The organism is Donghicola sp. (assembly GCF_025210255.1).
GTDB classification, from domain to species: Bacteria; Pseudomonadota; Alphaproteobacteria; order Rhodobacterales; family Rhodobacteraceae; genus Donghicola; species Donghicola eburneus.
In genome coordinates, this window is the sequence record NZ_JAOARZ010000019.1 from 1 (window position 1) to 54,073 (window position 54,073).

The 54,073-nt window shown below is 59.7% G+C and carries 59 protein-coding genes, 3 tRNA genes, 2 pseudogenes and 1 other annotated feature; of the genes and pseudogenes, 39 read left to right on the forward strand and 25 right to left on the reverse strand.

Features of this window, described 5'->3' with window-relative positions; translation table 11 throughout:
* Positions 1–123, forward strand: a 123-nt coding sequence (locus N4A58_RS05740) for an IS3 family transposase (protein WP_293708474.1), incomplete at its 5' end; no start/stop codon positions are given.
* 628 nt (positions 124–751) lie between these two features.
* Here the strand turns inward: N4A58_RS05740 and N4A58_RS20910 are convergent.
* Positions 752–925 carry a DDE-type integrase/transposase/recombinase gene (locus N4A58_RS20910; RefSeq protein WP_367176732.1) on the reverse strand — a complete coding sequence of 58 codons (174 nt, stop codon included), beginning with the start codon at positions 923–925 and terminating at the stop codon, positions 752–754.
* A 370-nt stretch (positions 926–1,295) separates the two neighbouring features.
* Positions 1,296–1,410, reverse strand: a sequence feature (AL1L pseudoknot).
* 23 nt (positions 1,411–1,433) lie between these two features.
* On the opposite strand from N4A58_RS20910, the pseudogene N4A58_RS05745 reads away from it, so the two are divergent.
* The 3 genes and pseudogenes from N4A58_RS05745 to N4A58_RS05755 all read left to right on the forward strand — a co-directional run.
* A pseudogene (locus N4A58_RS05745) lies at positions 1,434–2,042 on the forward strand (IS21 family transposase); the annotation flags it as partial.
* A pseudogene (locus tag N4A58_RS05750) lies at positions 2,039–2,611 on the forward strand (ATP-binding protein). The pseudogenes N4A58_RS05745 and N4A58_RS05750, both read left to right, overlap by 4 nt.
* Positions 2,612–2,839: 228 nt before the next feature.
* Positions 2,840–3,481 (forward strand): glutathione S-transferase, encoded by a 642-nt coding sequence (locus N4A58_RS05755; protein ID WP_293708328.1) that lies wholly within the window; start codon positions 2,840–2,842, stop codon positions 3,479–3,481.
* Between the two features lie 110 nt (positions 3,482–3,591).
* Here the strand turns inward: N4A58_RS05755 and N4A58_RS05760 are convergent, their stop codons facing one another.
* From N4A58_RS05760 to N4A58_RS05770, 3 genes are all read right to left on the reverse strand, one after another.
* Positions 3,592–5,220, reverse strand: coding sequence for an acyl-CoA synthetase (locus N4A58_RS05760; RefSeq protein WP_293708329.1), 1,629 nt, complete (start codon positions 5,218–5,220; stop codon positions 3,592–3,594).
* A gap of 2 nt (positions 5,221–5,222) precedes the next feature.
* Positions 5,223–6,017 (reverse strand): enoyl-CoA hydratase, encoded by a 795-nt coding sequence (locus tag N4A58_RS05765; RefSeq protein WP_293708330.1) that lies wholly within the window; start codon positions 6,015–6,017, stop codon positions 5,223–5,225.
* Positions 6,018–6,232: 215 nt separating this feature from the next.
* Complete coding sequence (locus tag N4A58_RS05770) at positions 6,233–6,826, reverse strand: TetR/AcrR family transcriptional regulator (protein WP_293708331.1); 594 nt, start codon at positions 6,824–6,826, stop codon at positions 6,233–6,235.
* A gap of 85 nt (positions 6,827–6,911) precedes the next feature.
* On the opposite strand from N4A58_RS05770, the gene N4A58_RS05775 reads away from it, so the two are divergent.
* On the forward strand, positions 6,912–7,541 hold the full coding sequence (locus tag N4A58_RS05775) for an NAD(P)-dependent oxidoreductase (RefSeq protein ID WP_293708332.1): 630 nt from the start codon (positions 6,912–6,914) through the stop codon (positions 7,539–7,541).
* A gap of 30 nt (positions 7,542–7,571) precedes the next feature.
* A complete protein-coding gene (locus N4A58_RS05780; protein WP_293708333.1) occupies positions 7,572–8,066 on the forward strand; it encodes an ATP-binding protein in 495 nt (164 codons plus the stop codon).
* A gap of 9 nt (positions 8,067–8,075) precedes the next feature.
* On the opposite strand, the gene N4A58_RS05785 is transcribed toward N4A58_RS05780, so the two are convergent.
* On the reverse strand, positions 8,076–9,287 hold the full coding sequence (locus tag N4A58_RS05785; protein WP_293708334.1) for a calcium-binding protein: 1,212 nt from the start codon (positions 9,285–9,287) through the stop codon (positions 8,076–8,078).
* 234 nt (positions 9,288–9,521) lie between these two features.
* Between N4A58_RS05785 and N4A58_RS05790 the strand changes: the two genes are divergently transcribed.
* Complete coding sequence (locus N4A58_RS05790) at positions 9,522–11,018, forward strand: flagellin (protein WP_293708335.1); 1,497 nt, start codon at positions 9,522–9,524, stop codon at positions 11,016–11,018.
* A gap of 11 nt (positions 11,019–11,029) precedes the next feature.
* On the opposite strand, the gene N4A58_RS05795 is transcribed toward N4A58_RS05790, so the two are convergent.
* The 4 genes from N4A58_RS05795 to N4A58_RS05810 form a co-directional block, all read right to left on the reverse strand.
* Positions 11,030–11,812 (reverse strand): delta-class carbonic anhydrase, encoded by a 783-nt coding sequence (locus tag N4A58_RS05795; protein ID WP_293708336.1) that lies wholly within the window; start codon positions 11,810–11,812, stop codon positions 11,030–11,032.
* Positions 11,813–11,935: 123 nt separating this feature from the next.
* Positions 11,936–13,120, reverse strand: coding sequence for a PLP-dependent aminotransferase family protein (locus N4A58_RS05800; RefSeq protein ID WP_293708337.1), 1,185 nt, complete (start codon positions 13,118–13,120; stop codon positions 11,936–11,938).
* Positions 13,121–13,217: 97 nt separating this feature from the next.
* Positions 13,218–14,927 carry a methionine--tRNA ligase gene (metG, locus tag N4A58_RS05805; RefSeq protein ID WP_293708338.1) on the reverse strand — a complete coding sequence of 570 codons (1,710 nt, stop codon included), beginning with the start codon at positions 14,925–14,927 and terminating at the stop codon, positions 13,218–13,220.
* 85 nt (positions 14,928–15,012) lie between these two features.
* The gene (locus N4A58_RS05810) at positions 15,013–15,627 is read right to left on the reverse strand and encodes a hypothetical protein (RefSeq protein ID WP_293708339.1); all 615 of its coding nucleotides are present in this window, start codon (positions 15,625–15,627) and stop codon (positions 15,013–15,015) included.
* 120 nt (positions 15,628–15,747) lie between these two features.
* Between N4A58_RS05810 and N4A58_RS05815 the strand changes: the two genes are divergently transcribed.
* The 3 genes from N4A58_RS05815 to N4A58_RS05825 all read left to right on the forward strand — a co-directional run bounded on the left by N4A58_RS05815 (position 15,748) and on the right by N4A58_RS05825 (position 18,292).
* Positions 15,748–16,173 carry a DsrE family protein gene (locus tag N4A58_RS05815; protein ID WP_293708340.1) on the forward strand — a complete coding sequence of 142 codons (426 nt, stop codon included), beginning with the start codon at positions 15,748–15,750 and terminating at the stop codon, positions 16,171–16,173.
* A 103-nt stretch (positions 16,174–16,276) separates the two neighbouring features.
* Complete coding sequence (locus N4A58_RS05820) at positions 16,277–17,317, forward strand: aldo/keto reductase (RefSeq protein ID WP_293708341.1); 1,041 nt, start codon at positions 16,277–16,279, stop codon at positions 17,315–17,317.
* Between the two features lie 87 nt (positions 17,318–17,404).
* Positions 17,405–18,292 carry a DMT family transporter gene (locus N4A58_RS05825; RefSeq protein WP_293708342.1) on the forward strand — a complete coding sequence of 296 codons (888 nt, stop codon included), beginning with the start codon at positions 17,405–17,407 and terminating at the stop codon, positions 18,290–18,292.
* Here N4A58_RS05825 and N4A58_RS05830 read toward each other — a convergent pair.
* Both N4A58_RS05830 and N4A58_RS05835 read right to left on the reverse strand, forming a co-directional pair.
* Positions 18,285–19,004: an NUDIX hydrolase gene (locus N4A58_RS05830; RefSeq protein WP_293708343.1), complete on the reverse strand. Its 720-nt coding sequence runs from the start codon at positions 19,002–19,004 to the stop codon at positions 18,285–18,287. The two genes, N4A58_RS05825 and N4A58_RS05830, sit on opposite strands and share 8 nt — an antisense overlap.
* Positions 18,991–19,389: a DUF983 domain-containing protein gene (locus N4A58_RS05835; RefSeq protein ID WP_072705797.1), complete on the reverse strand. Its 399-nt coding sequence runs from the start codon at positions 19,387–19,389 to the stop codon at positions 18,991–18,993. Before N4A58_RS05835 ends, N4A58_RS05830 begins: the two co-directional genes overlap by 14 nt.
* 252 nt (positions 19,390–19,641) lie before the next feature.
* Here N4A58_RS05835 and N4A58_RS05840 point away from each other — a divergent pair, with 252 nt between their 5' ends.
* From N4A58_RS05840 to N4A58_RS05855, 4 genes are all read left to right on the forward strand, one after another.
* Entirely contained in the window at positions 19,642–20,196 is a 555-nt protein-coding gene (locus N4A58_RS05840) for an EF-hand domain-containing protein (RefSeq protein WP_293708344.1), read from the forward strand.
* A 79-nt stretch (positions 20,197–20,275) separates the two neighbouring features.
* Complete coding sequence (locus N4A58_RS05845; RefSeq protein WP_293708345.1) at positions 20,276–20,860, forward strand: RNA polymerase sigma factor; 585 nt, start codon at positions 20,276–20,278, stop codon at positions 20,858–20,860.
* Entirely contained in the window at positions 20,847–21,236 is a 390-nt protein-coding gene (locus tag N4A58_RS05850; RefSeq protein ID WP_293708346.1) for a hypothetical protein, read from the forward strand. Before N4A58_RS05845 ends, N4A58_RS05850 begins: the two co-directional genes overlap by 14 nt.
* A gap of 1 nt (position 21,237) precedes the next feature.
* Entirely contained in the window at positions 21,238–21,747 is a 510-nt protein-coding gene (locus N4A58_RS05855; RefSeq protein ID WP_072705801.1) for a periplasmic heavy metal sensor, read from the forward strand.
* Here the strand turns inward: N4A58_RS05855 and N4A58_RS05860 are convergent.
* Positions 21,734–23,089, reverse strand: coding sequence for a diguanylate cyclase (locus tag N4A58_RS05860; RefSeq protein ID WP_293708347.1), 1,356 nt, complete (start codon positions 23,087–23,089; stop codon positions 21,734–21,736). The two genes, N4A58_RS05855 and N4A58_RS05860, sit on opposite strands and share 14 nt — an antisense overlap.
* 86 nt (positions 23,090–23,175) lie before the next feature.
* Between N4A58_RS05860 and N4A58_RS05865 the strand changes: the two genes are divergently transcribed.
* The 5 genes from N4A58_RS05865 to N4A58_RS05885 all read left to right on the forward strand — a co-directional run bounded on the left by N4A58_RS05865 (position 23,176) and on the right by N4A58_RS05885 (position 26,556).
* The gene (locus tag N4A58_RS05865) at positions 23,176–23,454 is read left to right on the forward strand and encodes a DUF3572 domain-containing protein (protein WP_072705803.1); all 279 of its coding nucleotides are present in this window, start codon (positions 23,176–23,178) and stop codon (positions 23,452–23,454) included.
* Positions 23,451–24,179, forward strand: coding sequence for an HAD family hydrolase (locus tag N4A58_RS05870; protein WP_293708348.1), 729 nt, complete (start codon positions 23,451–23,453; stop codon positions 24,177–24,179). The genes N4A58_RS05865 and N4A58_RS05870 overlap by 4 nt, the downstream gene beginning before the upstream one ends.
* A gap of 95 nt (positions 24,180–24,274) precedes the next feature.
* Positions 24,275–24,853 (forward strand): heme NO-binding domain-containing protein, encoded by a 579-nt coding sequence (locus N4A58_RS05875; protein ID WP_293708349.1) that lies wholly within the window; start codon positions 24,275–24,277, stop codon positions 24,851–24,853.
* On the forward strand, positions 24,850–25,821 hold the full coding sequence (locus tag N4A58_RS05880; protein WP_072705806.1) for a GGDEF domain-containing protein: 972 nt from the start codon (positions 24,850–24,852) through the stop codon (positions 25,819–25,821). Before N4A58_RS05875 ends, N4A58_RS05880 begins: the two co-directional genes overlap by 4 nt.
* Before the next feature lie 129 nt (positions 25,822–25,950).
* Positions 25,951–26,556 carry a response regulator transcription factor gene (locus N4A58_RS05885; RefSeq protein ID WP_072705807.1) on the forward strand — a complete coding sequence of 202 codons (606 nt, stop codon included), beginning with the start codon at positions 25,951–25,953 and terminating at the stop codon, positions 26,554–26,556.
* A 74-nt stretch (positions 26,557–26,630) separates the two neighbouring features.
* On the opposite strand, the gene N4A58_RS05890 is transcribed toward N4A58_RS05885, so the two are convergent.
* The 7 genes from N4A58_RS05890 to N4A58_RS05920 all read right to left on the reverse strand — a co-directional run bounded on the left by N4A58_RS05890 (position 26,631) and on the right by N4A58_RS05920 (position 31,667).
* Positions 26,631–26,705: transfer RNA gene (locus N4A58_RS05890), tRNA-Glu, on the reverse strand.
* A gap of 132 nt (positions 26,706–26,837) precedes the next feature.
* Positions 26,838–26,912: transfer RNA gene (locus tag N4A58_RS05895), tRNA-Glu, on the reverse strand.
* A 147-nt stretch (positions 26,913–27,059) separates the two neighbouring features.
* Positions 27,060–27,134, reverse strand: a tRNA-Glu gene (locus tag N4A58_RS05900).
* 135 nt (positions 27,135–27,269) lie between these two features.
* Positions 27,270–29,018, reverse strand: a complete 1,749-nt coding sequence (gene recJ / locus N4A58_RS05905) for a single-stranded-DNA-specific exonuclease RecJ (RefSeq protein WP_293708350.1) — start codon at positions 29,016–29,018, stop codon at positions 27,270–27,272.
* A gap of 1 nt (position 29,019) precedes the next feature.
* Entirely contained in the window at positions 29,020–29,982 is a 963-nt protein-coding gene (locus N4A58_RS05910; RefSeq protein WP_293708351.1) for a fructose-bisphosphatase class II family protein, read from the reverse strand.
* Positions 29,983–30,045: 63 nt separating this feature from the next.
* The gene (locus tag N4A58_RS05915; protein ID WP_293708352.1) at positions 30,046–31,332 is read right to left on the reverse strand and encodes a homoserine dehydrogenase; all 1,287 of its coding nucleotides are present in this window, start codon (positions 31,330–31,332) and stop codon (positions 30,046–30,048) included.
* 110 nt (positions 31,333–31,442) lie between these two features.
* Positions 31,443–31,667 carry a hypothetical protein gene (locus N4A58_RS05920; RefSeq protein WP_293708353.1) on the reverse strand — a complete coding sequence of 75 codons (225 nt, stop codon included), beginning with the start codon at positions 31,665–31,667 and terminating at the stop codon, positions 31,443–31,445.
* 115 nt (positions 31,668–31,782) lie between these two features.
* On the opposite strand from N4A58_RS05920, the gene N4A58_RS05925 reads away from it, so the two are divergent.
* A complete protein-coding gene (locus tag N4A58_RS05925; protein WP_293708475.1) occupies positions 31,783–32,370 on the forward strand; it encodes a TetR/AcrR family transcriptional regulator in 588 nt (195 codons plus the stop codon).
* 41 nt (positions 32,371–32,411) lie between these two features.
* Here the strand turns inward: N4A58_RS05925 and N4A58_RS05930 are convergent, their stop codons facing one another.
* Positions 32,412–33,323 (reverse strand): pirin family protein, encoded by a 912-nt coding sequence (locus N4A58_RS05930; protein ID WP_293708354.1) that lies wholly within the window; start codon positions 33,321–33,323, stop codon positions 32,412–32,414.
* Positions 33,324–33,748: 425 nt separating this feature from the next.
* Between N4A58_RS05930 and N4A58_RS05935 the strand changes: the two genes are divergently transcribed.
* Positions 33,749–34,225 (forward strand): hypothetical protein, encoded by a 477-nt coding sequence (locus N4A58_RS05935; protein WP_293708355.1) that lies wholly within the window; start codon positions 33,749–33,751, stop codon positions 34,223–34,225.
* 3 nt (positions 34,226–34,228) lie between these two features.
* Here the strand turns inward: N4A58_RS05935 and N4A58_RS05940 are convergent, their stop codons facing one another.
* From N4A58_RS05940 to N4A58_RS05950, 3 genes are read right to left on the reverse strand one after another with little or no spacing between them, the layout of a single operon-like run.
* A complete protein-coding gene (locus N4A58_RS05940) occupies positions 34,229–34,831 on the reverse strand; it encodes a hypothetical protein (protein WP_293708356.1) in 603 nt (200 codons plus the stop codon).
* 1 nt (position 34,832) lies between these two features.
* Positions 34,833–35,360, reverse strand: a complete 528-nt coding sequence (locus N4A58_RS05945) for a TadE/TadG family type IV pilus assembly protein (RefSeq protein ID WP_245780526.1) — start codon at positions 35,358–35,360, stop codon at positions 34,833–34,835.
* Between the two features lie 8 nt (positions 35,361–35,368).
* Positions 35,369–36,955, reverse strand: a complete 1,587-nt coding sequence (locus N4A58_RS05950) for a pilus assembly protein TadG-related protein (RefSeq protein ID WP_293708357.1) — start codon at positions 36,953–36,955, stop codon at positions 35,369–35,371.
* Positions 36,956–37,340: 385 nt separating this feature from the next.
* On the opposite strand from N4A58_RS05950, the gene N4A58_RS05955 reads away from it, so the two are divergent.
* From N4A58_RS05955 to N4A58_RS05980, 6 genes are all read left to right on the forward strand, one after another.
* Positions 37,341–38,771, forward strand: a complete 1,431-nt coding sequence (locus N4A58_RS05955; protein WP_293708358.1) for a Glu/Leu/Phe/Val dehydrogenase — start codon at positions 37,341–37,343, stop codon at positions 38,769–38,771.
* A 150-nt stretch (positions 38,772–38,921) separates the two neighbouring features.
* Entirely contained in the window at positions 38,922–40,901 is a 1,980-nt protein-coding gene (dnaG, locus tag N4A58_RS05960; RefSeq protein ID WP_293708359.1) for a DNA primase, read from the forward strand.
* Positions 40,902–41,016: 115 nt separating this feature from the next.
* Entirely contained in the window at positions 41,017–43,017 is a 2,001-nt protein-coding gene (gene rpoD / locus N4A58_RS05965; protein WP_293708360.1) for an RNA polymerase sigma factor RpoD, read from the forward strand.
* A gap of 17 nt (positions 43,018–43,034) precedes the next feature.
* Positions 43,035–43,271 (forward strand): hypothetical protein, encoded by a 237-nt coding sequence (locus N4A58_RS05970; protein ID WP_293708361.1) that lies wholly within the window; start codon positions 43,035–43,037, stop codon positions 43,269–43,271.
* A 165-nt stretch (positions 43,272–43,436) separates the two neighbouring features.
* A complete protein-coding gene (locus N4A58_RS05975; RefSeq protein ID WP_293708362.1) occupies positions 43,437–43,616 on the forward strand; it encodes a hypothetical protein in 180 nt (59 codons plus the stop codon).
* Between the two features lie 110 nt (positions 43,617–43,726).
* A complete protein-coding gene (locus N4A58_RS05980) occupies positions 43,727–43,897 on the forward strand; it encodes a hypothetical protein (protein ID WP_293708363.1) in 171 nt (56 codons plus the stop codon).
* Positions 43,898–43,952: 55 nt separating this feature from the next.
* Here N4A58_RS05980 and N4A58_RS05985 read toward each other — a convergent pair whose 3' ends face one another.
* On the reverse strand, positions 43,953–44,711 hold the full coding sequence (locus N4A58_RS05985) for an SDR family NAD(P)-dependent oxidoreductase (protein ID WP_293708364.1): 759 nt from the start codon (positions 44,709–44,711) through the stop codon (positions 43,953–43,955).
* A 253-nt stretch (positions 44,712–44,964) separates the two neighbouring features.
* Between N4A58_RS05985 and N4A58_RS05990 the strand changes: the two genes are divergently transcribed.
* Positions 44,965–45,531, forward strand: coding sequence for a secondary thiamine-phosphate synthase enzyme YjbQ (locus N4A58_RS05990; RefSeq protein ID WP_293708365.1), 567 nt, complete (start codon positions 44,965–44,967; stop codon positions 45,529–45,531).
* A gap of 206 nt (positions 45,532–45,737) precedes the next feature.
* Here the strand turns inward: N4A58_RS05990 and N4A58_RS05995 are convergent, their stop codons facing one another.
* Positions 45,738–46,331, reverse strand: a complete 594-nt coding sequence (locus N4A58_RS05995) for a S24 family peptidase (protein WP_293708366.1) — start codon at positions 46,329–46,331, stop codon at positions 45,738–45,740.
* Positions 46,332–46,553: 222 nt separating this feature from the next.
* Between N4A58_RS05995 and N4A58_RS06000 the strand changes: the two genes are divergently transcribed.
* From N4A58_RS06000 to N4A58_RS06050, 11 genes are read left to right on the forward strand one after another with little or no spacing between them, the layout of a single operon-like run.
* Positions 46,554–46,799 (forward strand): hypothetical protein, encoded by a 246-nt coding sequence (locus N4A58_RS06000; protein WP_293708367.1) that lies wholly within the window; start codon positions 46,554–46,556, stop codon positions 46,797–46,799.
* Positions 46,796–47,506, forward strand: a complete 711-nt coding sequence (locus tag N4A58_RS06005) for a hypothetical protein (protein ID WP_293708368.1) — start codon at positions 46,796–46,798, stop codon at positions 47,504–47,506. Before N4A58_RS06000 ends, N4A58_RS06005 begins: the two co-directional genes overlap by 4 nt.
* A 2-nt stretch (positions 47,507–47,508) precedes the next feature.
* Positions 47,509–47,904, forward strand: a complete 396-nt coding sequence (locus tag N4A58_RS06010) for a hypothetical protein (RefSeq protein ID WP_293708369.1) — start codon at positions 47,509–47,511, stop codon at positions 47,902–47,904.
* Positions 47,901–48,749 (forward strand): ParB N-terminal domain-containing protein, encoded by an 849-nt coding sequence (locus N4A58_RS06015; protein WP_293708370.1) that lies wholly within the window; start codon positions 47,901–47,903, stop codon positions 48,747–48,749. Before N4A58_RS06010 ends, N4A58_RS06015 begins: the two co-directional genes overlap by 4 nt.
* On the forward strand, positions 48,742–50,889 hold the full coding sequence (locus N4A58_RS06020; RefSeq protein WP_293708371.1) for a transposase domain-containing protein: 2,148 nt from the start codon (positions 48,742–48,744) through the stop codon (positions 50,887–50,889). Before N4A58_RS06015 ends, N4A58_RS06020 begins: the two co-directional genes overlap by 8 nt.
* A 57-nt stretch (positions 50,890–50,946) precedes the next feature.
* Entirely contained in the window at positions 50,947–51,711 is a 765-nt protein-coding gene (locus N4A58_RS06025; protein ID WP_293708372.1) for an AAA family ATPase, read from the forward strand.
* A complete protein-coding gene (locus tag N4A58_RS06030) occupies positions 51,704–52,288 on the forward strand; it encodes a hypothetical protein (protein ID WP_293708373.1) in 585 nt (194 codons plus the stop codon). The genes N4A58_RS06025 and N4A58_RS06030 overlap by 8 nt, the downstream gene beginning before the upstream one ends.
* A complete protein-coding gene (locus tag N4A58_RS06035) occupies positions 52,285–52,668 on the forward strand; it encodes a hypothetical protein (protein WP_293708374.1) in 384 nt (127 codons plus the stop codon). The genes N4A58_RS06030 and N4A58_RS06035 overlap by 4 nt, the downstream gene beginning before the upstream one ends.
* A complete protein-coding gene (locus N4A58_RS06040) occupies positions 52,658–53,188 on the forward strand; it encodes a helix-turn-helix domain-containing protein (protein WP_293708375.1) in 531 nt (176 codons plus the stop codon). The genes N4A58_RS06035 and N4A58_RS06040 overlap by 11 nt, the downstream gene beginning before the upstream one ends.
* The gene (locus N4A58_RS06045) at positions 53,178–53,414 is read left to right on the forward strand and encodes a hypothetical protein (RefSeq protein ID WP_293708376.1); all 237 of its coding nucleotides are present in this window, start codon (positions 53,178–53,180) and stop codon (positions 53,412–53,414) included. The genes N4A58_RS06040 and N4A58_RS06045 overlap by 11 nt, the downstream gene beginning before the upstream one ends.
* A gap of 17 nt (positions 53,415–53,431) precedes the next feature.
* Entirely contained in the window at positions 53,432–54,073 is a 642-nt protein-coding gene (locus tag N4A58_RS06050) for a DUF3164 family protein (protein ID WP_293708377.1), read from the forward strand.

The following is a 54,073-nucleotide window of genomic DNA, read 5'->3' on the forward strand; positions in this document are numbered from 1 at the left end:
AGGCAGGACGTGTTCGACTACATCGAAATGTTCTACAACCCGAAACGCAAGCACGCGCATAACGGCATGCTGTCGCCAATCGAATTCGAACGGCAGCAGAAACTGAACAACAAAGGCGTCTAAAAAACACGGGGCTATTCAATACATATCCGAAACACGAAGGAGGAAACCTTACGGGGGCTTCTTCACGCGCTGCGGCAATCTCCGCTTCAACGCTCTGGGTCTGCGACATGTTCTGCGCGATATCGTCCTTCAGAAACTCTGAAGGAACGCCATTTTTGAGGGAGGCGATCAGGCTGGCCTTCTCTTTGTGAAGGCGGTGAAGCTCCCGCTCCAGGGAGGCTTCACTCTTCTCTGATGCGAAGGCCAGACTTTGCCGGAGCGTATTTTGTTCAACAACTAGGCGACCAGATCGAGTGACTTCAGGTTTGCATAGAATGCTTCCTCTGCTTCACCTGCGGAATGTATCCGATGCGTCGTGAGGGCGGCGATTGTTATACCGATCGACCCACTTGAGCGTTTCCCATTCTGCTATCATGGATAGCTTTCATGGCCCGATCTGATTTATCACCTCTGTTTTGAAGAGACAGATCAAACATTCGGCGAGTGTATTGTCGTGGGCAGCACCAACGCTTCCGACAGACAGATCAATGTCTGCATCCGCCGAGCACTCCGTCTACTTAATAGACAGATATGGCTACCCGCGGTCCGGATCGAAAACCAAGCTTTTGTGAGCTGGTGTTTGTCTTTGCTAGGTCGCTTGCTCGAATGCGTCGAGAACGAACTGGATCTTCATTGAAGTCAGTGCCCGCCAGTCGATAATCCGCCGCGCAAAGACGTCGATGAGATAAGCGACGTATACAGTGCCTGACCAAGTGTGCACATAGGCAGAATCTGACACCCAAAGCTGGTTCGGACAGTCCAAGAAGAACTGACGGTTTACCTTGTCGTCCGGGCACGCTTGCGATGGTGAGCCATTGCGGCGCCACTGCTACAAGCACAATCGCGAACGGATTGGTCGTGACAACCTTCCCCCCTCGGACCATACTCATGACCCCGAAAACCGTCATCCAACTTCTCGACAGTACAGCAAGCGACGTCTTCACGATCACGCCGCGAAACATGCCAGATCTTCCGCGCGCCATAGAGCTTGCGGTTCTCCCACCAGATCGCTTCTATCTTGACGCACAAGGAAGCCTCGGACTTTGCCCAAGCCAAGCCAAGCCAAGCCAAGCCAAGCCAAGCCAAGGCCCGGGCAGGGAACGTAAAACAGCACTCAGCTCATAGGAAGTGGACGGAGCAATCTGCAGCATTTTGGACATCGGCTCGACCCCGTAAAATCCAAGATAGTCTTCAATGAAAATAATCACTTGCGAAACGGGCGGTCGAGCTCCCGCTGCCCAGCGTGCGTATGTCTGCATTCGCCGAGAGGTGGCTTCCGTTTAGTGCCTGCTTCTGTGTCTAAGACGGGCCTCGCGCGGTTCGACAACGACCGGTATTCGTTAGATGCTCGCGCCTTCGGCTACCCGGTCGAGATCTGCGCCTATGCCGAGCGCATCAAGTCCTGGCAGGACGGCAAGGTCATTTGTCAGTATGATCGCGCTTTTGGCGGCAATAGGGATATCTTTGATCCTCTGCACTACATCCCTGTTCTTGTTCGCAAACCTGGCGCCCTGCGCAACGGCGCACCGCTCAAGGAATGGGACCTTCCGCCCGCCATCAAGCGGGTCCAAAGCAAGCTTGGCGAGGTGCCGACCGCCGAGCGCCAAATGGTCCAGATGCTGAGCATGGTCCCCACAGACGGACCGGGTGCCGTGGAAGCCGCTTGCCCTGAGGCCTTGAAGGACGGCGCTCCAGCAGCTGCTTTCGTATTGAACATCTTGGCCCGACACCGCGAACCTAGAACGTCACTCACAATCGCCACATCGGATGCTTTGCGCCTGACCTGAGAGCTGGCGGCCGACTGCAAACGCTATAATAGCCTCAAGAGACCCAAAGATGGAACGCTCACAGGTGCTGTGCGCGTACGCGCTATTGGATGAAAACCGCTTACGATGCGATCATCGTCACAGCGGTCGCCCGCCTTGCGCTGGCCAAAGAGGTCGACGAGTTCACCTTCGAAGATACGTCCGTGAACGAGACGCTGGTGCGCGATCTCGTATCGGGTGACTTTCTCGATCAGCAGCGCAACGATCGTGTTGATCGGTGGAACCGGCAAGTCGCATCTCGCGGTAAGTGTCGCACGATCCTGCATCAGACCGGGCAAGAGGGGTCGGTTTTTCAACATGGTCGACCTCGTGAACAAGCTTGATGCCGAAGCCCGCACCGCCGGTCTGCTATGCTGCCTCGACTTCCTGATCCTCGGCGACTGGGCTATCTGCCGTTCGCGCAAACTGGCGGACAGCTCCTGTTCCATCTCATCAGCTTTCTCTACGAACGGACTTCGATCATCGTTGCAACCAACCTCGACTTTGGTGAGTGACCCTCCGTCTTCGGTGATGCCAAGATGACCACCGTGCTTATGGACCGTCTAACCCACCACTGGGACATCGTAGAAACCGGTAACGAGAGCTGGCGCGTCAAGACCTGCGACCAGCCGAAACGTGCCTAGCCCGACGCGGCTACGCTACAAGAAGGCTACGCCCAAGCCAGCTGCCCTCGAGCATCAACGGGTCACTTTTAGTGGCGACAAGGGGAGGGAATTCGATGCCGATCGACAACGCGTGAAGTAGTGCCAGCGGGCCGCCCTTTGCTTTTGGGTACTTCTCTCGGGCCCTTCAGTTTGTGGCAAATTCGGTGGTAGGGTGCCTCTGTCCATAGGCTACCAAAGAGCGAACTCGTGCAGTCTGATCTTCCCATTTTATGGAGCTTTCGTCGGTGCCCTTATGCCATGCGGGCAAGGTTGGGTGTGCGCAATGCGGGCATTCGAGTCGAACTCCGTGAGATTAAGTTGAGGGCGAAGCCAGAGGCTTTCTTGCAAACATCACCAACGGCGACCGTGCCGGCATTGCGTACGGCGGGCGGTGTCTTGGACGAAAGTCTGGACATCATGATCTGGGCTTTGCGCCAGAACGATCCCGATGCTCTGCTCGAAATGACTGCCGAAGGCTGGGACCTGATTTCCCAGAATGATGGCCCCTTCAAGCGCGCCTTGGATCGCACAAAATATGTGACCCGTTACCCAGACTGCAATCCAGAAGAAGAACGCGCTAAGGCTGTTGCTCACCTGATGGGGCTGGAGGCCCGATTAGAAAAGACGCTTTGGCTGTTGGGCGAGCGGCAGACGCTGGCGGATCTGGCGATCCTGCCATTTATCCGCCAATTCGCGCATATTGACCGCGCTTGGTTCGATGCTCAGCCTTGGCCGCATCTGATTGCTTGGCTTGATCGGTTTCTCGCCAGCGATGGCTTTGCAAAGGTGATGGAGAAATATGATCTTTGGCAAGAAGGCGACTTGCCGATTTTCTTTGGCGTGGTGTAGGTAAAACGACGAACGCTCGCGGATCGGCGGATAGGTCAATCTAATCTGGGCGTTTCACCCGCCCAAGGGGCAGTTAAGGGCGCCGCAGATCGCAAGGCGCCCTGTTAGCGTTAGGCCAATGCCTTCGCTTCTTCGCGTAGAACGAACTTCTGGATCTTGCCCGTAGAGGTGCGCGGGATCTCTTGGAAGACGAATTTGCCGGGGACTTTGTAGTGGGCCAGATGTTCGCGGCACCACGATTTCAAAGCATCGGCATCAGCCTGTTGCCCTTGCGCCAGTTCGACGAAAGCACAGGGCGTCTCGCCCCATTTTTCGTGGGGCATGGCAACGACCGCGACCACAGAGACGGCGTCGTGACGATAAAGCACCTCTTCGACTTCTATGGACGAGATATTCTCGCCGCCAGAGATGATAATGTCCTTGGACCGATCCTTAAGCTGCACGTAGCCGTCAGGATGCACTACGCCGAGGTCGCCGGAGTGGAACCAGCCGCCGGCAAAGGCTTTGGCCGTGCCCTCGGGATTGCGGAAGTAGCCCTTCATCACGACATTGCCGCGGAACATGACTTCGCCCATGGTTTCGCCGTCATGCGGCACGGGTGTCATAGTCTCGGGATCCATGACCTCGAGCCCTTCGAGGGGCAGGTAACGGACGCCTTGGCGGGATTTCAGAGCCGCTTGCTCGGCAGGCGGCAGATCAGACCAGTCGTTGTGCCAATCGTTGACAACCGAAGGCCCGTAGGTTTCGGTCAGGCCGTACAAGTGGGTCACGTCAAAGCCGGCGGCGCGCATGTCGGCCAGCACCTTTTCCGGCGGTGGCGCCGCGGCGGTAAAGAACTGCACGGTGTGATCCAGAGCGCGCTTCTCGCTCTCTCGTGCTGTGATCAGCAAGGACATGACGATCGGGGCACCGCAGAGGTGCGTAACCCCTTCGTCCGCGAGCGCGGCCCAGATCGGCTCGGCACGCACTTGGCGCAGGCAAACATGGGTCCCGATGATTGCGGACAAGGTCCAAGGGAAACACCAGCCATTGCAATGGAACATCGGCAGGGTCCACAGGTAGACCGCATGCTTGCTCATGGATGTGGTCAGGGCATTGCCTTGGGCCAGCAGATAGGCGCCGCGGTGGTGATAGACGACGCCCTTGGGGTCGCCCGTGGTGCCAGAGGTGTAGTTGATGGTGATTGCGTCCCATTCATCCTCGGGCATGAGCCATGCAAACGCGGGGTCGCCTTTGGCCAAAAACGCCTCGTAATCCATAGCTTCGGTGTCTATGCGCGGCCCATCGTACTCGGGATCGTCACATTGGATGACAATCGGCGTGGCTTTGGCCTGTGCCAAAGCCTCTTGCAACAGGGGCATGAATTCGCTGTCCACGATAACGACTTTGGTCATCGCGTGGTCGAGTTGGAACGCGATGATCGCCGCATCCAAGCGGGTATTGATCGAGTGCAGAACGCCGCCGCACATGGGAACGCCATAGTGACATTCCAGCATGGCTGGAGTGTTGGGGAGCAGCGCCGATACCGTATCGCCCCGCCCGATTCCGTGCTGGCTGAGCGCAGACGCCAACTGGCGGGATCGGCTGTAGAACTCCGCGTAGGTGCGGCGGATGTGCCCGTGGACGATGGCGGTGTGCTTCGGGAACACGGTCGCCGCGCGCTCTAGAAACTGGATCGGGGTCAGCGGCTGGTGGTTCGCGGGATTGCGGTCCAGATCAGTGTTGAAGGGATTAATCATAGTCACACATCCTCCCATTGGGGTGCGCGTTTTTGAATGAATGCGTTGATGCCCTCTTCGGCATCGCGGGCTAGCATATTTTCCACCATGACCTGTGCGGCATAAGCGTAGGCATCTGTCAGCTCCATCTCGCTTTGGGCATAGAAGGCGCGTTTGCCGGTGGCGAGGGTCATGCTGGATTTTGACGCGATCTTGCGGGCCATTGTCATGACGGTCTCGCGCAGTTCCTCTGCGGCGACGGCGTAGTTGATCAGGCCGATATCTGCGGCGCGTGTGGCCGATGTCATGTCGCCGGTCAGCAGCATTTCCATGGCGTGTTTGTTCGCAACATTGCGGGACAGGGCCACCATTGGGGTCGAGCAGAATAGCCCGATATGCACACCGGGGGTGCTGAACTGCGCGTTCTTGTCGGCGACAGCAAGATCACAGCTCGCCACCAGTTGGCAGCCCGCAGCCGTGGCGATGCCAGCGACTTCGGCAATGACCGGCTTTGGGCAATTCACAATGCCCTGCATTACGCCCGAGCATTGGCGCATCACCCGAGAGAAGTAGGCGCGGCCCCCGTCGGATGCATCGCGACCTGCCGTCATTTCCTTGAGATCGTGTCCGGCGCAAAATGCGGGGCCATTCGCAGCCAGAACAATGACGCGGACCTTCGGATCGCGGCCCGCCGTTTCGAATGCCTCGCCAAGGGCGGTCAGCATCGCTTCGGACAGGGCGTTGCGTTTGGATGGGGTATTCAGGGTTAATCTCAGGACGCCGTCAGCATCCAAGTCTTGCAGCAAGATCGCACTCACGTGGGGCTCCTTGCTTTAAATCTGGGTCGTGAGCGCGTCAAAAGACTGCGCATGCGCGATAAAAATCGGTCGAAATACGTGGTGACGCATCTGTCTCAACTCCTCCTCCGAGACAATGTCAGAGGATCGAAACGCACAACCAGAGGCGTGTCAATGAGTGTTCCTGAGGTCTATCCGGTTCACAGATGCGCAGAGCAAAGTGACGTAGCGTCCGTCTAAGTCCTTGATTGCGCTAACAGAGCATGGTGCGCCAATGCAGTCACCTCGCGCAGGTAGGCGTCCTGAGACCAGCCGCAATCGCGAACCAAGCGTTCCCAATTCTCGACCGAGAGCAGCACCCAAAGAAGATCGGTTGCAGCCTCTTCGGTCAGGTCCCCCCGCAGGTCCCCATCTATGGCTAAGGCGCGTATGGCCGCCGCGCATCCGTGCCGGACGGCCTGCATCCGATCATCCCACGCTGCTGCAGCCTCTGGGTCGCCTTGCATTGCGCGCAGGGCGACCGAGATCCCGTGGATCTGTGGAATGTACCCGCCCCACGCCGCGATAAAGGTCTCCAGCCTCTCGGTCCCGCGTGTTGCTGCACGGCTTGGGGCGAGCCGTGTATCCACGTCGTTCACCGAGTCGATGTGGCGTGTGACGGCGATCAGCAGTTCTGCGCGATTCGGAAAATGCAGATACAGCGCTTGGCGGCTGATCCCAGCCCCCTTGGCGATGTCGGACATGCGAACGGCTTTGTCGCCGGATTCCAAGAGTTTCCAAGCGGTTTCAAGGATGCGGGTGCGGGTGTCGGCAAGATTTCTTGACATCATGTCAAGTTATCGGCTAGCGATGGATTGTCAACTTTACACGGTGTCAAGTTGACGTTGAAATTCGAACACACAAGGAGACGACCCTATGAACGTCATCGTTTTTGGCGCGACTGGCAGTGTTGGAAAGCTCGCTGTCTCGGAACTCTTGAACGCAGGACACAGTGTCTCGGCATTCGCCCGAACACCCGACAAATTGGAACTGACAGACCCGAACCTGAGGCGCATCGCTGGCGACGCACTACGCCCCGATGAGGTGTCCAAGGCAGTTGCGGGCCATGACGCGGCGGTCATCACCTTGGGTGCGGGCCTGTCACGCAGCAGCCTGATCCGGTCCGAAGGCACGTTGAACGTGATTAACGCGATGCAAACGCACGGCATCCGGCGTCTGATCTGCCAGTCTACACTGGGCGCGCACGAGAGTTGGTCGAACCTGAACTTCTATTGGAAGCGCATCATGTTTGGCGCATTTCTGCGCCCCGTGTTCAAGGATCATGAGTTGCAAGAAAGTCTGGTGCGGGCCAGCGGTCTGGATTGGACCATTGTGCGGCCGGGCGCCTTTACAGATGCGCCGGCGACTGGGGCATACAAGGAGAATTTTCCGCCGAGTGATCGCAAACTGACCTTGAAAATCGCACGGGCCGACATAGCGGCGTTCCTCGCGCGGCAGGTTGCTGATATGACCTATCTCAAACGCTCCGTCGCGATCTCGAACTAATCCCAGCGCGTTCTTGAGCAGGAGAGGACGATGCCAGACCAGCCCGTACTTCATATGATCGCTGGCAAGATTGCCTCTGGGAAATCGACCTTGGCGGCAGAGCTTTCAGCCGGAAAGGGCACGGTTCGGATCTCAGAAGATGCGTGGTTGAACGCGCTCTTTGCCGACCAGATGACCACCCCAAAGGACTATGTCCGCTGCACAGCGCGTCTACGTGCGGCGGTGGGGCCGCATGTCGGTGATTTACTGCGGGCAGGGGTGTCTGTCGTGCTCGACTTTGCGGCAAATACGCCAGAGGTACGATTGTGGATGCGCGGGATCGTCGATGACACCGGAGCAGCTCATCGGCTGCATGTCCTGCAGGCCGATGATGCGCTGTGTCTGGATCGGCTGCGCGCCCGCAATGCATCTGGCGCGCATCCATTTTCTGTAACCGAAGAGCAGTTCCACCTGTTCACGCAACACTATGTGCCGCCCCAGCCGGACGAAGGCTTTGATCTGGTCTTTCATCCGCAGACCGGGTGAGTGACCGGCTCAAGCAAATTCGATATAATCCCAAATCTGCGAGGATAGGACGGGAGTATCGAAGGCCAGTGTGATCGCGTCGCCAGTATCCTCGAAGCCAATCCCAAAGTTCCAGCTCTCCGTGTCCTGAACGATGTGAATGTTTTGCGCGGCCATCGCGGCTTCGATGTCCTCGGCCGTCGCGGTGGATATATCGATATCGACCCCGAACCCTTGAAGCCGGAGCTTGTCACCGCCGGTTTTGTCCATGTCGACGAAGTCGGTGCCACCGGCCACCCCCTTCTTGAAGATGAACAGATCGGCGCCGCTTCCGCCCCACATATAATCATCGCCGCGCCCATCGATCAGCGTGTCATCGCCAAAGCTGCCGAGCAAACTGTCGTCGCCGCCTCCGCCGATGAGCCGGTCATTGCCCGCACCGCCATGCAGGGTGTCGGACCCGCCAGCCCCAAGCAGCACGTCCTTTCCGTCGCCGCCGACCATGCTGTCATTGCCGCCGCCACCCTTGAGCTTATCGTTGCCATCGCCGCCGCGCAGGGTGTCATGCCCGCCACCGCCGACCAGATTGTCTTTGCCCGCGCCGCCTTCGAGCAGGTCCTTGCCTGCCTGACCAAAGAGTTTGTCGTTGCCGCTGCCGCCGAAGATCTCGTCATCTCCGCGTCCGCCCTTGAGAACATCGCGTCCGCCTAGGCCTTCGATCGTGTCATCCTGATTGGTCCCCAGGTATCGGTCGCGTCCGCTGGTCCCTGACCACCCATCCTCGACCGAGAATTCGCCGTTGACCAGTGGGTTCAGAGCGACCAGATCAGGCTCAGTCCAAGTTTCGACGAACTCTTTGACCGTGGGACCCGCACCATTGAAGTCGATGAGGATCCGATAGGCTCCGGGCACGATCATGGCGATCTCTTCGATCTCGATGTCCGCCGTGCTTTCGAGCCAAGCGGTGTTTTCGCCGATTTCTGCATAGGTCAGCGGTTCTGGCCAGTCGCCAAAGAAATCAGCCGTCACAGAGCCTGTGGCCGCGCTGTAATAGGTTAACCGGAAAGCCCCGTCGGGCAGGATGTTCGCCGGCGTCATCTCTGCGTTGCCAGTTAGCATATTGTCGACTGACCAATTCAGATCGAACAGCGCGCCGCCGCCTGCAAAAAACTGCAAGTCGACATCAGCAAAGGTATATTCAATCAGACCGTTCAGATCGGTCAGTGTGACCTCGACTGTCATGGGGGTATATTCCTGTCCAAGAAGGTTAGCTCAGCAATCCTTAAGCGCGTTTCTTCGATGCCGGTATGCTGGTTTTCCTGCAGGCAGAATTAACCTTTCCCAGCCCAACGGCTGGCTTTGACCTCTGAAAGACAGGCGCGGCGAGTGAAAATAATTCTAAACATTTTCTTAAATGAGCCCGTTCCACTCGATAGCGACCAGTTTACACGCGGCGCATGCAGGGGAGTTTAGGCCATGATCAAAGCAGGTTCGACGGGGGCAGTGAATGCCGCTCTGAACGCGATTTCTGCAGCAGATCAGGAGCGACAGAGATCGATGCAAGCTCTGACGACCGGATCGCGGATCAACAAGGCGGGCGATGACGTCGCAGGCGTATCCGGCGCGGCCAAACTGCGAGGCGAGATCGTGGCGGTGAAGCAGGGCATCCGCAATATCGGGGACTTCGGCGGCTTTCTGGAAACGGCTGAATCGATCCATACCGGTGCCATCGATATTTTGCAAAACATGAGGGTTCTTGCTTTGCAGTCCGCGAATGGGGTCAATTCCTCGGATGAACGCTTTTCGTTGAACGACAGCGCACAGAATTTGTTGACCCAATATCGCGAGGAAACGTCCGGCGGCAATCTGGCGGCGCGGTTCTTGGTCGACGGGTCCTTTTCTGACAAACAGCTGACCCTGGGCGCTGGCGATGACCGAAATCTGAACATCAGCATCCGTTCGATCCAGATGCCTGACATTGGCGAATTTCGCGTCGGCACCGAAGCGTCGATTTTCTTTACGACTGGCGCCGGCGAGGCAGCGGGGCCGATCCAAGGCGGGGCGTCGTTCCGCGTAGATAGTGCGGGGCGCAGCGCGACGGTGAGTCTGGACGCGGGCATGTCAGCGCGGGATTTGGGGGACAAACTGCGCGTGGGTGCTGGCGAAGCCTTGCAGGCGTCCGGTGTCGGCTTGGTGGCGTCGACGCAGGTCGAAGTCAGTTCATTGGCCGCTGGGACTGTTGGGTTTTCGCTCAATGGCGTGCAAATTGCGGGTGTCATTGATGGAGGCGGGGATCTGTCCAACATCGGTGCCCTGATCAATTCCAAGTCGAACCAAACCGGCGTCACGGCAAGTTTGAACTCCGACAAGACCACGATGACGTTGACCGATGCTATGGGTGACAACATTCGCCTGTCTGACTTTGAAAGCGCCAATGGCGCGCGCCTGCAGCTGACTGCGCTCGAAGGGGACGGCGTTGCGGCAGGAGCGACCAGCGGCATTCATCTCGGCGTGCTGGAAAGCGGCGGCAATCTAGGGGCCACGATCACGGGCCAGCTCAATCTGGTCGGGAACGAGAACATCAGTATTTCCCAAGACGCCAACACGGCTGCGGGGCAGGGCTTTGCAGAAGCGGGGCTGAAGAACAGCAGCTTCAGCAGCCTAGGAGATATCGACCTGACCTCGACCGAAGGCGCGCTCAAAGCGGTGTCGATCATCGACAACTCAATTGCCCGCGTCGAAACCGGACGAGGCAAGCTGGGTGCGACGCAGAACACTCTAGAGGCACTGACTCGCAGTTTTGGGCGTCTACGCACCAATCTAGAGGCCAGCCATTCCCACATCATGGACGTCAACATGGTGCAGGAGGTCAGCCAGTTTGCCCAAAGCCGGATCATTATGAACGCGGCTCAGGCGATGCTCAGCCAAGGGATGAAGGTCCAATCAGGTTTCCTTGGCCTCCTGCGCAGCTAGGCGCGTTTGGGTCAGTTGATGGGCGAGAGCAGGGCAGGCTCGGTCACGATCTGACGCACGCCGTGAGAGTGATCTTCGTTAAATTTGTTCTCTTCGGCCCATGCGTGCAGCGACGTGATGTCGACTCGTGCACATGTTGGGCGAACCGACCACGTGACCTGCAGCGGCGAGCATTCTTGCTGAGAATACTTTGGACCCGTGGTCGAGCCTGCAAACACCACTGGTTGCCCAGTGTCCGTGGGCAGAGTGTCAGGCTGGTGTAGGCCGTCTACGACTTTGCCGTGGTAGTCATAGGTCCGGAAATCTGCCGCATAGGGATCATTCACTACCAGAAAGACCTGAGCTTCGACCCGCAGTTGGGGATTGGCGCAGGCAGGGCTCATACAGGACCCTAGTCCTTCGCCGGGGGAAACGTCGCAGGAGGAATAGACCCAGTGCACCTCGATCGTGTCGCCGGGTTTGACACCGCCAAAGGGGCCGTGCCCATCAAAGGGGTCCTCACGTTCCTGCGCCGTCAGCTCTGCGGTGTCATTGCACTTCCATCCGCCATGGGTGCCCTTACCGGCGGCAATCGCAAAGCCGGGGCCCTTGTGCTCGGCGTTGGTGTGGGTGTGAATGTTGCACAGGTTCAGATCAGACGCGGGTGGAGCCAGATTGAACAGACGGGGATTGCTGCCCGCGGTCTGGGTAATGTCGCGCGGCGTTTGCGGGCCGTAGCCGGTGCAGATATCAGCGGCCATGCCGATTGCAGGCCACAGTGTTACAGTCGCAGCACAAATCAGGCGTCGGTTCATTCGGTCTCTCCCCGTCCAAAGCGGTGCGCTGAGTTTCGTCAGCGCTTTGCGGAAACCTAGGGGAGAGGTCGTGAGCATTTCGTTACCAAACCCGCAGAACTGCGGGAATGGTTAATGGCGCCCTTAGTTGAACGACCGAATGGTGTCTGCCAGACGCTTGGCACCTTCGCTCAGCGTCTCGGGGGTGTTGAGCGTAAAGTTAATGCGGATACCTGATTGGTCCTTGCCCTCTGGGTCAAACACGCTGCTGGGCGAGATGCAGACGCCGTAGTCCAGACAGCGGCGCATCAGTTGCTCGGTCTGGATTGCGGAGTCTTTGACCTTGGCCCAGACAAACATGCCGCCGCAGGGCTTTTCCCATGTCAGGTGGTCGCTCAGATGCTCTTCCATCGCGGCACACAAGGCATCGCGGCGTGCGCGATATAGTGCCAGAACGCGCGGCAGAGCGTTATCGGCGACACCTTCCTCATAGGCCTTGGCAGCGGTCATCTGGCAGACGCCGCTGCTGAACATGTCAGACCCTTGTTTCGCGGTCGCCAAGGCTTCGATCATCTCGGGCGCGGCGATGATCCAACCGATGCGCAGGCCGGGGGCCAGTTCTTTGGAAACTGTGCCGACATAGATGACAGGGCCACTGTAGGGCGTGCCGTCGCCGCTGAGTTCCAGCAGAGTCGGGAGCGGTTCGCTGTCATAATAGAGCTTGCCGTAGGGGTCGTCCTCGATCAGCCACGCGCCAGTTTCGTGAGCGGCGGCCAGCAGGTCTTTGCGCTGCTCCAGATCCACCAAACGGCCGCTGGGGTTCGAGAAATTAGGAACCGTATAAGCGAACTGCGCGCCGGTCATATCCGCGACAGGATCGAAGTTATCAGCCTCGAGGAGCATGGGCTGATACTCGGGCGTGCGCGGGCGCCACGCGTCCAAGGCGCCGAGGTAAGTCGGGCTCTGTGCCGCAATCTTTTGGCCAGGATTTAGCAAGACTTGGCCGATCAGGCTCAGGGCTTGGGTGCCGCCGGTGGTGACCAGTACGTTGTCGCGGGTCAGGGGCACATTGTCGGAGCTGTAACGTTTCGCCAGCACGTCGCGCAAATAGGGCAGACCGGGGACGGGGCTGTAGGTCATCGTCTCGGTCGGGTATTCGCGCACCACGCGGCCCGAAATCTCGGCGATTTCCTTTACGGGCCAGACGTCGGGCGAGGGCAGTCCGCCACCAAGGTTGATCAGGTCAGGAATCTGGCCTGCGGACAGAAATACGGAAATCACATCGTTTGTGTCGTTCAGCCATCCGGCAAAGGGGGCGCGATCGGTCATCAGAGGTGTCTTTCGGTTTAGTGTGTGTCGGGGCTGTCCCCGAAAGCAAATGCCACCCGTTTCGGGGTGGCATCGCGTTGTTTCCAGTGGGGCGCCCTTAGTCGCGGGTGCCTGCGAAACGCTGCTGCCACTCTTCGCGCTGATCATCGCTGATCTTGCCGAAGAGGTTGTCCGGCACCGCAAAGGCATGACCGGCGGGCAGGCGTTTCACCGCATCGGCGGCGCTGCCAGGCCACTCGGCGTCGACCTTCATCGCCTCGAGCAGCTTGTCAGCGGCATCGGGGATAAAGGGCGCGGACAGCACGGCATAGAGCGGGATCAGGTTCAGGGCGAAACGCACCTGACCGGCGGCCTTCTCGGGGTCTTCCTTGAAGGTCGACCACGGCGCGGCCTCTTGCAGGTATTCGTTGCCCATGACCCAGATGGCGCGCAGGGCACCAGCGGCCTTGCGGACCTCTTTGTCTTCCATGAACTGCTCGTAGGCGCGGATGTTCGCCTCGAGCTGGTCGATAAAGGCCTGATCGACGGGCAACTCGTCGCCACCTGCGGGGACCTCTTCTCCGAACTTGGAGCGGCAGAATTTGGTGACGCGGCTGACAAAGTTCCCCAGCACGTCGGCGAGGTCCTTGTTCACGGAGGTTTGGAAGTTCTCCCACGTGAATTCGGCATCGCTGCTTTCGGGGGCGTGGCTCAGCAGCCACCAGCGCCAGTAGTCGGCGGGCAGAATTTCCAGTGCCTGATCCATGAACACACCGCGCCCGCGCGAAGTGCTGAACTGGCCGCCATCGTAGTTCAGGTAGTTGAACGATTTGATGTAATCCACCAGCTTCCACGGCTCGCCGGAGCCCAGAATGGTCGCGGGGAAGGACAGGGTGTGGAAGGGCACGTTATCCTTGCCCATGAACTGGGTATAGGTCACATCATCCGCGCCCTTGTCGGTGCGCCACCAGCGTTCCCAGTCGGTGCCTTTGCCCGCCTCGACCCATTCCTGACCGCAGGCGATGTATTCGATCGGCGCGTCGAACCAGACGTAGAAGACTTTGCCTTCCATGCCCTCCCAATCCTGATCGCCTTTCTTGACCGGAATGCCCCAGTCCAGATCGCGGGTGATGCCGCGGTCCTGCAGGCCGTCACCGTCGTTCAGCCATTTCTTGGCGATCGAGGTGGTCAGAACCGGCCAGCCCTCGCGGGTGTCGATCCACTGCTCCAGCTGGTCCTTCATCTGGCTCTGGCACAGATACAGGTGCTTGGTTTCGCGCATTTCCAGCTCGGTCGAGCCCGAGATGGTCGAGTGCGGGTTGATCAGGTCCACGGGGTCCAGCTGCTTGGTGCAGTTGTCGCACTGGTCGCCGCGGGCGCTGTCGAAACCGCAGTTGGGGCAGGTGCCCTCAATATACCGGTCAGGCAGGAAGCGGCCATCGGCGTGGCTGTACATCTGCGTCTCGCTGACTTCGCGGATCAGGCCCGCGTCGGCCAGACGGCCTGCGAAATGCTGGGTCAGCTTGTGGTTCGCGTCCGAGGACGAGCGGCCAAAGTGGTCGAACGACAGGCGGAAGCCCTCGGCGATCTTGGCCTGAACCTCGTGCATCTCGGCGCAGTATTCAGCGACGGGCTTACCGGCCTTGGCGGCGGCCAGCTCGGCGGGGGTGCCGTGTTCGTCGGTGGCGCACAGGAACAGAACCTCGTTGCCCCGACCGCGCTGGTAGCGGGCGAACACGTCCGCCGGCAGCTGGCTGCCCACAAGGTTGCCAAGGTGTTTGATGCCGTTGATGTACGGAATGGCCGAAGTAATCAGGTGCCGTGCCATGAGGTGCCCCCAGAATTCTGTTGTCGGGCCTCCCTTAGCGCAAGAGGCTGCGGTGTTCCAGCAGAACTGGCGCTTGTTTGTTGGGCTAGTCCGGCCCTGTGGTGGGGGTCAGGGTGAACGCGCCGGTCAGGTCCCGTGTCATGGTCCAGCTGGCGGGGGCGGCCATGCGGGCACGCACGCGGTCCAGCCGCCACGCCGGATGGGCCGAGGGCAGAGGCGTCACCATCCAGCGCGTTTCCACCCCCGGTGCACCGCCCCGCTCGGGGGTCAGTAGGATGCCGATGGGGGCCTCGGCCCCTTTTTGCGCGCCGCGCTCGGCGGCCAAGTGCAGGCGGCGGATTGGGGTGAGTTCGGGGATTTCGCTGACCTCGCTGATCACGGCTGACACCGCGCCACTGTCTAGCGCCTCTTCCATCGCCCACAGGATGTCGCGGGTCTGGCCAGCCTTGACCGTCAGGATGCGGGTCGGATCGCACCATGCTCCTAGGCCGGGGGCGAAGAGCGTTTCGGTGCTCCATGCAGGTTTGATCCACATCACCGGCCCGCTGGTCCGTCCCGCCCATTCCAAAGCGAACACCCAGCGCGCCGCACCGCAGATTTCATGCACGCGCGCCCGCGCCACCCGCAGCCCGCCTGCGAGGGTCAATTCCGGTCCGTCTCGGTGGGGACGCCGGTCCAAGAGATGGGCCTGATTCACCATGTCCCCATTTTATGTTCCTATTTTGTTCCGTAAAGGTATTCTATCGTTTGGGCAGTTTGTGATGTGCTGGAACGCGGCTAGGCTGCTGACAGAAGAGACATGATAAAGGGAGGAGATATCATGACCCGACTACTGTGCGCCTTGGCGATCACCTGCATGGCTTTGTGGGGCCAACTGGCCGAGGCTGGAGAAAAGATGAAAGTTGTTTACCACGTCGCCGATGTAGAAAAGGTCGGCTTTGCCCTTGGCAACATGGCCAACCACATCAAGGGCGCAGGCGGCCCCGAGAATGTCGATATCGTGCTGGTTGTGCACGGCCCCGCGCTCAAGGCATTTCACGATGGCGTCGATGCTAATCCCAAAGTGCTAGAGCGTCTGACCGCTCTGCAGGGCAATGGCGTTACGTTCGAGGCCTGTGGGAACACCATGAATGCGCAATCGGTGTCCTTGGATGACCTGATGCCCAACTTCACCCGCCGCGACGAAGGCGGGGTGGTCCGCATCGCGGATTTGCAGTCCCAAGGCTACATCTACATCCGTCCATAACATTGCATTCCCATGATACGGGAAATGCAGGCGCCCCCCTTGAGTTTCCCAAGCGGGGGCGCATGTTTGCATCCAAGTTATTGCAAAGACAAAGGACTATCTGATGAAGACCAGACCGCTCGGCCGCACGAGCCTTGATGTGAGCGTATTCTGCTTGGGTTCCATGACCTGGGGCACGCAAAACACCGAAGAAGAGGGGCACCAGCAGATCGAGCGCGCCATTGAGGCGGGCATCAACTTCATCGACACCGCCGAGATGTATCCCGTGAACCCCGTCCGCGCCGAAACCGTTGGCGTGACCGAGGAAATCATCGGCAACTGGTTCGAAAAGACAGGCCGCCGCGACGAACTGATCCTCGCAACCAAGCACAGCGGTGCAGGCTCGCATTCGCGGGATGGTGCGCCGATCACCGCCAAATCCATCCCCGAAGCCGTCGAGGGATCGCTCAAGCGCCTAAAGACTGACGTCATCGACCTGTATCAATTTCACTGGCCGAACCGCGGCAGCTACCACTTCCGCCAGATGTGGAACTACGACCCCTCGGGTCAAAACGCCGCCTACACCCAGCAGAACATGGAAGACTGCCTTGGCGCGCTGCAAAAGATGGTGGATCAGGGCAAGATCAAGCATTTCGGTCTGTCGAACGAATCCGCGTGGGGCACCACCAAATGGGTGCAGCATGCCGAAGCGGGCAAAGGCCCGCGGGTGGCTTCGATCCAGAACGAATATTCGCTGCTGGCGCGTTACTATGACACCGATCTGGCCGAAGCCTGCGTGAACGAGGATGTGGGCCTGTTGTCCTACACCACTTTGGCGGCGGGTCTGCTCACCGGCAAATACCAAAAGGGTCAGATCCCCGAGGGCTCGCGCATGGCGATCAACGGTGATCTGGGCGGCCGCAAGACCGAGCGCGTCTTTGATGCCGTGGATGCCTATCAGACGCTGGCGGACAAATACGGTCTGAGCCTGACGCAGATGTCGCTGGCATGGGCACGTGACCGTCCGGGCATGTGCTCGGTCATCATCGGGGCGACCACGATGGACCAGCTCGAAGAGGTTCTGGGCGCCCACGATCTGGAGCTGCCTGCAGAGCTGCTGACCGAGATTGACGAGGTGCACAAACAGCACCCGCTGCCGTTCTAAACGATTTCGGGGCCTTCGGGCCCCGTTTTCATTGGGGCGGCGCGTGAATTTTCTGGCGGGGCGGGCCGCAGGGTGCAATATCGCCCAATGGATGCATGGATACTGATCACCTTTGCCGCCGCGACGTTTCAGACCCTGCGGTTTGTGCTGCAAAAACGCCTGAGCGCCAAAGAGTTGAGCGCGGCGGGGGCGACGTTTTCCCGCTTCATCTATTCCTTCCCCTTCGCCTTTGCGATCACACTGGCCTACCAGCAGCTGCGCGGGTTCGAGTGGCCCGAACTGTCCCCAATGTTCTGGGTGCACGGCGCGGTTGGCGGCGTGGCGCAAATCCTTGCCACGCTTTGTGTGGTGATGCTGCTGGGGCGGCGCAATTTTGCGGTCGGGATCACCTTTAAAAAGACCGAAGTCATTCTGGCGGTCATCGTCGGATTGATTGTTTTGGGGGACGTGATCACTTTGCCCGCGCTTGGGGCGGTGCTGATCGGAATGGCCGGCGTGCTGCTTCTGTCAAAACAGGCCAAGGGCGCGGCATGGGACAATGCAGCGGTCGCGCTCGGACTCGGATCGGGTCTGCTTTTTGCGATCTCGGGCGTGACCTATCGCGGGGCGACCCTCGCGGTTCTGAGCGATGATCCCTTTTTGCGGTCCTCGGTTGCACTGGCGATGGTGACACTGTTCCAGACCGTCGTGATGGCGGCATGGTTGCAGATCAGAGACCCCGGACAGATCACCAAAGTGGTCAAGGCATGGAACCGCGCGGGTCTGATCGGGATCATGAGCCTGTTTGGTTCTCTTAGTTGGTTCACCGCGTTTACCTTGCAGCCCGCAGGTCTGGTCAAAGCGGTCGGTCAGGTCGAACTGATCCTGAGCATCATGGCGGGGCATCTCATCTTTGGCGAACGTCTCTCGCGGCGCGAGCTTGTGGGCATCGCGACCATCGGGCTGAGCGTCGTCGTGCTGGTATTGGTCAGCTAAGAGGGCTGCCCCCGCCAAGACGAGCAAAGTGGATATCCTCGTCCCGATCTTTGTAAAACGGCACGCTGTCGGGCACCGGGCCGCCTCGCAAACGGGCGGCGATTTCGGCCAGAACGACCTCTGTGATAAATGGCAGATCGAACTGGCGCACCTCGGGCAGCGGGATCCATTGCAGGTGGCTGAGTTCATCGCAAGCGGCCGTGAAATCGTCGGGATCGGTGACCAGCGCCTCTGCGTCGATCAAGAAGAAACGCGCATCGAACCGGCGTGGGCGGCCGGGCGGGGTGATTGCGCGGAACACAAACTCCATCGAACCCGCCGCAGGCAGATAGCCACGCTCTGCGAACCCCTGCCAGTCGTCGGGAACGTCGTCGGGCCATGTGCCCGCGGTTCCCAAAATCTGGCCAGTCTCTTCCCACAACTCGCGGATCGCGGCAATTGGTAGGGCGCGGGCCACGGCCTCTGGGGTCTGTTCGGCGAGCCGCGCGCTGCAGGGATCGGGCAGGGGCGCTGCCAGCGGGATGGTGCTGTCCCCTGCGTCTACGGCCCCACCGGGAAAGACAAACTTCGAAGGCATAAACGCCGCTTTGGCCCCGCGCTGGCCCATCAATATGCGTGGAGCGGTGGACGCGTCACGCACCACGATCACGGTGGCGGCGTCACGGATGGCGATTTTGTCGATGCCTGTCGAAATAGTGCTACCCTTTTGCACGCCCGAAGCCGTGCATCCTTTTTGACCACTGAAGCGCAACCATCGCGCCCTTTAATCTAGGCAGAAGGTAAAGCGAGAGTGCAACGCAGCCAATGGTGAAAATGGTGAACAGCACCAACGGATCGGGGCGCCAGATTTCAAACGCAAGCAGCAGGATTGGCGCCATCAGGTGGCCCACAATCAGGATGGTCAAATAAGCCGGACCGTCATCGGCGCGCTGGTGGTGCAGCTCTTCGTGACACACAGGGCAGGTGTCGCGGACCTTGAGATAGCCCTTGAGCAGCGGACCGCTGCCACAGTTGGGGCATTTGCGGCGCCAGCCTTTCCATAATGACGGGTAGAGCGGGCGATCCTCGCCGACGCCCGCTTGGGTGTTTTCAGACATTCCATCCTCGTTCGCGCTGAATGTGCGGGAAACTTATACGTTAGCGTGCAAAGTAAAAGGGTGCGGAGTGTCCTTGCGGCTCCATGTCGCGAAGGGACGCGCAATCTGTTCTATCTCATGCACAAAAATCTCGATGCACCTGCGACGGAATTCCAGAGCCCCCGCGTTTTACTTCATGAACACGGCGAGAGTTGAGGCCTCTCGCTGAGGTTCGAGGCCACACTGTAAATGGAAACTGGAAGGACGAACAGGATGACCAAGACTTCGACAAAAATCGTACTGGGACTTGCTGGACTGGCCGCGAGCGCCATGCTGATAGTCACCACCGCCCAAGCGCGCCCCGGCGGCATGATGGGGCACGGCGACCATCCTGCTTTTGCCGAGCTGGATGCCAATGCCGACGGTGAAGTCTCTGCCGAAGAATTCGAAGCGTTCCGCGCTGCAAAATTCGCCGAAGCGGACACCGATGGCGACGGCGCACTGAGCCCTGACGAGATGATCGCGCGGATGGAAGTGCAGCGCGCCGAACAGATGCGCAGCCGTATGTTGCAGCGCTTTGACACTGACGGCGACGGCAAAATCTCGCCCCAGGAAATGGCTGCTAAACGTCCCGGTGACATGATCCAGAAGATGGATAAGGACGGCAACGGCACCATCTCGGAAGAAGAGTTTGCTGCTATGGAACGCCCGATGATGCGCAAGGGTGACGGCCCCCGCGGCATGAAGAACACCTGTGAGAACGATGGTGGTCGTCACGGCGGCGGTGAGCGCGGCGAAGGCGGCAAGCACATGCCTCGCTGCCAGTAATCGGCATTGAACAAGGGGTGGCGCGTCTAGGCGCGCCACCGGTTGCCGGTCTTGGCGGTAACGGAGTAATCAGGGCTTTATGACGATGCCTTATGACGCAGTGAGCGAGCTTTCGGACGAAGCGCTCTTGGTGCTGTACGCCAAGGGGGATCCGTTGGCTGCCCAAGTGTTGTCGCGCCGGTTCCTGCCGCGCGTGCTGGCCCATGCCACACGCGTGCTCAAGGATCAGGCCGAGGCAGAGGATGTTGCCCAAGAGGCAATGCTCCGTCTGTGGAAGATAGCGCCGGACTGGCGCGCGGGCGAAGCCCAAGTGACCACGTGGATGTACCGCGTCACGGCCAACCTATGCACAGACCGCATTCGCAAACGTCGCAGTGTTCCGCTGGACTCAGCGCCAGAGCCCGAGGATGACACCCCGAGCGCAGGCGAGGCGATGCAGGATGCTGCTCGGGCGCAGGCGCTGAATGCCGCGCTCATGGAGTTGCCGGACCGTCAGCGCCAAGCCGTGGCCTTGCGCCACCTCGAGGGGTTGTCGAACCCTGAAATTGCAGAAATTCTGGACTGCGGTGTCGAGGCTGTCGAAAGCCTGATTGCCCGCGGGAAACGCGCCCTGACCAAGATATTGCAGGGCAAACGAGAGGAACTGGGATATGTCGATGAATAAAGACGACGACAGCTTGGACCTGGAACTCTGGTTCAGTGCGTCCCGCAAACACACGCAAGACCCCTCCGATGATTTGCTGGCCCGTGTTTTGGCGGATGCCGCGATGCTTCAGCCCGAGGCGCCTGGAATTGTGACCACCGCGCCCGATCCTGCGCCGCGTGTCTCGCTCTGGGCGCAGTTTACGAATGCGATTGGCGGCTGGTCCGGTCTTGCGGGTCTGGGGACTGCGACAGTGGCGGGCTTGTGGATCGGGCTTAGTGCGCCGAACACCCTGATGACCCTGAGCAGCGCGATGACCTCTGGGGAATACGAGCCGACCTATCTGTCGGAGATAGAAGATTACGCCTTGTTGGTGATTGAAGAAGGGGCCGAATAAGATGGCTGATACGGACAAGCCCGCAAAATCCGCAGCGTCGACCCCGCGCTGGATCAAGGCCCTGTTGGCGGGATCGCTGGCGCTGAACTTTGCGGTGATCGCGGGGGCCATCGGGATGGCGGTCACCTTTGACGGCCCCCCGCCGCCCAAGGATGGCGGCATGTTCGGGATCAGCGGCTATGTCCGCGCCCTGCAAGAGGACAAGCGCAAGGAGTTCGGCCGCACAGTGCGTGATGCGCTGCCCCAGCGTCCGTCACGCGAAAGTTTTATGGCCCAAGCGCAGGCGACTTTGGACCTGATCCGTGCCGAGCCCTTTGATGCGGCAGCTTTGGACGCGCAACTCAGCGCGATGGCCGAACGGTTCGAAGTGGGCCGCAAGACCGGAGATCGCGTGTTTGTTCAGATCGTTGAACAGATGACCCCCGCCGAGCGCGCGGACTACGCGGACCGTCTGGAAAAGCGCATCGAAAAGGGCTTTGAGCGCAACAAAGGCAAGTTCAAGCCGCACTAAGCGGCGCGACACACACGCGATTGCGGCCATCATTCTTGGCCGCATAAAGCGCGCCATCGGCAGCCTGTAGCGCGGTGTCGATTCCGCCGAGCCCACCTGAAAACAGTTGCACCCCCACCGAAACAGTCAGCGCCACTTCAGGTGCATCAGCTCCAAGCGCGACAGGGCAGGCCGAAATGGCGTGGCGTATTTCTTCGGCCACAGCAATCGCGTGAGAGGGGTCTTCGACCGTCAGTCCGATCAGGAACTCTTCGCCGCCGATCCGCGCCAGAACAGGCGCATCGGGCAGGGCCGCATGTAATCGGCGCGAAATCTCGATCAGGGCTTCGTCTCCGGCGCGGTGGCCGTAGGTGTCATTGATCCGTTTGAAGTGATCCACGTCCACCAGCATCAAGGCCAGCATCTGATCGCTCCGGCGGGCCCGCTCGCTTTCCCGTGCCAGCGCAGGCATTGCGCCGCGCCGATTTTGTAGGCCCGTCATCGGGTCCAGCAGCGCCTCGGCGAAACCCTGACGCAGTGCGTCTTGTTCTGCTTTGATCCGCAGTTGCCGCCGCATCAGTGCGCTGATCCGCAACCCGATCTCGCGCGGGGCCATGGGTCCGACAAACAAATCGTCTGCCCCCATATTCATGAGCTCGATCCCGTGGCGTTCAAGCGCGGTGTCGAACAACCCGAGGATCGCTGCGCCGCCAGAGCTACGATGGGCCCGCAACTCCATCAGTAAATGCGCGGCCGGAAAGGGCTGGGCGTCACTGACCGCAAAGATCACAACTTCGGGCTTGGTGCCACTGTCGCAAGCCTTTGCGGCGTTGCTCCAGTCTGAGGCACGCATGGGGCCGGTCCATCCTTTGGCGATTTCTTTCAGTGCGGTCTTTGCGGTCTCTTGGGTCGCGCCGACGACTAGAACGGGGGCAAGCGCAAAGCAGGCAGGACCGTCGATCGCATAGCCCGCAGGCAGTGCTGCGGTACCAGCGGCATCAAACCCCGCGCGGCGGGTCAGACTACGCAGGCGCGCCACAAGTTCCGCGGGATTGGCGGCGCGCCACAGGGCGTCGTCTGCACCGGCTGCCAGCGCATCGGCGGCTCTGTCCGACTCTGCGGTGTCGACCAGCACCATAACGGGCACGCGTGCGCCCAACAGGTTCCGGACATGCTGGATCGCGTCCACTGGCAACCCGCCCAAACACCGCGCCGCGATGATCACCGCATCAAACATCTCTTGCGGTTGGATTTCGGCGATAGAACCCAGCAAACTGACCTGATAGGACAGTTGGGACAAACGCACTTCGAGCATGATCCTGTTGATCGCCACATCATCAATGACAAGGATATGACCCGCCATGAGTTGCCTGCCTCCGGTTTGCTGCTGTTAGGTTATTTATCGGTAATGTGGGTTAAAACTTCCTTTCCAACTTCGGAGAAATTTGAATGAACAGTGCTGCTGCAGAGGTTTTGGCAATCAAGGCTCTGGGCTGGCTTGCAGCCCAAGAAGATCTGCTGGGGGTCTTTATGGGCTCTAGCGGTATCCAGCCCGACGAGCTGCGCACCAAAGCTGGCGATCCGGAATTTCTGGGGGCTGTGCTTGATTTCATTACCATGGACGACGCATGGGTCGTTCAGTTCTGTAATGATAATGGCTTGGCCTACGAGGAGCCCCTGCGCGCCCGTCAGGCCTTGCCCGGAGGACAGCAGGTACATTGGACATGAGCGCACCCGTCAAAGGCATTCTCTTCGACAAGGACGGCACCCTTTTCGATTTCAACGCGACATGGGCGGCATGGGCCTATGACTTTCTGACCGATCTCGCAGGGGGTGACGCGTCCAAAGCGGCGTTTCTGGCAGGTACGCTTGGGTTCGATTATGCCCATCGCAGTTTTCACCCCGAAAGCCCCGTGATCGCGGGCACGCCAGAGGAAATCGCTCAATATATCATGCCATTCGTACAGGACGTGCCTGATGCCGAGCTTTTGGATCGCATGAACCAGTCAGCTGCCAACGCCCCACAAATAGAGGCTGTACCGCTTGCGCCGCTCTTGGATCAGATGCGCGCTGCCGGTCTGCTGTTGGGCGTTGCGACGAATGATGCAGAGCTGCCCGCCCGAAGTCACTTGGGCCGCGCAGGCGTGCTCGACAAGTTTGATTTCATCGCCGGTTTCGACAGCGGTTTTGGGGGCAAACCCGCACCGGGCCAGATGCTGGCTTTTGCGGACCAAGGTGAGCTGGACCCCGCGCATGTGGTCATGGTCGGCGACAGTCTGCACGATCTGCACGCGGGCCGCGCGGCAGGGATGCGGTGCGTCGGCGTTCTGACGGGCCTCGCCACAGGTCCCGATTTGTCGGAGCATGCTGATGTTGTCCTGCCCGATATCAGTTTCCTTCCCGATTGGTTAAAGCAACAGGGACTCTGGCCGGTTCCGGAAACACTTCGCTAACCCTTTCACCGACGCCATCAAATACTGCGAATTTTACATGTTAGGGCGCTATTAAGCCTTCGTCCGCTACGCCTCTTTCAAACAAGGAGGCTCTGATGCACGGCTTGATTAATTGCGCGATCGAACGCTTTGTGCGGGATACCTACGGTGATCAGACGTGGCGGATGGCCTGCGCTGCGGCGGCAGTGCCAGAGCAAAAGTTCGAGCCGCTTCTCACCTACGAGGACCCGCTGACTCAATCGCTGATCGCCTCTTGCGCCGAAGTCCTGCGCCGCACTCCGGACGTGGTTCTCGAGGATTTGGGCTCCTCGCTTATCTCGGGGGCGGGAGATGCGGCGGTCGCGACACGCCGATTGCTGCGTTTCTCCGGTCGTAGCTTTGTCGATTTTCTCTATGCTCTGGACGATCTGCCCGACCGGATTGCGCTGGCCGTACCTGACCTGAAACTACCGGAGCTGCATGTGGAAGAGCAGCGCCCCGACCTGTTTTACGTGAGCGCAGGCGAGGGCTGGCCCGGCTACCTCCATGTCGTCCACGGAGTCTTGCGCGCGATGGCCGACGAATACGGTGTTCTCGTGCTCATCGACCTTGTCGACGGAAAGCCGGGGCTAGAAGTGCAGGTCATCGACATGGCGTTCACGGCGGGGCGCGCGTTTACCCTGCGCGCCGGATGACGATCTCGTCCCCCCAAACATCTCTGCTGGACCATCTGTGCCCGCTGCATGCCGTTCTGGACGCAGAAGGGCAGATCACATCCTCCGGTCCGACCCTGACCAAGATTGTGGGGGGCGATCCCCAAGGCCCGATTTTGGACCTGTTCGATCTGCGTAGACCCACGGGGCTGACCGATCCCCAGACCTTGGTGAAGACTCGCACGGATCGTCTGCTTTTGTCGCCCAAGACCCAGCCGGATCTCAAGATGAAGGGGGTCCTGCATCCTATGCAGGGCGGTGCCGTCTTGAACTTATCTTTCGGCCTATCGGTCCGAGAGGCGGTGCAAGCCTATGATCTGACCCAGCACGACTTCCCCGAGACCGATTTGACGGTCGAGATGTTATATATGATCGAGGCGAACACCTTGGCGATGACAGCTGCCATTGATGTGACCCGACGTCTGCAATCGGCGCGGCAGCGCGCGGAGTCGGCGTCGCACACCGATCAGTTGACCGGCCTCTTGAACCGGCGCGGGTTGGAGGTGGCGGTCGACGCGCTCAAAGAGGGGACGGTGCCCTGCGCCCTCGTGCTCATGGATCTGGATCACTTCAAATCGGTGAATGATACATTGGGCCATGCCGCAGGGGACCGCGTGCTAGAGCATGTTGCGAATCTCTTGCGGCGTTACACGCGCCAAAACGACGTGGTCGCGCGCTGCGGCGGAGATGAATTCACTCTTCTGATCCCTGAAATCACCGCACAAGATCTCAGTCAGAGACTGGACGCGCTCATTTCTGCTGTGAGCGCTCCCATAGAATTCGAGGGCCAAATGTGCCGCATCGGTGCCTCTGCGGGCTGGTCTGTTGTTGACGCGGCGGAACTCAAAGACTTTGAAAACTTAGTAAAAATTACCGATGAGGCCCTCTATGCGGCCAAGCAAAGCGGGCGGAGTTGTCATCGTCCCGCGCAGGTCGCGCAAAAATTGTAAATTACATCAGGGGCTTGCAAAATATTCCTATTCGTCATTTTCATGAGGCGCTGCTTTTGGATTATTTCTATCCGTAAGTATGCCAAATGAAAAAGGGCGGCTCACTCGGCCGCACCGAAAGGGATGTAAATGAGAGTTCTGTTGGCTGACGACCACGAATTGGTCGCGCAAACAATCGCGGCATATCTACGCTCAGAGATACATGCCGATGTAACAGTGGTTCCCAATCTTCCAGAGGCCTTGCAGCAGGTCTCTATTCAACGCGCGTTCGATTTGGTGATGCTCGACCTCAATATGCCGGGTATGAATCACCTCGAGGGGCTAGAGAAGATGTTGTCTGCGTCGGATGGGGCGCGGGTGGCGATTGTCTCTGGTCACAACGGGCGCATCATCGCAGAAGAAGCGATTGCGCGGGGGGCCTCTGGCTTCTTGCCCAAAACGATCGCGCCGGTTTCCATGATTTCCGCAATCCGTCTGATGGTGGCGGGCGAGGTGTTCTTGCCCTTTGCGTCACTCATCGCAGTGGACGAAGACACCGCAGCGGCGCCCCTCACACGCCGCGAGCTGCAAGTGCTTCAAGGAATCTGTGAAGGTAAATCCAACAAAGAGATTGCCCGCACCCACGAACTGCAAGAGGTCACCGTCAAGCTGCACGTCAAAACCCTGAGCCGCAAGTTGGGGGCCAGAAACCGCACCCACGCGGCTATGATCGCCCGAGACCGACAGCTCTGCTGAACGGAAGATGGCAAAAAAAACACCAAAGACGGCGTACGCGCCGTTTTTTTGTGTCTGCACTGTCAGGAAGAAGGTGGCAGTCCGTAGGGGAATCGAACCCCTCTTTCCAGGTTGAAAACCTGGCGTCCTAACCGATAGACGAACGGACCAGCCTTGGTGACGGGTGTTTACTGTTGGGGCGGTGTCTGTGCAAGAGAAAATCCGCAGATTTTGACAGTTTTTTGAACGCGCGAAGGCACATCAAAACCAAAGCAAATCTATCGAATTTCAATTGGGAAAAGTGGCAGTCCGTAGGGGAATCGAACCCCTCTTTCCAGGTTGAAAACCTGGCGTCCTAACCGATAGACGAACGGACCATCCTGCCGGTAAAGCGCTATTTAACGCCCCGAGCGGCGGACGCAAGTGCCAATTTGCGCTGTCGCTACAATTTGTTTTCGACAGCTTTCAGGGCCGTCAGTAAACAAAAAAGCCGCTCCGAAGAGCGGCCTTTGACCCGACAACAGTGGCAGTCCGTAGGGGAATCGAACCCCTCTTTCCAGGTTGAAAACCTGGCGTCCTAACCGATAGACGAACGGACCATCCTGTCGGTGAAGGGGTGTTTACTGTTCTGCGCTGTTCGGTGCAAGCACAAAATGCAGGACACAGCATCATTTTTCAAAACCCCGAAAAATGATGTGATAACAGAGCGGTATTTGAAAGCTCTGCGCCGGATCTCAGCCTTCGGAGGCGGGCGCCGCATCTTCGAGCCGCAACTGAACGCTGGTGCGCCCCTGCCAGTGATTCAGTTCCAGACGACCGGCGAGATGAAACGGCGCGCCATTATGATTTTCGAGCCGCGACCCGAGGTCCGTGTCATACGCGCCAAAGCAAATGCCCTGCAGGCGTCCCCCCATGCCGTCGGACACGGTGAGCCGCAGATGGCTTTCGCCGACGCGCTTGGCAAAGGTGATCTTGCAAGAGGGCAGGGCAAAGCGCGGCCCCGGCGCACCCGCGCCATAGGGCCCCGCCGATTCCAGTTGCTCGATCAGTTCCGGTGTCGCAGCGCCGGGCATGATCGGGGAATCGATGCGCAGCGCGCGCGGACCGCCAGCTCCAGCGCCTTGGCGTTCTAGCAGTTCTGTCAGCCGCGCCATCGCGGGCTCCAACTGCTCTTGCGAGACGGTCAGACCAGCCGCCATCTTGTGGCCGCCGCCCTTAAGCAGCAGCCCCTCTTGGGTCAGCTTGTGGATTGACGCCCCCAGATCAACGCCGTTCACCGAGCGGCCCGACCCTTTGCCTTCGCCATCCGCGAAGCCGATCACGACCGAGGGGCGGTTGGTCGCCTCTTTCAAGCGCGAGGCGACGATCCCCACGACGCCCGGATGCCAGTCGTCGCCCGCAGCCCACACCAGCGGCAGATCGAGCCCGCGCCCTTCGGCCTGTTCCATCGCGGCGGCGCGCACGGCGGCCTCGATCTCTCGGCGTTCTGTGTTGTAGCCATCCAGCCGGTCGGCCAAAGCGCGTGCTTCGTGTGGATCGGCGCAGGCCAACAGGCGCGCACCCAAATCGGCTTGGCCCACGCGGCCACCGGCGTTCACGCGCGGCCCCAAAACAAAGCCAAGCGAATAAGAGGTCGGCGCAGTGTCCATCCGCGACACGTCGCACAAGGCAACCAGACCGGGCCGTTCGCGCCGCGCCATGATCGCCAGACCTTGACGCACCAGCGCGCGGTTTACCCCGATCAAAGGCGCCACGTCCGCAACAGTCGCCAACGCCACCAGATCGAGCAGCCCCATCAGATCGGGCCCCTTGGCCCCATCCTCGCGCAACTGTCGTCCCGCCTCCACCAGCATCAGGAACACGACGCCCGCCGCGCACAAATGCGCCAGATCGCCGGATTCGTCTTGCCGGTTCGGGTTCACCACCGCCACGCAATCAGGCAGGGTCTCTAGCCCCATGTGGTGGTCCAGCACGATGACGTCCGCGCCTTGGGCCGCAGCGATCGGCTCAAAGGACAGGGTCCCGCAGTCCACGCAAATGATCAGATCATGGTCCCGCGCCAGCGCCTGCATGGCGGGCACGTTTGGGCCGTAGCCTTCGTCAATGCGGTCGGGGATATAGAGCGTCGCCTCACGGCCCATCGCCCGCAGCCACACGAGCAGCAGCGCGGCCGAGCTACCGCCATCCACGTCGTAATCGCCGAAAACCGCAATCTTTTCGCGCCGTTTCACCGCCGCCAAGAACCGGCGCGTCGCGACCTCCATGTCTCGCATAGAGCGCGGGTCGGGCAGCAGATCACGCAGCTGAGGACGCAGGTACTTTTCCGCACCGTCCGCAGAGACCCCAAGTCGCGCCATCACGCGGCACAGCGGTTCGGGCAGGCCGGTCTGTTGTGCCATGGCGAGCCCCAGACGCTCCATCTCGGGGCCGGGCCCCTCCCATGTGCGTCCGGTCAGCGAATACTCTACGTCCAGAAAAGCCAAATCAGCTGCGTGTCCTCGGAATACGGTAGCTCATGCGCCGGATCGATCCGGTTTTGCTGCGCATCAGCAGGGTTTCGGTCTGCACATAGCGCGGGGCGCGGATCATCCCGCGGAGCAGGCTGGAATTTGTCACGCCAGTTGCGGCGAAAATCACGTGGTCGGTCACCAGCTCGTCCCGCGTGTACACACGGTCCAACTCGCGAATTCCGAAGGAACGGGCGAGGTGGCGTTCATCGTCATTTCGATAGATCAGCTGCCCGTAGAAATGCCCGTCCAAGCATTTAAGAGCGGCCGCCGCCAGCACGCCTTCAGGCGCGCCGCCAGATCCCATATACATGTCGATGCCGGTATCCTCAGGCTCTGCGCAGTTGATCACGGCAGAGATGTCTCCATCGGTGATCAGGCGCACCGCCGCGCCGGTGCCCCGCAGCTCGTCGATCATTGGCATGTGGCGCGGTCGCTCTAGCATGCAGACGGTCACGTCCTTGGGCGCGCAGCCTTTGGCCTTGGCCAAGGCTTCGATGCGCTGGGTCGGGGTCATATCCAGGGTGACCGTGTCGGGCGCATAGGTACCGCTAAAGGCCAGCTTTTCCATATAGATATTGGGAACCTGCGTGATCGAGCCCTTGGGGGCCATCGCGATCACACTCATGGCGTTCGGCAGGTCCTTGGCCGTCAGGGTCGTCCCTTCTAGCGGGTCCACGGCCACATCCAGTTCGGGTCCATCGCCATTGCCGACCGAAGCGCCCACGCCCATGCGGTCTGTGTCGGTTTCACCAATCACAACGGTCCCGCGCAGGTCCAGACGGCTAAGCTCGGTTTCCATTGCCGCACCGGCCGCTTTATCCGCCGCGCGCTCATCGCCGCGCCCGATCAGATCTTCGGTGGCAAGAGCTGCTTTTTCGGCAACGCGCCCCAGTCCAAGGGCGAGCATACGGTCCTGAAAATCATCCGGCGCAGACATGAAAACTTCCTTTTTGGTAATACGCCCTGCCTCTAGCCTATCGAAACAGGGCGCAAAAGTCAGTTAAACCTGCTCAATGCGCAGAGCGACGGGCTCTGCGTCCAAGACATTGGTCGCAGGCAGCGCCGCCAGTGCGCTGTCCAGCGAATCGCGAGTGCACTTGTGGGTCACGATCAGCACAGACGCGGTCGACTCGTTGTGTGCGGTCTGGCGCATCCGGTCGATCGAGATGCCAGCTTCGCCCAGAATGGTCGCAACTTTGGCCAGCGCACCGGGTTTGTCGGCCAGTTCCATGCGCAGATAGTAGGGGGCAGGGACCGCACTGCGGGCCGACTCCGCCTGAACCAACTGGTCCGCCGGAACGCCAAATGTCGCGATCTTCAGACCGCGTGCAATATCGCAGATATCGCCCATCACAGCGCTTGCGGTCGGACCTTCGCCCGCGCCAGCACCGCGCAGCACGATCTGGCCCACGCTGTCCCCTTCGAGGATGCACATGTTGGTCGGTCCTTCGAGCGCGCCAAGGGGCGAATTCGCGGGCACCAGACAAGGCGACATACGGCTTTCCAGACCACGGCCGGACATCTGTGCGACACCCAGCAGCTTGATCCGGTAACCCATGTCACGCGCATGGCGGATGTCGGAAATCGAGATGCGCTCGATGCCCTCAATCTCGATTCCGTTGAAGTCCACCTGCGTGCCGAACGCGATCGACGCCAGAATGGCCAGCTTGTGACCTGCGTCGATCCCGCCCACGTCCAAGGTGGGGTCTGCTTCCAGATAGCCAAGCGCGTTGGCCTCGTCAAAGACGGTCTCGTAGGTCAGGCCCGCGCTTTCCATGCGGGTCAGGATGTAGTTGCAGGTGCCGTTCATCACGCCCATGACGCGGGTGATCTGGTTGCCTGCCAAGCTCTCGGTCAGGGTCTTGATGACAGGGATGCCGCCAGCGACCGCCGCTTCGAACCGCAGATTCACGCCTGCGCTCTCGGCCTCTTCGGCGAGTGCCTGACCGTGCACGGCCAGCATCGCCTTGTTGGCGGTGACCACGTGTTTGCCCGCTTTCAGGGCGGCTTCGGTCGCGGCTTTGGCGGGGCCATCGCTGCCGCCCATCAGTTCCACGAACACGTCCACATCATCGCGGGTCGCCAGCGCAACGGGGTCATCTTCCCAGGCAAAACCGCTCAGGCTGATGCCGCGATCCTTGTCACGGGTGCGCGCGGACACGGCGCTGATTTCGATCTTGCGACCGGTGCGGGCGGACAGCAAGTCGGCTTGCTGTTTGACGATCTTGACGACACCGATGCCGACGGTGCCCAGACCGGCAATGCCAAGGCGCAGGGGTTGGGTCATCGGGGCCTCCAGTTTTTCTGTCTTTGGTTAGTTCTGATCGCGCGCCATCTAGCCGCTTTTGTGGACCGCTTCAATGCGGCGCAGGGGCTATTGGCGCAATAGACGCAGGTTTATTGAGCCTGAGCCGCCAGCCGGTCCGCCCGCGCCTGCAGGGCCGCCATGGATTCGTCATCCGCATCGGTCGGGGCAGGGGCCGAGATCCCGGGCGTCAGGGGGATCAAATCGGGATAGGGCGCGGTTTCCACGTAGGCGCTCTCGACCTCGGTCAGGTCGGGCATCGGCTCGCATGCCGCCAACAGGCAGGCAAGGCTGGCAAAGCAGATGATCGGGCGCATGCGGGCTCTCCGTCGGCAATCGATTGGTCCCGACCTGCATAGGCAGACCCGACCTTCGCATCAAGCACGAACGGAGGGCTTTGCCATGAACGCCCGTTCAGTTATTGGTGGGGATATGGCACGTACGACAGGTTCCCATTCCGACATCACTGGTCCCCGCATCCGCGAGGTCGCCCTGCGTCTTTTCGCGGCCGAAGGCTATGCCGCCGTTTCCATGCGGAAAATCGCGGCCGAGGTCGGGGTGCAGGCAGGCGCGCTCTACAACTACACGCCGGACAAACAGAGCCTGCTGTTCGACCTGATGCATGGCCATATGGAAGATTTGCTGGCGGCGCGGGCGCAGGCGGGCACCGAAGGCACGCCGACGGATCGGCTCGAAGCCTTTACGCGGTTCCACATCAGCTACCACGAAGAGCGCCCGCACGAGATTTTCATCGCCTATATGGAGCTGCGGAACCTGACGCCCGAAAACTTCGCGGTGATCGAAGGGTTGCGCGGCCAGTACGAAGATGAACTCTCTGCCATCCTACGCGCAGGGGTCGAGGCAGGCGAGTTCACTCTGATTGACCCAAGGGTCGCGACCCGCGCCATCATCTCGATGCTCAACGGTGTGACCACATGGTACCGCCGCGAAGGGCGCCTGTCCCTGACCGAGGTCGAATCCATCTACTGGGACATGGTCCGCAAGGCCGTCGGGGCCTGAAACGCAAAGCCCCCGCGCAGCGCGCAGGGGCCAAAGCTGTTTTAGTGGGCGGGCTTGATGAAGGTCCCGTTCCGCAACTCCCGCATCGCCTGCTGCAATTCGGCCTGCGTGTTCATCACGATCGGTCCATGCCATGCCACCGGCTCTTGGATCGGCGCGCCGGAAATCAGCAGGAAGCGGATGCCCTCAGGGCCCGCCTGAACCGTCACTTCGTCGCCCGTCCCGAACCGGATCAAAGTGCGGTTGCCGGACATATCGCGAATGTTGACCTCTTCGCCCATGACCTCTTTCTCCAGCAGCACACCGGTGGGCGCACTGGCATCAGCAAAGGCACCGGCCCCTTCGAACACATAGGCAAACGCACGGCGGTAGGTGTCGATCTTGAACGTCTTTTTCACGCCCGCAGGGACAAAGATGTCCAGATATTGCGGATCAGCCGCGATGCCATCCACGGGGCCCTTCTTGCCCCAGAACTCACCGACGATCACTTTGACCCGCGTGCCGTCGTCGTCGATCACCACGGGGATCTCTTTGCTCTGAACGTCTTGATAGCGGGGCGCTGTCATCTTCAGACTGCCCGGCAGGTTCGCCCACAGCTGAAAGCCGTGCATCTGGCCGTTAATATTCCCCTTGGGCATTTCCTGATGCAGAATGCCCGACCCGGCGGTCATCCACTGCACGTCACCCGCGCTCAGCGTGCCTTCGTTCCCGAGGCTGTCGCCGTGATCAACAGTGCCGTTCAACACATAAGTGATCGTTTCGATCCCGCGGTGTGGGTGCCACGGAAAGCCGCGATAGTAGTTCTCGGGGCGATCGTTGCGGAAATCGTCGAACAGCAGAAACGGGTCCAGCTCCGACGGATCATGGAACCCGAAGGCGCGGTGCAGGTGCACCCCCGCGCCCTCCATCGTGGGCTGGGCAAGGCGGGTTTCTAGGGTCGGTCGCAAGGACATCGGCGTCTCTCCATATCAGAAGTTCTGCCAAATATAGAGTGGCGGACGCCGCTTTCCAAACCTGCGCTATGTGGGGGTAAACAGATGTTCCGTGCAGAACTGCACAGGCGGGCATCCGGAAATGTTCAAGCAATATCAATGGTTAATGCGAAAATGCAAGGCCCCATATGCAACCGTGGGTGTAGGAATATATGAAATTATAAGTTACACATTAACCTACACGGCGAGAGGGTCTGCAAGTTCCCTGCAGATTGTCAAACCGGGGTGCAAGTAGCCGCTCTCCTTGCACTCATACTTTCAGCGGGGGTTTATCCCCCGCATTTTTTTTGCCCGCATTCCAGCTTGTGACACGGGGTCTGCGTTGACCTCTGGGCCTGCCCGTGCGACCTGATTGCACTGAAATGATCCAGCGCAGGACAATGGTTATGACCGATAGCATCTCGATCCGTATCTCCCCGTCGCCTATGCGCATCTGGCTGGGCGTGGCCGCCATGATGGGACTGGGCGCGATCTTGATCTATCTGGCGCTGGCGCATCCGCCTGTGACCTTGGTGTTGCGGGGCTTTCTCCTGGTGTTCGGTGGCTTCGCCATCTTTGGCGGTTGGAAAATGATGCAGTCGGGGCAGCTGTCGCTGATCCTAGAGGGTGACAGCCTGACAGACAGTGCCGGCCGTTTGGTCGCCACCATCGATAATATCGAAAAGGTCGAGCGCGGGGCTTTCGCGTTCAAACCATCGCACGGTTTCCTGCTTCACCTGAACGAACCCATGCCGCGCGCATGGTTCCCAGGGGTGTGGTGGCGCATGGGGCGCCGCGTCGCCGTTGGCGGTGTCCTGCCCGGAGGCGAGACCAAGGCCGTGGCCGATATGATCGCCGTCCGCAAATCCGGCATGGAACTCTGATCCCTAGCAAGCCTGCCAGCAAACCTGAGGGGTAAAGCGCGGACGTGTGATCACGTTCGCCGCCATCTGGAACTTGTCCATGTCGATCCGGACAGACAGGGGCGGGGCCCAGCCATCACTGCTTTTGCGCAGGGCTTCCGGCACGCTGACATCCGTCCGCGCCTCGATCATGATGATACGCTCGCCGTTTTGCAGTTGGGGCAGGTCGTCTTCCATGCCCTCTAGATCCGCATCAGTCAGCCGGTTGGTGATCAGTGTGCCGCGCACATTGGACCAATCGACCAGATAGGCCTCTTGCGACGCGCTCCAGCGCATGATGGTAAACCGGATGCCATAACCGGCCCGACGTCCGACGATTTCCTGATACACGGCCTCCATCCCGTTCAGATAGGCGTCGTCCAAGGGCACCGTTTCACGGGAGATGGCGTCCCCGATGGAATACGCAGCCTTTTGCGACAGGTTGTTCGTGCGGAACCCGTCGAACAGCACCAAGGACAGCAAAAATAGCATCAGGATCGGCGGCATGTACAAGATCGCCTCGAGCGTGATGCTGCCATCGCTTTGCCCGAAAAACCGGCGCATTCGGGATCGTAGGGCCTTCAACATCTTAGGGCTCCTGAACAAAGGTGCTGATCGCCACGAGGGCAGTGCCGCCATCGGATTCGCGCTTCATCGCATTGCCGACGTGAAGGGCCGGGAACAGCGGCTCGATGCGCGCGCAGGCCCGCACCAGCATCAGGTCATTGGGCTGACCGGGGTTGAAGTTCACTGCAGGCTTGATCGGCTCTGACTTGTCCACGCAGTCCGCATTTGCAGGCAGACCGGCAAAGGCACGCGGGTTTGCCCTCTGCAATTCCAGCTTCAGATCGCTAAAGCAATCGCCCCCCAGATTGCCCGCCCCGTCGCAAATGATCTCCTTCAGTTCGTCATAGGTGGGCTGCGCGTTCTGCGTGCTGATCCGGATTTCGCGGATCGCCATATCCAGCCCGCGCTCCAGCGCTGTGGCGCGTAGCATCCAGACACTGGTTTCAATGCTCCAGAACAGGGCAAACAAGAAGATCGGAAAGACCATGACAAACTCGACCGAGGATGTCCCGTCCTCTCGCCGCCACACGCGGCGCAGGGCAGTTTTCATGCGACCCATCATTGCACGAGCCTCAGCTGGTTGATCTGGCGGCCGATCGCGGAGAACACTTCCTCGATCTCGACCCCGTTCACGTCAAAGAAGTGGGACTCGGTCGAGGCGCAGCTGCGCAGGGCGTTCTTGCCCCCATCAGGCGCTTCGAACGCCACAGAGAAGATGACGATGTTTTTGTCCTTGGCCGCATTGCAGATCGCGTTCAGTCGCGCGTTCGCCCCAGCTGCGTTCACCTTTTCTTCATAGGCGTAATAGTACTTGTAGAACAGATCGATGGGCGCACGGTAATCGTAGTAGGGGCGCTCAATGAACTTGTAGGCCATGGCCGTCGTCCCCCAGCGGGCGAACGTTTCTTGGTAGGTCATTCGGCGCGCATTGCTTCCGCCGTCAATCGAACTCCAGTAGCGATACTTCTGCTCGTAGTTTTTGAGCCGCTCCCAGAAAAACACTGTGCCTTGGTTATAGGCCGACAGATTGTAGCTGAAGCGGTCGTCGTACGGGTCCGAATTGCCGCGCTCGTCGACCCAGATGTTGGAATCCCCACTGCGCAGGTAATCCTTCAGGTCATACTGGCTGGTGTTTTCCCCGTCGGTCATCAGAACGATCACCTTCAGAGTATCTTCGTCGTCAAAGGCCGCAGGACGCGTCGCCGCCCGGCCATCAATCCATCCGCGGCCCGCCCACTGCGCTGCGATTGGCCGAAACGCTGGGTCCAGAAACCCAGCGCCCCATTTCATGCCCACGTCGATCGCGGTGTTCCCGCCAGCTTGCAGGCTGTTGATATAGGACTTCAGGTTGGCGGTGTCGTTCGCGATGGGCCACAAGGCGGCGGTATTTCCAGTCGGGCACCAAGGCTGCGTGATCTGGGCTGAATTCTGGTCATTCGAAAACGGGTCGAAATGCGCCACGCGCTGATAGGTCTTGTCCAAAGAGATCGCGGTTGTGTTGAAATCCGAACTCTCAAAGGACATGCAGTGCGAATAGGTGTGCTCTGTCGTCATGGGGAACGACGGCGCCAGATAGGGCCCCACGTTGACCACAGCCGAATAGGGCACAATAGACACGGTGGTCATGCCGGTCTCGCCTTCTTGGATCACGGCATCTACGAATTCTGACGCTGCTGTCCGCATCCGGCCAAGGCGCCCGTTGTTCGCCATGGAGCCCGAGATATCGAGCACGAGCGAGATTTCCACGTTGCTCACTGACTCTTCGGCGGCACCGTTGGCGCGGGCGGGCAGGCTGCTTCCGCGCGCCTCGAAGTTGTCCAGAGTTTTGGCCTCTTTGTCGTAAACGTAGGGCGTGTCCTGATTGTTCCGGTAACCGGAATCGCCTGCTCTCAGGAACACTGTCGGCACAGAGATCGAGGCTGTCGCCTCGACGTTCCGCATGTTCAGACCTTCTTTGATCTTGATCGAGTCGATCGAATCTTCAATGCCCGCCGCCCTGAAGTAGCTACGCACCACCGCCTCTGGATCGCCCTCTTGGTCCAAGTCGGCCGCCGCCAGAACCGCGCGGTCCAGCGTATTCTGCAGGCGCGTCCGCTCGAATTCGTGCATCATCACGTCGATCGCGATGTAGCCGAACCACAACATAAACGGGAATTGCCAGAGGAATTGAAGCGATATGACGCCATCCTCGTTTCGGCTGAAACGGTGGCAGAATCCTTTTGCACGTTGTGCAAGTCTCGCAGATTTTCGCCTGGATTGGTCCATGTTACTCTCGACACAAGTCACTCATATTCGAAAGACTGTATTCCAATACCTTATGGCAGGATTGGGGCGCATGCCGGGCAAACTTGGGGAAATAATTAATTCCAGGTTAATAAAATATTGAGGATTTTCAGGCACTCAGCCCCCTTCGTCAGAAGGGATAGGCCATGTTCCGATAGTTCAGATGCGCGCAGAACATGAATGTGGGACGCTGATTTTATCCACAGGTTTCAAGAGCCTGTCATGAAATCAAACGAGAGGACCGCCCATGCGCCCGCCCAAGGAACCGACTTTCCGCGAAAGCGTCGACATGATGTTCAACCGCGCCGTGGCGCTTATGGACCTGTCTCCGGGCCTCGAGGAAAAGATCAGGGTTTGTAACTCTACTTACACGGTGCGGTTCGGGGTCAGGCTGCGCGGGCAGATATTCACATTTACAGGTTATCGCTCGAACCACTCCGAGCATATGGAGCCTGTGAAGGGCGGCATTCGCTATGCCCTGTCCGTCGATCAGGACGAGGTCGAGGCCCTGTCGGCGCTCATGACCTTTAAGTGCGCGCTGGTCGAGGCGCCGTTCGGCGGCTCCAAAGGCGGGCTCTGCATCGATCCCACCCAGTGGGAGGTTCACGAGCTAGAGCAGATCACCCGTCGCTTTGCCTATGAGCTGATCAAGCGCGACCTGATCAACCCCAGCCAGAACGTGCCCGCGCCCGACATGGGCACTGGCGAGCGCGAGATGGCTTGGATCGCGGACCAATATGCGCGGATGAACACCACCGACATCAACGCCAAGGCCTGCGTCACCGGCAAACCCCTGAACGCGGGCGGGATCGCAGGACGGGTCGAGGCCACGGGGCGGGGTGTGCAATACGCCTTGCGCGAATTCTTCCGCCACCCAGAGGATATCAAGGCCGCAGGTCTCAGGGGCACGCTCGAGGGCAAGAAGGTCATCGTGCAGGGTCTGGGCAATGTGGGCTACCACGCGGCCAAGTTCTTGGGCGAAGAGGATGGCTGCAAAATCATCGGGATCATCGAGAGGGACGGCGCGCTCTTTGATGAGAACGGGATCGACGTCGAAGCTGTCCGCCAGTGGATCATCAAACATGGCGGGGTCAGCGGCTATCCCGACGCCGCCCACCACGCCGAGGGCGCGGCGGTTCTAGAAGAGACATGCGACATCCTGATCCCCGCCGCGATGGAAGGCGTGATCAACATGGGCAACGCCGACCGGATCAAAGCGCCCCTGATCATCGAGGCCGCAAACGGCCCCGTCACGGCGGGCGCGGACGACATCCTGCGCAAGAAGGGCACTGTGATCATCCCCGACATGTACGCCAACGCGGGCGGTGTGACGGTGTCGTATTTCGAGTGGGTCAAGAACCTGAGCAAGATCCGCTTTGGCCGGATGCAGCGCCGTCAGGAAGAGGCGCGGCACGAATTGATCGTCAAGGAACTGGAGCGTCTGGACCATTACTTGGGGGACAGCTGGTCGATGACGCCGGACTTCAAGGAAAAGTATCTGCGCGGGGCAGGAGAGCTGGAGCTGGTGCGCTCTGGTCTCGATGACACCATGCGGATTGCCTATCAGGCCATGCGCGAGGTCTGGCACAGCCGCGATGATGTCGACGACCTGCGGACGGCCGCCTATCTGGTGGCGATCAGCAAGGTTGCGATGAGCTATCAGGCCAAGGGGCTGTAGCACCACATTCTGCGGCGGCGGGCACGAGCGGCCCGCGTGGAGCCGTGAGTATTTTTGCAAAGCAGAAAGAGGCAGGTCCGCGCGAAAGGGTGGGCCTGTCTCTGCGTTCGGGGGCTGGACATCCCGTGAGCGTGGGGGGATATTCGGCCAATGAGTTTGCCCCCCAATTTCATCGAAGAGCTGCGCACCCGTGTGAGCCTGTCCCAAGTGGTCGGGCGCAAGGTCGTGTGGTCGAAAAAGTCCAACCGCGCCAAGGGGGATTGGTGGGCGTCGTGCCCCTTCCATCAGGAAAAATCTGCGTCTTTTCATGTGGATGACCGCAAGGGATTTTATTACTGCTTTGGGTGTCATGCCAAAGGGGACGCGCTGACTTTTGTTCAGGAGACCGAGAATGTCGGTTTCATGGAAGCGGTCGAGATTCTGGCCCGTGAAGCTGGCATGCCCATGCCCGCCCGTGATCCGCAGGCCGCCAAGAAGGCGGACCGCCGCAGCCAGTTGGCTGAGGTCATGGAAGAGGTCGTTAAATTCTATCGGATGCAGCTGAAGACAGGGGCCGCGCAGGACGCGCGGGCCTATCTGGATCGGCGCGGTTTGGGGATGAAGGGTCAGGACCGGTTCGAGATCGGCTATGCCCCGAACGAGAGCCAAGCCACGTGGAACCATCTGAAGGGCAAGGGCATCCCCGACGAGATGATCATTGCCACCGGTGTATGTGCCGAGTCCGATCGGGGCGGGGCCCCCTACGACCGGTTTCGCGGGCGCATCATGTTCCCGATCCGCGACGCACGGGGGCGGTGTATCTCCTTTGGCGGGCGGGCGATGGACCCGAATGCGCGGGCGAAATACCTGAACGGTCCCGAGACAGAGCTCTTTGACAAGGGCAACAGCCTTTATAACCACGGGCCCGCGCGCGAAGCGGTGGGGCGGGGGCAAACCCTGATTGTGGCCGAGGGCTATATGGACGTGATCGCGCTGGCTTTGGCGGGGTTCGAGGGGGCGGTCGCGCCACTCGGGACCGCGATCACGCCAGAGCAGTTGCAACTCATGTGGCGGATCAGCCCGGAGCCGGTGATTGCTTTGGATGGGGACAAGGCGGGCGTGCGCGCCGCCTACCGACTGGTGGATGTGGCTCTGCCGCTACTCGAAGCGGACAAAGCCCTGCGTTTTTGCCTGATGCCCGAAGGGCAGGACCCAGACGATCTGATCAAAGCCAAAGGTCCTGAGGGCATGGCCGAGATCTTGGGTAGCGCGATGCCGCTGATCGACATCCTCTGGCGCCGCGCCACCGAAGATCAGGTGTTCGACAGCCCAGAGCGTAAGGCCGGCTTGGACAAACGCCTGCGCGAAGAGATCAAACAGATACGCAGCCCTGATCTGCGCAGCCATTACGGCCACGCGATCAAGGAGTTGCGGGCAGGTCTCTTTGGCACTGTGGTCAGCGCCGAAGAGCCGCGCCGCGAGTGGACCCCGCGCCAGAATTGGCAGCCGCGTCAGGGGGGCGGGCGCCGTCCTTGGGGGGCGCCGCCGTCGAAACCCTTGGGTACGACGCTAACCTCTGCCTTGGTGCAGGACGAGAATTTCGAGATTTCCCTGCGCGAGGCCGTGGTGCTGGCCACCATCGTGTCGACCCCCATGGTGCTGGAAGAGGCGATGGACCTGCTCGAGGCGATGGAGTGCCAGTCACAGGACCACAACACCCTGCGCGGCGCGCTGCTGATGATGAACGGACGGTCCAATGCCTTCCGCGCAGAGCTCGAGGCATTGGTGGGCGGTGAAATCCTTGAAAACCTGCTGAGACAGAACCATATTTCAATTTGCCCGTCGGTCCGGCGGGCAGGCGATCTGGAAACGGCCAAGTTGACCCTCATGGAAGAGACGGCAAAGCTCAAAGCAGCACATGGCCGTCTGGCGGAAATAGCCGAGGCAACCGAAGAGCTGACAGGCGCCGCGGACGAAGCGATCACCTACCGGCTGGGGCAGGCTGCCTTGGCCTTTGACCGTGCGACCCGCGCACAGCAGGAAGACACAACAGAATACGAGAAGGCCGACAACGGCATGCGCGTGGACCGAAAAGAGCGCGAGGCCCTTCATGGGCTGCTCGCGAATCTCGGAAAAACGCCGAAACATTGAACGTTAAGGGGAATCGGGCGAAAAACCCTGATCAAGAGGTGCGCGAATCAGAACGAATCAGTTATTGAGTCGTACTGACCGGCGCGAATCACGCCCGCCAAGGAGCAAAGACCACATGGCAGCCAAAGATACCGAAGACCGTAAGTCCGACGATCAGGATCAGGACCAGGAAATCTCGCTCGATCTGAGCCAGGCCCGGGTCAAGAAGATGATCGGCGAGGCGCGGGAACGGGGCTACATCACATACGATCAGCTCAATCAGGTTCTGCCGCCCGATCAAGTGTCTTCGGAGCAGATCGAGGACGTCATGTCGATGTTGTCCGAGATGGGCATCAACATCATTGAAGATGACGAAGCCGAAGAAGAAGAGCAGGGCTCGACCGAACTTGTCACCAAAGAGCAGGGCGGCGCTGTCGCCGTAGCCGGTGCCGAGAAAGAGAAGCTGGATCGCACGGACGACCCTGTCCGTATGTACCTGCGCGAGATGGGCAGCGTCGAGCTGCTGTCGCGCGAAGGCGAAATCGCGATCGCGAAACGGATCGAGGCTGGCCGCAACACGATGATCGCAGGCCTCTGCGAGAGCCCGCTGACCTTCCAGGCGATTACGATCTGGCGCGACGAACTTCTGTCCGAAGACATTCTGCTGCGCGATGTGATCGACCTCGAGACGACCTTTGGCCGCTCGGGTGGTGAAGAAGGCGAAGAAGGCGACGAGCCCGTGATCGGCGCGGCCGCTGCGGCGCCTGCGAACACCAACTCGGAAACCCGCTCGAACGAGCAGGAATACGACGCCGACGGCAACCCGATCAACAACGACGATGACGACGACGAAGACGAACAGGCCAACATGTCGCTGGCCGCGATGGAAGCTGCCCTCAAGCCCCGCGTTCTGGAAACGCTGGACCAGATCGCGGCTGACTTCGAGCTTCTGTCGGAAATGCAGGACCTGCGGATCAGCGCAACCCTGAACGAGGACGAGAGCTTCTCTGAAGGGGAAGAGGCGCGTTACCAGCAGCTGCGTTCGGAAATCGTTGTTCTGGTGAACCAGCTTCACCTGCACAACAACCGTATCGAAGCCCTGATCGACCAGCTCTACGGCATCAACCGCCGCATCATGTCCATCGACTCGGCCATGGTAAAGCTGGCGGACCAAGCCCGCATCAACCGCCGTGAGTTCATCGAAGAGTACCGTGGCCACGAGCTGGACCCGAACTGGCTGGATCGCATGCGCGAGAAGTCCGGTCGCGGCTGGCAGGCGCTGATCGACCGCTCCTCGGACAAGATCGAGGATCTGCGCAACGACATGGCGCAGGTCGGCACCTATGTGGGCCTCGATATCAGCGAATTCCGCCGCATCGTGCAGCAGGTCCAGAAGGGTGAGAAAGAAGCCCGTCAGGCCAAGAAAGAGATGGTCGAAGCCAACCTGCGCCTCGTGATCTCGATCGCGAAGAAGTACACGAACCGTGGTCTGCAGTTCCTCGACCTCATTCAGGAAGGCAACATCGGCCTGATGAAGGCCGTGGACAAGTTCGAATACCGCCGCGGCTACAAGTTCTCGACCTACGCGACATGGTGGATCCGTCAGGCGATCACCCGTTCGATCGCGGACCAGGCACGGACCATCCGTATCCCTGTCCACATGATCGAGACCATCAACAAGCTGGTCCGCACCGGCCGTCAGATGCTGCACGAAATTGGACGCGAACCCACGCCCGAGGAACTGGCAGAAAAGCTCCAGATGCCTCTGGAGAAGGTCCGCAAGGTCATGAAGATCGCCAAAGAGCCGATCTCTCTGGAAACGCCCATCGGCGACGAAGAGGACAGCCAACTGGGCGATTTCATCGAGGACAAGAACGCGCTTCTGCCCCTCGACAGTGCGATTCAGGACAACCTGCGCGAAACCACGACCCGCGTACTGGCCTCGCTCACCCCGCGCGAAGAGCGCGTTCTGCGTATGCGTTTCGGTATCGGCATGAACACCGACCACACTCTGGAAGAGGTCGGTCAGCAGTTCAGCGTGACCCGCGAACGTATCCGCCAGATCGAAGCGAAGGCGCTCCGCAAACTCAAGCACCCCTCGCGGTCGCGTAAGCTGCGTAGCTTCCTCGACCAGTGAGGACACTGGTCATATTTTTGATCGTGTTTGGCGCGGGGATCGGGATACCGATCCGCGCGCTTTTCAATTGTGGTGGGTGGAACGAAGGGACGATGCAGGTGGCCTACTGCGTCGTCGATACGCCCGACCTGCGCTTTGTGGCAGAGGTGGTGTATGCCGTGATCCTGCTGTCCTCCTTCACGCTTGGCCTGCCGATCTTTGTGTATCTCACGATCTTGTTGGCGCTGGCACTGCTCTTGCGGTGGCTCTCGTAAACGGGGTTCCCCTCCCGCCGCTGTTTTGTCCGGACGCGCTAAAACGGGCTTCAGCGGGGTCGTAACTCTACGAAGGGAGAGTTTGCGCATGCTTTTTACGGGGAGGGACCTCCTCAAAGGGCAAGCGCTGCGCTCCGATCCTAATATCCAAGGGAGGATACTCTGATGGAAATCTCGCCAAGCAACACGATCGGCTCTGACCAGATTGCGGCTGTGAACAAACCCGAGAAAGTCGAAGAGGTCCGCGAGCAAAAGACCCCGACAGAGCGCCTGACCGACACTGTGTCCCTGTCGCCCGAAGCCAAAGCCCGCATGGAAGCGAACGCGACCACGGCGGCCTCTTAACAGTTTTTGCACAGACGTCGTTGGTCAGGTCAGGACCGCGCGATGAACCGCATCCATTCGGTGCGGCCCTTGCGTGGTCTGTCCAAGCAACCTGTGAAGAGGGAGCACCGATGAACGTTTCATCTGCCAGCAGCGCCATGGCGGCGCAGGTCGCCCCGGCGGCCAGTTCAGGGGCTCAAGCCGCCCCCGAAGCCAAGGCGCCAGCCCCCGCGACAGACACCGTGTCCCTGTCGCCCCAAGCCAAGGCGCACCTTGCCGCGCAAAAGTCCTGCGGCTGCTGATCAACCAAACGGAAAAGGGCGCCCATGGGGCGCCCTTTGCACGTCTTGCCGCCGCTTACGCTTGCGGCGGTTGCCCGTTGCTGGCGGACAAGCCGCCATCCACGGGCAGGTTCACGCCGTTGACGAACCGCGCATCATCAGAGGCCAGAAAGGCGATGACGTCCGCGATGTCCTCGGGCTCTGCGGGACGGCCCAAGGGGATACGTTCCATGAATTTCTGCATCTTGGTATCGTTGTCCATGATGTTGGACGTCATCTCGGAGCGGGTCAGCGAGGGGTTCACCGCATTCACACGCACGCCGCTGTTGCGGGCGTCCAAGGCCAGCGCGCGGGTCAGGTTGGTGACGCCGCCTTTGGCCGCGTTATAGGCAAACATGTTCCAATCGCCGCCAATCCCCGACACAGAACTGGTCATGACCACATTGCCCTTGGACTCTTTCAGCGCGGACCACGCAGCCTTGGTGACCAGATAGGCGCTGGTCAGGTCGGTCTCGATGACCTTGTGCCAGTCATCGGGGGTGACATCGTCGATGCTGCCCGTGACCGCGGTGCCCGCGTTGTTCACCAACACGTCGATCTGGCCATAAGCGTCGAGCGCGCCTTGGGCGATCTTGTCCGCGCCCTCTTGCTGACTGACATCGGCTACGACGACTGTGCTGTTCGGGATGTCCTTGGCCACGTCCTTCAGCTTGTCCTCGCTGCGGGACACAAGCACGACATTCGCGCCTTCGCGGCCAAAGCGGCGGGCAGTTGCCGCGCCGATCCCCGAAGAGGCGCCGGTCACGATGACGGTTTTTCCGGTAAAGCGGGTCATGGTAATCTCCTATAAAGTATTCAAATTCGAGGCCGCAGCCGCGTCGCTGGCTCAACGGGAGCCGCGCGGGATCGTTCCAAATCCGGCGCGCGGTCCAAGGTCACGTTGGCGCGAGCCACGTCATGACGTGAGCCATACGTAAACCATACGCGAGCTGGCATCCGCTTTGGCCGCTGGATCAAGGGGTTGGGCCGTGACGGGCGGCGCGCGGCAGGGTACGCTACGCAGACCCTAGAAAAGAGCAGAACACGCCATGCACACCACCTTTACCATTTCGACCCGCGGTCAGGGCATCTACGAATTCACCCGCGATGTCGCTGATTGGGTGCGCGGCGACGGGGTGCTGACCCTGTTCATCCGGCACACCTCGGCCAGCTTGCTGATCCAGGAAAATGCCGACCCCGAAGTGAAAGTGGATCTGGTCAATTACTTCTCGCGCCTCGTGCCGCCCTCGACCGATCCGGCGATGTCCTATCTGACCCACACTTACGAGGGCCCAGATGACATGCCCGCGCATATCAAAGCCTCTATCCTACCGATTTCATTGACGATTCCTGTGATTGGTGGGCGGCTGGCGCTGGGAACATGGCAGGGCATCTACCTGTTTGAACACCGAGTGTTAGGAGACACACATATCTGCAGTGAAGCGGGAAGAGGTGAGAGGACACGGGAAGAAGTGGGATCACCAATGAAAACAGGCGCTTGCAAGGATGGTGGTGACGATTGGCGGCTTATCGTGGTGACTTGCAGTGAAGCTGTTTTAGAGGGCATCAGCGTCCATGGAGGCCGTCAGAGGCGTCCTCAGGGGCAAAATAGCTAAGTGCTGTTCAACATTGGTTAAATAGCCGTTTGCACCGCCATTTAAGGCGGTTTTTTTGTGCCTTTCGGCCATCGGAACATGCAAATAGAGCCGCAAGTTATGGCGAGCTCTTGCATGTTTGGAAAATCGTAGAGATTTCAATTCGTTGCTGTCTGGCGGCAATTTCGCGGCCGCCGCCGAACATGCAAGAGATTTTTGGGTTCAGATCAGTCTTTGACCGTGTGGCCCCACCAGACGACTTTGCCGATTACGTTCGACGAAGCCCAGGCATTTCGGGCGAGCAGCTCGGGCGCGAAGTCTGGATTGTCCGAGATCAACGCAATGATGTCCCCGACCATTGAAAGGCGTTTTACGCGGGCGCCCTCGTCGGTGCTGAAGGCATAGATCGGGGCCTTGCGGGCTTTGTAGTCCGAAGCGCTGATCGGGATCTCGCGCTTGGATGTATCGATCAGGACCATGTCGCCTGGATGGATCGTTGGCATCATGCTTTGCCCCAGTTGCCCGGCATCGATGCGGGCCAGCACGGCGTTCGAAGGGGCGACCGAGATCTTGCGCAGCCATTCTTTTTTAAAGGCGAGATGATCGACCACGACGCTATCGCCGTTGTTGAAGCCACCACCGGCCGAGAGCGTCGCATCGTGCACCGGTATGTGGGCGTAGGCGTCGCCTGCGATCTGGATCTGTTCGATCGGGCCGGTGTCCCGAGGCGGGCCGATATGAAAATCCAGATTCAAAGCATCGCAAATTGCTTTGACGGTCCCGAGCTTAGGCTCAACCCGCCGAGCATCTCTTCTCAGCACACTGCGAAACTTCTCATAGGGCACTCCCGATCTGATGGCGGCAGCATGAGGGGTCTCTCCCAGTTCATCTAGGCGAGTCTGAACAAGATCAGAAAAGGAAAAATCGCGAGTCATAGTTTGGGATATTACCCGCTTAAAAAACTTATTGACAGTCGGGTAAAAGACCAAATACATATTTGGGTAATCGCCCATATTGAGCGAAGCGAAGCCTAAGGATGAGACATGAAACTGGATGACCTGATCACGCTTGCGAACATGCTCAGCAAGCACCGCGAATTGAGCCTCTCGACCGTTTCGGTGTACGCAGCAAATGACGGAAAGTTCTTCAACAGACTTCAAGAAGGCGGAAGCTGCACCTTCCGCACTGCTGCACGCCTGATGAATTGGTTTAGTGAGAACTGGCCTTCTGATTTGGATTGGCCTGAGGGCATTGAGCGCCCCTCGGCTGCCAAGAAGGCAGCAGCATGATGGAACTGGTAAGAGATTTCCGTCGGAAGTTCGCTCTGTTGATCTGTCCGGAATTGAAAGCCGATGTTTCGGAAGAAGCCGCCATTGCAGACACAAATCTTGAACCGATCCCGCACACGGTGCCTAAAGAGATGAGCAGTGGGAGAACTCAGCGAGAGACACTGATTTATCTAGCTGAAGAGATGGCCGCATATCTTGGTGTGACACACTATGCGATCTCGATGCGCGCACTTGGTAAGGGCGACTTTTTCAAGAACATGATTGAAAAAGGCTATGATTGTCGGACGAGAACCGCGTCCAAGCTAATGTCATGGTTCAGCGACAACTGGCCCGAAGAACTGGAGTGGCCGTCTGACATCCCGCGTCCAGGCGTGGAGGCTACTTCCGAAGTCTTCGCAGCGAATGTTCTTACGCCATCAGACGGCGTCTGGCATCCAGCACTTATCGTTGACGGTCGTCTTCACTGGATTGCACCGGTAACTGGTACAGAGGGGGAAGATCATCTTCGGAAAGTATCCGCAGCATACGTTCACGCCAATCAAACGGTGCCAGACGCCATCCTTCGCGCTCTGTCTCAGGCAACCCCTCAATCTGCTGCCGAAGAAATTCCGCACGCATGCCGAGCGCCGCACGTGACCGCTCAGAATGGCGATCAAGCCACGCACCATTCCCAAGCGTTTCCATCTGCTCGGGCAGGAGATCACTGATTATGTCGCGCCATTCAGCGTCATCGGGAGCAGGTGTCGGCCAAAGCGTGGTCCCACAGCTGATCGATATCAAGAGCAATTCGGCGCTGAGGTCGGAAGTCTTGATTAATCGTATCGGCAAGCCGCCGAAGAGTGGCGATGTCGCGATGGGGGACTGCATTGATTGTGTTCCTCTGATGAGTCGCTCGGCGGATGATACTTTTCGAGCGCCTTCACCCCAAGCGGTGATTGCTGCCTGGCAACGGCACAAAACCCGTCTTCAACAGGCTGTTGAACGGTCGGATGAGTGGTTCGAGACGACGCTGGCGGGCTTCGTCCTGACCGTTTTGATTGTAGCGCTTTTCCTTTTCGGGCTGGCCTTTGGCCTGCCTGCAGCACTTGAGGTTTATATTCGATGACTACCCCCACTTTGATGCAAACCAACCGCGTTCCGGTTGTTGAGATTGTGGTCAAGGATCGCCTGCGTCCAGTGACCGAGGCGGGCGTTGCCAGCCTGATTGCGTCGATTGAAGAGATCGGCGTGATGAAGGACGCCATTCACCTGCGCAAGAAGAAGGACGGTAAGTATTACCTGATCGCCGGTGGGCACCGTCTGGAAGCCGCAAAGCGTCTGGAATGGGCCGAGATCGAGGCAAAGGTCTGGACCAATGTCACCGACGATTGGGCCCGCATCATGGAGATCGACGACAACCTTGCCGGATCAGAAATGAACGCGCTGGATACGGCTGTTTTTCTTGCGACCCGCAAGGTGATATACGAGCGGCTTCACCCAGAGACTAAGCAAGGCGGTGATCGCCGCAGTGCAAGCTTTCAAATGGACACGGGGTCCGTTCGATCTTTTGCCGCCGCGACCGCCGAGAAATTCGGCATGACGGACCGCCATGTGCGCCGGATGATTGCCGCAGGTGCCGCGTTGTCCGAAGAAGACGTTGCCCGCCTTCGGGCTGCCCCGAAGCAGGTTGCGCTGGCAGATCTGCAGGTCATCGGCAAACTGCCGCCAGCCCGCCGCACCGACATCGTCGCCGCCCTATCCGAAGGCCGCGCAAAGAGCGCTGCAAAGGCGCTGTCGAGCATCAAGCGCGAAGAGCGTGGCGACATCACCCTGAACGCCAGTGACACCGCATTGGTCAAGCTGGTCGATCAATGGGCCCGTGCGCCGAAATCGGCCAAGGTGGCGTTCGTCACGAAGTCTCGTGTCGAGCTGCTCGAACTGCTCAGTGATTTAGAGGCCAGCGATGATTGATCTGCAGAAAAGCTGGTGGACTGCCTCCGAGATCGCAGGGGCCGCGCTGCCTGATCTGCCGACGACGCGGCAAGGTGTCGAGGCTGTGATCAAGGCTGAAGAGTGGCGCTCGCAGCCCGCGCTGGCGCGCAAACGCTCGGGACGTGGTGGCGGCTGGGAGTATCACTGGCGCTTGTTCCCTGTTGCCGCTCAACGCCAGCTTCTGGCGCACTCGAAGGCTGACGCGTCTTCTGAAGACCAGAAGATGTCTCGTGATGAGGCGTGGGAGTATTTCGACGGGCTCCCGACGCCTTCGAAGTTAAAGGCTCGGATGCGCTTGAAGATCCTTCAGGAGGTCGACAGCCTTGCTGTCGCGATGGCTAAGAATGCGGCGGTGGATTTCATCTCTGAGCAACGCAGCATCAGCTCTCGGACGATCTGGAACTGGTTTTCATTGGTGGACAACGTCGACCCTGCAGACTGGCTGGCCTATCTGGCTCCGATGAACCGCAAGGGCGCGGATCGCACCCAGAAGACGGCAGCGGATACCCAGTTTTATACGTGGTTGAAAGCTGACTATCTTCGGATCGGTGGCGGCAGCTTTGCATCGAGCTATCGACGTGTGGTGCGCCTGTGTAAAGCAGAGGGGGTCAAGTACTTGACCGAGACTACCGCGCGCCGATGGATCGAGCGCGCAGTGCCTCGAATTAGCCGTGTCTTCATGCGGGAAGGTGAGAAAGGGCTTCTGCGCTGCTTCCCGCCGCAAATCCGCGACCGCTCTTCCCTGAGTGCCTTGGAGGGCGTCAACGCTGACTGCCACAAGATCGACGTGTTTGTGAGCTGGCCGGGCTTTGAAAAACCCATCCGTCCCCAGATCGTTGCGTTTCAGGACCTCTATTCTGGGAAGTTCCTATCGTGGCGGGTGGACGTCGACCCGAACAAGGTCGCAGTGATGTCGGCGTTCCGGGAACTGCTTGAGAAGTGGGGCATCCCGACGCACTGCCTTTTCGACAACGGCCGAGAGTTCGCAAACAAGTGGCTGACGGGCGGTGCCCCGACGCGCTTCCGTTTCAAGGTCGCCGAGGACGAGCCGCTTGGTGTTCTGTCGCTGCTTGGCGTCCAGATCCATTGGGCAACGCCTGGACATGGTCAGGCCAAGCCGATTGAACGGGGCTTCCGTGACTTTGCGGATGACATCGCGCGAGATCCTCGCTTCCACGGCGCATATACCGGTCACAAGCCTGATGCGAAGCCAGAGAACTATATGTCTAAGGCGATCGATCTGGAGCTGTTTCTCCAAGTCGTGGCTGAGGGCATTGCCGAACACAATGCTCGCGTCGGTCGCCGCACTGACGCCGCGCAAGGCCGCAGCTTCGATGAGACCTTCGCCGCCAGTTACGAGGCAGCGCCGATCCGTAAGGCCACCGAAGAACAGCTGCGCCTGTGCCTGATGGCCGCTGAGGTTCGCAAGCTGCATGCCACACATGGACGGATGACCCTGCACAAGAACGGCTACTGGGCCGACTGGATGAACGAACTGGCTGGCCAAAAGATTGTGGCGCGGTTCAATCCGGAGAATCTGCATGCGGGCGTCTACATCTACAGCCTGGAAGGCGAGTATCTTGGATATGCCGAGTGCCAGGACAAGTCCGGCTTCTTCGATCTGGCATCGGCGCAGTCTGCAGCACGCGAAAACTCACGCCGTCTGCGTGAACAGCGCCGCGTAGCAAAGTCTTTGCGGCCCCTGTCTGTTGGCGGGCTGTCCGACGATCTGAACAACCTTCCAAAACGCGAGGAAGTCACGCTGGAAAGCAAGGTGGTCAAGTTGGCCGAACTCAACGAGATCCAGCGTCTCGAAGAGCGGAAACTTGGAACAAAACGCGAGCGGCCCCTTCCGGCGCCGACATCGACACCGGACCAAGAGCAGAACCTCTTGGAGTTCAGAAAACGGTTTGCGGCAAAGCAGGCCGAGAAAGCAGTCGACGTTGCGGATAGTGCACGTGGCCGCTTTCACCAGGCACTCGAACTTGAGCGCCGCATGGAAATCGGAAGCCCCGTCGGGGTGGAAGAGGAAGAGTGGCTGAAAGGCTACCAAGAAACTGCCGAATACAAGGCAGAGAAGAAAGTCCACCAAGCCTTCAAATCAGGCTCGGCTGGGTAAGCGGTGCCGCCAGAGTGACCGCTCTGACGACACCTAAGATCATAACCAAGAAAAATTATGAGTATGGAGAAGATGAACAATAATTCTGCGAGTCGCAATCTTGCACCGCTGCGCAACGTGTCGAATTTTCTGACCCTCGCCAATCGCCTTCAAGAGCGTGGCGCTGGTCTGCCGGGAATGGGCTGCTTTTACGGCCCATCGGGATACGGCAAAACGACGGCTAGCCTCTATTCTGCCAACGAGGTTGATGCGTGCGCAGTTCAGTGCAAGTCCGTCTGGACACAGAAGAAGCTGTGCCAGACCATTTGTAAAGAACTGGGACAGACCCCTCAGAAATCGATTGCTGATATGGTCGATCAGATTGCTGAGGCGCTTGCCCGCTCACGGCGGCCTCTGATTATCGATGAGGCGGACTTCCTCGTTAAGAAAAACATGATCGAGATCGTACGGGACCTGTACGAGAGCTCGATGGTGCCTGTGATCCTGATCGGCGAAGAGCAACTGCCTCAGAAGCTGGCCAAGTGGGAGCGCGTTCACGGTCGCATCTTGAGCTGGGTGGCTGCGGAACCTGCGGACGATAGCGACTTCGAGCTGCTTCAAGAAATCCGCTGCCCAGGGGTGGAACTGTCTCCGGAACTGATTGCCGAGATGAAGCGTGCGAGCCGCGGCTCAGCCCGCCGGATCGTCGAGAACTTGGAGTTGGCGCGCGAGATCGCGGCGATCCGAGGGGTCAAGGCGCTCGGGAAAAAGGAGTGGGGCAACCGTGCATTCTTCGCGGGTCAGACGCCGCAGGTTCGTCAGGAGTTGCTGCATCATGGCTAATGTAAAGAAGCGCATCCAACGCGACCGCCTCTGGGGCATTGCGCGTGTCATGGGAGAGTTCACCTACAACGACCTCTCTGCTGACAGCAAACGCCCGATGAACTACGTGCAGAAGGCCGTTAAAGACTGGGTTAAAGACGGCTTTGTCAAAGACAGCGGCCGCAAGAATGTCCGGAACCGGATCATCTTCGAGGTGATCAAAGGTGGCGAGATGGACATTCCGCCGGTGTACGACAACGAGGGCCGCATCATCAAAGACGATGAGGCATCCCCCGAGGGGCTGATGTGGCGCACGATCCGTCATCTGCGCACCTTCAACCCGTCCGATGTCGCGATGCACTCCAACACCACCAAGGTTGAGGTCAGCGTCGAGGCAGCACGCAAGTACTGCCAGTTCCTTCTGGCAGGGGGCTATCTGCGGGTCGAACGCAAGGCAGTGCCGGGCGTTAAAGAGGCCGTTTACACCCTGATCAGCAATACCGGCGTGTTCCCCCCGATCGAGAAGCGGGTGCGCGTGGTTTATGACCAGAACACGTGTGAGATCATTCACACCTTCGCAGTTGGGGGTGTGGCATGAGCGGTCCCGTTGAAAAGGCACAGGCCGCATGGGGCGCTGATCTTCCGGCATGGGTTGAGGGGTTGGCCAAGGCCTGCGCCGCATCTAGCCAGAACAAGGTTGCCGCGAAGCTGGGGCTGAGTGCCGCCCTGATCTCGAACGTACTTGCGAACAAATACCCAGGCGATTTGGCCCGCATCAGCGATCTGTATCGCGGGGCCTATGAGAGCGCCGAGGTCGACTGCCCAGGTTTGGGGCGCATCGCGCTCGATGCCTGCCACGGTTGGCGCAAGAAGGCGAAGTCGCTGCAGAACGCCAATGCCCTGAACGTGCAGATGTTCCGCGCATGCAACGGCTGCAAACTGTTCCTCAAAACCGAAGGAGGCACCGATGACGAGTAAGAATTTGAACGACAAAGAGCGGATCATCGAACTGGCGAAAGCTGGGGTGCGTCCGAAGATCCTTGCCAAGTTCTTTGGCCACACGCCCGGCACGATTTCGATGTTCCTGACCGAAGCGCGCAAGAACGGGGAGCCGATCAAGAAGTTCGTCAATGGCACTGGCGGTTTGAGCGAGGAAGCGGTGCTTCTTTATCTTGATGGTATGACCCCGAACAGCATAGCGAAACAGCTCGGGTGCCCTGCCAGCACGGTCTATTGGGCGATCAAGGTCACCAAGGATCGCGGCTTGCCGATAGACGAAACCCCGCATGGCATCGCCCGCGCGGATCAGGTGATCGTTCGGATCAAAGAGAAGAACGCCTTCGCCATCAGCAAAGAGGCAAAGCGTCGGGGGATGACCCCGACGGACCTCGCAGACCGCGTGATCACCGCTGTCCTGACCGACAACCTGTTCGATGCGGTTCTGGATGAGGACGCCCCCGAAAGCACCAGCCAGAAAGGGGCCAGCCATGTCCATTGAGCGCGCTGCCTACATCAGCCTCGACGAAGACGACATCGTGACTGGCATCGTCGAGGATGAGCTGAGCCTGATGACCGTTCTGACCAAACTCTACGAAACAGAGAAGGGGCGTGACGCGGTCGCGCGGCAGATGGGGGATGACTTCTACAGCACCCCCGAGCAGCTCGCCCTGATCGGCCATCTGGAGGGGCTCACGCAGTACCTCTTCGAACTGGCGAAACAGTGATTTCAAGGAACATTAAAATGACGATGAATAGCACTACTCCCAACGCCACCATGATCGACGGCACTGAGTATCTGGCCGATGGCAAAGGCCGTCTGCAGCCCGTCGCCACCATCAAACCTGCCGACATTCTGGAACACGAGACGGTCCACAAGGTGATCAAGTACGCCCGTGACCTGAGCGAACAGGTCGCGCGGTTCAAAGAGCACACCTTCGACGATCTGACCGCCTTCGAGGGCATCCTCGAACAGGAATACGGCACCACCAAAGGCGGGGCCAAAGGCAACAAGACGTTCATGTCGTTCGACGGCCTGATGAAGGTGCAGGTCGCGGTGCAGGATCACATCGACTTCGGCCCGCAGCTGCAGGTCGCAAAGGGCTTGATCGACGAGTGCCTGAACGAGTGGGCGAATGATGCAGGCCCCGAGCTGCGCACGATCGTCACCCGTGCGTTCAACACCGACAAAACGGGGCAGGTGAACCGCGCCGAGGTCTTCATGCTGCTGCGCCTCGAAATCGACGATGCGCGCTGGAAGAAGGCCATGGAGGCGATCCGCGATGCGATGCGGGTCGTCGGTTCAAAGACCTACGTGCGCTGCTACGAGCGGGCCGACCAGACTGCACCGTGGTCGCCCATCACCATCGATCTGGCCAAGGCATAA

Coding starts and splice junctions, on each gene's coding strand:
- N4A58_RS05760 (WP_293708329.1), bottom strand. CDS start 5,220: ATGATTAATCCCTTCAACACTGATCTGGACCGCAATCCCGCGAACCAC.
- N4A58_RS05770 (WP_293708331.1), bottom strand. CDS start 6,826: ATGATGTCAAGAAATCTTGCCGACACCCGCACCCGCATCCTTGAAACC.
- N4A58_RS05775 (WP_293708332.1), top strand. CDS start 6,912: ATGAACGTCATCGTTTTTGGCGCGACTGGCAGTGTTGGAAAGCTCGCT.
- N4A58_RS05780 (WP_293708333.1), top strand. CDS start 7,572: ATGCCAGACCAGCCCGTACTTCATATGATCGCTGGCAAGATTGCCTCT.
- N4A58_RS05785 (WP_293708334.1), bottom strand. CDS start 9,287: ATGACAGTCGAGGTCACACTGACCGATCTGAACGGTCTGATTGAATAT.
- N4A58_RS05790 (WP_293708335.1), top strand. CDS start 9,522: ATGATCAAAGCAGGTTCGACGGGGGCAGTGAATGCCGCTCTGAACGCG.
- N4A58_RS05795 (WP_293708336.1), bottom strand. CDS start 11,812: ATGAACCGACGCCTGATTTGTGCTGCGACTGTAACACTGTGGCCTGCA.
- N4A58_RS05800 (WP_293708337.1), bottom strand. CDS start 13,120: ATGACCGATCGCGCCCCCTTTGCCGGATGGCTGAACGACACAAACGAT.
- metG (WP_293708338.1), bottom strand. CDS start 14,927: ATGGCACGGCACCTGATTACTTCGGCCATTCCGTACATCAACGGCATC.
- N4A58_RS05810 (WP_293708339.1), bottom strand. CDS start 15,627: ATGGTGAATCAGGCCCATCTCTTGGACCGGCGTCCCCACCGAGACGGA.
- N4A58_RS05815 (WP_293708340.1), top strand. CDS start 15,748: ATGACCCGACTACTGTGCGCCTTGGCGATCACCTGCATGGCTTTGTGG.
- N4A58_RS05820 (WP_293708341.1), top strand. CDS start 16,277: ATGAAGACCAGACCGCTCGGCCGCACGAGCCTTGATGTGAGCGTATTC.
- N4A58_RS05825 (WP_293708342.1), top strand. CDS start 17,405: ATGGATGCATGGATACTGATCACCTTTGCCGCCGCGACGTTTCAGACC.
- N4A58_RS05835 (WP_072705797.1), bottom strand. CDS start 19,389: ATGTCTGAAAACACCCAAGCGGGCGTCGGCGAGGATCGCCCGCTCTAC.
- N4A58_RS05840 (WP_293708344.1), top strand. CDS start 19,642: ATGACCAAGACTTCGACAAAAATCGTACTGGGACTTGCTGGACTGGCC.
- N4A58_RS05845 (WP_293708345.1), top strand. CDS start 20,276: ATGACGATGCCTTATGACGCAGTGAGCGAGCTTTCGGACGAAGCGCTC.
- N4A58_RS05850 (WP_293708346.1), top strand. CDS start 20,847: ATGTCGATGAATAAAGACGACGACAGCTTGGACCTGGAACTCTGGTTC.
- N4A58_RS05855 (WP_072705801.1), top strand. CDS start 21,238: ATGGCTGATACGGACAAGCCCGCAAAATCCGCAGCGTCGACCCCGCGC.
- N4A58_RS05860 (WP_293708347.1), bottom strand. CDS start 23,089: ATGGCGGGTCATATCCTTGTCATTGATGATGTGGCGATCAACAGGATC.
- N4A58_RS05865 (WP_072705803.1), top strand. CDS start 23,176: ATGAACAGTGCTGCTGCAGAGGTTTTGGCAATCAAGGCTCTGGGCTGG.
- N4A58_RS05870 (WP_293708348.1), top strand. CDS start 23,451: ATGAGCGCACCCGTCAAAGGCATTCTCTTCGACAAGGACGGCACCCTT.
- N4A58_RS05875 (WP_293708349.1), top strand. CDS start 24,275: ATGCACGGCTTGATTAATTGCGCGATCGAACGCTTTGTGCGGGATACC.
- N4A58_RS05880 (WP_072705806.1), top strand. CDS start 24,850: ATGACGATCTCGTCCCCCCAAACATCTCTGCTGGACCATCTGTGCCCG.
- N4A58_RS05885 (WP_072705807.1), top strand. CDS start 25,951: ATGAGAGTTCTGTTGGCTGACGACCACGAATTGGTCGCGCAAACAATC.
- N4A58_RS05910 (WP_293708351.1), bottom strand. CDS start 29,982: ATGTCTGCGCCGGATGATTTTCAGGACCGTATGCTCGCCCTTGGACTG.
- N4A58_RS05915 (WP_293708352.1), bottom strand. CDS start 31,332: ATGACCCAACCCCTGCGCCTTGGCATTGCCGGTCTGGGCACCGTCGGC.
- N4A58_RS05920 (WP_293708353.1), bottom strand. CDS start 31,667: ATGCGCCCGATCATCTGCTTTGCCAGCCTTGCCTGCCTGTTGGCGGCA.
- N4A58_RS05925 (WP_293708475.1), top strand. CDS start 31,783: ATGGCACGTACGACAGGTTCCCATTCCGACATCACTGGTCCCCGCATC.
- N4A58_RS05930 (WP_293708354.1), bottom strand. CDS start 33,323: ATGTCCTTGCGACCGACCCTAGAAACCCGCCTTGCCCAGCCCACGATG.
- N4A58_RS05935 (WP_293708355.1), top strand. CDS start 33,749: ATGACCGATAGCATCTCGATCCGTATCTCCCCGTCGCCTATGCGCATC.
- N4A58_RS05940 (WP_293708356.1), bottom strand. CDS start 34,831: ATGTTGAAGGCCCTACGATCCCGAATGCGCCGGTTTTTCGGGCAAAGC.
- N4A58_RS05945 (WP_245780526.1), bottom strand. CDS start 35,360: ATGAAAACTGCCCTGCGCCGCGTGTGGCGGCGAGAGGACGGGACATCC.
- N4A58_RS05950 (WP_293708357.1), bottom strand. CDS start 36,955: ATGTTGTGGTTCGGCTACATCGCGATCGACGTGATGATGCACGAATTC.
- N4A58_RS05955 (WP_293708358.1), top strand. CDS start 37,341: ATGCGCCCGCCCAAGGAACCGACTTTCCGCGAAAGCGTCGACATGATG.
- dnaG (WP_293708359.1), top strand. CDS start 38,922: ATGAGTTTGCCCCCCAATTTCATCGAAGAGCTGCGCACCCGTGTGAGC.
- rpoD (WP_293708360.1), top strand. CDS start 41,017: ATGGCAGCCAAAGATACCGAAGACCGTAAGTCCGACGATCAGGATCAG.
- N4A58_RS05975 (WP_293708362.1), top strand. CDS start 43,437: ATGGAAATCTCGCCAAGCAACACGATCGGCTCTGACCAGATTGCGGCT.
- N4A58_RS05980 (WP_293708363.1), top strand. CDS start 43,727: ATGAACGTTTCATCTGCCAGCAGCGCCATGGCGGCGCAGGTCGCCCCG.
- N4A58_RS05985 (WP_293708364.1), bottom strand. CDS start 44,711: ATGACCCGCTTTACCGGAAAAACCGTCATCGTGACCGGCGCCTCTTCG.
- N4A58_RS05990 (WP_293708365.1), top strand. CDS start 44,965: ATGCACACCACCTTTACCATTTCGACCCGCGGTCAGGGCATCTACGAA.
- N4A58_RS06000 (WP_293708367.1), top strand. CDS start 46,554: ATGAAACTGGATGACCTGATCACGCTTGCGAACATGCTCAGCAAGCAC.
- N4A58_RS06005 (WP_293708368.1), top strand. CDS start 46,796: ATGATGGAACTGGTAAGAGATTTCCGTCGGAAGTTCGCTCTGTTGATC.
- N4A58_RS06010 (WP_293708369.1), top strand. CDS start 47,509: ATGTCGCGCCATTCAGCGTCATCGGGAGCAGGTGTCGGCCAAAGCGTG.
- N4A58_RS06015 (WP_293708370.1), top strand. CDS start 47,901: ATGACTACCCCCACTTTGATGCAAACCAACCGCGTTCCGGTTGTTGAG.
- N4A58_RS06020 (WP_293708371.1), top strand. CDS start 48,742: ATGATTGATCTGCAGAAAAGCTGGTGGACTGCCTCCGAGATCGCAGGG.
- N4A58_RS06025 (WP_293708372.1), top strand. CDS start 50,947: ATGAGTATGGAGAAGATGAACAATAATTCTGCGAGTCGCAATCTTGCA.
- N4A58_RS06030 (WP_293708373.1), top strand. CDS start 51,704: ATGGCTAATGTAAAGAAGCGCATCCAACGCGACCGCCTCTGGGGCATT.
- N4A58_RS06035 (WP_293708374.1), top strand. CDS start 52,285: ATGAGCGGTCCCGTTGAAAAGGCACAGGCCGCATGGGGCGCTGATCTT.
- N4A58_RS06040 (WP_293708375.1), top strand. CDS start 52,658: ATGACGAGTAAGAATTTGAACGACAAAGAGCGGATCATCGAACTGGCG.
- N4A58_RS06045 (WP_293708376.1), top strand. CDS start 53,178: ATGTCCATTGAGCGCGCTGCCTACATCAGCCTCGACGAAGACGACATC.
- N4A58_RS06050 (WP_293708377.1), top strand. CDS start 53,432: ATGACGATGAATAGCACTACTCCCAACGCCACCATGATCGACGGCACT.